Here is a 57,098-nt window from a genome sequence, read left to right on the forward strand (position 1 = left end):
TTGTTCCGCCAGGTGGTACTGCCTGCGGCGATGCCGTCCATCCTGAATGGCTTGCGCCTAGGGCACGGCTTTGCCTGGATCCTGATCGTGGTGGGTGAAATGACCGGTGTACCGGAAGGCCTGGGCGCTGTGATTATGGATGGTCGCATGTTGTCGCGTACCGACCTGGTGATTGCAGGCATGGTCGTGATCGGCATCGTTGGTTACAGCACGGATCGTGTGCTGGTCGCCATCAACAATTATTTACTCAAATGGAGCCCGCAACATCATGTCTGATACTTACTCCGAACGTCGTCCTTTACCGGCGATAGATATCAAGGGCGTCAGCAAGGTTTTTTCGATAGGCGGACAAACCGTGCAGGCTTTGCGTGAAGTGAACCTGACCATCAACAAGGGCGAGTTCGTGTGCCTGATCGGTGCTTCGGGTTGCGGTAAATCGACCCTGTTGCGCATCATGGCGGGATTCGAGACCACGTCTTCCGGCAGCGCGAATATGTATGGCATGCCGATTGACGGGCCGAGCCCGGAGCGCGGCATGGTGTTCCAGGATTATGGCTTGTTCCCGTGGCTGACCGTGAAAGAAAACATAGGCTTCGGGCAGCGTCAGCGCAATCTGCCCAAGGCCAAGCTGGAAGAGCTGTCTGCCTATTACACCGATATGGTGGGCCTGACCAAGTTTGCCAATTACTATCCGGGGCAGTTGTCCGGTGGTATGAAACAGCGCGTAGCGATTGCCCGCGTGCTGGCGAACGACTGTGAAGTCTTGTTGATGGATGAACCCTTCGGTGCGCTGGATGCGTTGACACGTGAAAAGCTGCAACAGGATTTGCTGGAGATCTGGGAACGTACCAAGGTGACTGTCGTGTTTGTCACGCATGCGGTGGAGGAAGCCGTGATGTTGTCAGATCGTGTGGTGGTGATGACTGCAGGTCCGGGTCGTATCGAAGAAGACATCAAGCTGGATCTGGCACGTCCACGCGATATCACTGCGGTCGAGTTCAATGAAATTCGGCGCGATATTACCCAGTACCTGAGCAGCCACGTATCGACAAAAATCGCAGCCTGATGTTTGCTGAAAAATAGTCGTAAAGGCGGAAATTCGCGCTACCATGGCACAGGATTTCCGCCTGTGCGGAAGCCAAATAAAATAACAACGTGACTCCGCTATGAATTCGATATATCACGGCATGGATCAGGCTGCCCTGGACGCCGGTTACAACAACTCGCTGGCGGTCAAGAATAGCCCCGCCATATTGAAAGATTTTGATCTACGCAGTGCGGCTTTGCGCGCCGAGTATGGGCAGCGGCTGGATCTGCGTTATGGCCCGGCGGAGCGCAATCGCATCGATTACTTTGCCGGCAGCAAGCCGGGACCACTGCTGGTGTTTATCCATGGCGGTTACTGGCAAATGCGCGCCAAGGAAACCTTCAGTTTCCTCGCTGCAGGCCCCCTGGCGCATGGTATGCATGTAGCACTGATCGGTTACACGCTGGCACCGGATGCAACATTGACTGAAATCGTGACAGAGGTAAGGGCGGGTATCGCCTGGTTGCGACAGCATGCCGGAGAGTTTGGCGCTGACGTGGAACGCATAGTCGTATCCGGCTGGTCTGCAGGCGGACACCTGACTGCCATGTGTGTCGACGAACCTGGTGTGATCGGTGGTGTGGCGATCAGTGGCATTTATGACCTGGAGCCGATACGCCTGTGTTACCTGAATAACAAACTGCAATTGAGCGCGGCGGAAGAGAAGGAGCTGAGTCCTTTGTTACTGCCACTCAGTCCACGTCCGTTGACGCTGATGTATGGTTCGGATGAATTAGCCGAGTTACAGCGCCAGTCCGAGCAATTCGGGGCAGCGCGCAATGCATTGCCGGGTGCACTGGTGCCGCTGGCACAGCGCAATCACTTTACTATCCTGAATGAATTGGCTGCGCCCGACGGTGCGATCACACATGAAGTGTGCGCGATCGCCGGTATTGCCTAGGCTGCTGCGACCGGCATCTCTTCGGTGCGGAAGCGTTGGCGATAATCGCTTGGTCCTATGCCTAGGCGTTTGGAAAAGATGCGGCGCAGGGTCGCCGCATTGGTCAGTCCGCAGCGACGCGCAATATCTGTCAGGCCGAGGTCGGTCGATTCCAGGTAACGACGGGCTGCGTCTATGCGGGCATCGTTGACGAAGTTCATCAGCGTCAAACCGGTTTCCTGCTTGAATATGCGTGACAGGTTGCGCGCACTCATTTGCATTTCATCGGCAATGCTCAATAAGGTGTGTTCGACATTCAGGTTGTTGAGTACATAGTTTTGTACGGCCGCAACCGGTGAATCGTTTTTGACCTGTACTTCCAGTAGTGGACTGAATTGCGACTGGCCACCGGCACGACGCAGGTAGACGATCAGGTATTTGGCGACATCCAGCGCCATTTGTTTGCCGAAGTCTTCTTCTATCAACGCCAGTGACAAGTCGATGCCGGCAGTCACGCCGGCCGTGGTGTACAGACTGTCGTCTTTCACATAAATCCGGTCCGGTTCTACTGTCGCCTTGCGGAACATGCTCGCCAGGCGGGCTGCATCCATCCAGTGTGTGGTCACCGTCTTGCCGTTGATCATGCCGGCGGCACCCAGCGCGAAGACACCATTACAGATCGCACCTATGCGGCGGCAGCTTTCGCCCTGTGCGGCGAGCCAATCCGTCAGCGTCGTATCTTCCAGGATGTCGAATACCCCGAGTCCACCCGGTACGATCAATGTATCGAAATGCGGGCAGGGATCGAAGATGGTGCGGTCCGGCATGATGGTCAGGCCACTGGATGACTGTATCGGTCCACGCGTGGTGGCGATGGTCAGGATTTCATATTCGCATTCGCCATTGCTGAGTACTTTGACTTCGGCAAAGGCATCGCCTGGCGCTGCAATATCCAGCATCTGGAAGCGGGGGAAGACGACGAGGCCTATCGTGATTTTGCGCATGAAAATTATCGGGCGAGCAGGGTGGAATTCGGTATAAGTAAAAATCTGTGCAAATCATACCCGATGCCGGCTCCCGGTAGCACGCTGGCCTTATTACGCCCCAGGCTCAGGATTTGCGGAAGGCGGCAAAGTTGGCGCGGTATTGCATCGCGGTAATCCCCAGTCGTTTAACAAAGACATTGCGCATCTGGTTGGCATTATGGAAGCCGCACAGATAGGCGATCTTCTTCATCGGGTCATTGCTTGCCTCCAGCAAGGCACGGGCTGCATCCAATCGTGCGCTTTCTATGAATTCGGCCGGCGTGATTTTGGTATCACGGACAAAGATCCGGGCAAAGTTACGCGGACTCATCGCCACCGTACGGGCCAGGATTTCCACGCTGAGTTCCTGCTGCAGGTTTGCCAGTACATATTGCTGGACCATGCTGACCGGCGAGCTTTCTTCCGCATAGGGTGTCAGGTAGGGGCTGAACTGCGATTGGCCACCGCGCCGCTGCATGAAGACCACCAGGCGCTTGGCGACATTCAGCGATACTTCGGCACCACTTTCCTGCGACAGGAGATAGAGCGATAAATCAATGCCGGCGGTGACCCCTGCCGACGTGTACAAATTCCCATCCTGTAAAAAGATGCGGTCGGCATCGACCCTGGTGGCGGGGAACATGCGTGCCAGCAGCGCCGCATCATTCCAGTGGGTAGTAATGGTCTTGTCGTCCAACAGGCCGGCGTGTGCCAGCAGGAATGCACCATTACAGATGGAACCGTATTTGCCGGAACGCAGCGCACAGGAGTGCAGCCAGGCCAGCAAGGCTTCGTCCCGCGGCTGTTGCGGTAGTTCGGGGCCGCCCGCAACCAGGATCAGGTCGAATGCCGTATCCACTTCGCTGTAGTGTTTATGCGCAGCGATAGGCAAGCCGTTCGAGCACTGCATCAAGCCGTGCGTGCTCCCGATCACGGTCAGCTGATAGCGCTGCTCATTTTCCAGGAAGCGGTTTGCTTCGGAAAAAACATCCAGCGGGCCGGACACATCGAGTGCTTGTGCCCCGGGGAAAACAAGTATGGCGACGGTAGGCATTGCAATATCCTTTTTCAGGACTCCACGATAACGCGACTGGCAGCAACTTGCATGGTTTTACGCTTGCTTGGCAGGATTTCCACCATGCTTGTCAGCCGTCCGTCCCATGCGGTGATTTCGCTTTTTCTCCCTGTTTCGCATACTGCTTACAGCTGTGATGCACTTTATTTTGAAGTGCTCAGCCAGGATTTTGATCGGGAGAAAAATGATGACGGAAACAGCAGTAGCCAGCGCGGAGCGGGTAGGTCCGGCTTTTTCAGTAGACGGCATGTTGCAGGCACGCGCCAAAACACGCGAAGCGATACGTGCCATCGCCGCCCTGGTGCGGCCGGGAATGGTGGAAGAAGACGCGGTCGATATGGCGAAGCGCACGCTGATCGCTTCCGGCCTGGACCTAACCTGGCACCCGACGCGTATCCGCTTTGGCAAAAATACGATGAAGGCGATGAAGCAGGCATCCGAGCCGGGCGTGGTATTGCAGGAAAACGATATTTTCTTTATCGATATGGCGCCACGCTTTGAAGCATGGGAAGGTGATGGCGGTGCGTCCTTCGTGGTCGGGCAGAACGAAGAGTACACACGTTGCGCATTGGATGCCGAAGCAATTTTCCATGCAGTACGCAAGATGTGGCTGGCGGAAAAGGCCAGCGGTCATGAACTGTATCAATATGCGGAACAGCAAGCGAAGCAACGTGGATGGGAATTGAATTTCGACTTGCCCGGCCATCGCGTATCGGATTTTCCGCATGCTGCGATACATACCGGTTCGTTGGCTGAATTCGAGGCAACACCGTCAGCGATGCGCTGGATACTGGAAATCCATATCCGTCATCCAGAAAAGCAGTTCGGCGCCTTCTTTGAAGACATGCTGCTGGATGACGGCAGCTATCCCAAATAGTCAGGCCGATAGCTGCGCCGCCAGTCGCGCCTGGTGCAACATCTGGATAGTGATTTTCTTCACTTCGGATTGGCTCAATGCGATGTGGGCGCGCAGCAGGTCTTTCGCCTGGCAGCTGCGTTTTTCTATGATGGCACGCAGGATGTGCGCATGTTCGGTGTAGGTTACTTCTATGCGCATTTCCTTCGTGAATTCCAGCCGCCGTATAACGCGTATGCGTTCGGTGATGTCGTGATGGATGCGCGCCATTTCCGCATTGCCACTGGCTTCCACCAATTGTTCATGGAAACGTTCGTCATGTACCGAGAGTGTGGGTACATCAGTGATACGTTCATGTTCCGGCACGAACCAGAGTTCTGCCAGTTGTTGCAATAGTGGTGGCGCTTCCGGCATCGCGCACAGTTGTTCGACCGCCGCACATTCGAGTACGCTGCGCACATCGTAGAGCTGTTCGAACATCTGGAAATCGAAAGGGCGGATTTGCCAGCCGCTCTTGTGCAAGACTTCGACATAGCCTTCACGTTGCAGGCGGAACAGGGCTTCCCGTACCGGTGTGCGACTCATTTGCAGGCGTTCGCTCATCTCGTTTTCGCTGAAACGGTCGCCGGGCAGGAAGTGGAAGTCGAAAATGTCCGCCTTCAGCCGGGTATAGGCTTGCGAAGCGAGACTGTCAGGCAGGACTTTGGCAAATTTGAGCTTGGGTATCATGGTACATGGTTTCCGAAAGAATCAGTTCAGGCAGCCCTGTTGCAATATGCGCGCCAGCCACCGAAGGAAGTGATGTCTTGTGCGCTTTCCAGTGCATACGGTTCACAGATGAAACCTTTGACCAGCCGGCCGTCACTTAACTCCAGCGTGCCTATTCCCAATGGTGCGGGTACCCCGGCGACAAATGAGCCGAAGGCCGGCAGGGGGATATCCCATAATTCCACCGTAATCGCCGCGCCATCCTTGCTGCGTGCCAGCCCTGGTTTGGGTGGCGTGGTTCCAGCCAGTGTGTACAGGCGATAGCTATCGGCGGTCTGTGCACTTTCCACCAGGATGGCTTTACGTTCGGTCAGTTCGCGGTTCAGCGGCATGCCTGTCAGGTGTGCACCGACCACGGCGACCCGCAGGTGACCAGCCGGCACCTCATGCTTGTCCGTGGTGGCTGCCGGCGGCATGTAAGGCTGTCCGGTGGCGCCTCGCGGCAAGCCGGTCAGTGCCTGCCAGTGTTTACCGAAGGCGGCCAGTGCATGGTCCGACCAGGCCGGACCGATCAGCGTAAGGCCAAAGGGCAGGCCGTCGCTACGCAGATTGGCCGGTACCGCCAGCGCGCACCAGTTCAGCAGGTTGACGAAGTTGGTGTACTTGCCCATATGGCTGTTACGGCGGACCGGGTCGGCCGCGACCTCGGCGATCTTGTAATGCGTCGCTGCGGTCGGTACCAGCAAGGCATCGACCGAAGCCATGATTTTGTCGGCAGCGCGTTTGAGGTCGGCCAGCTTGTATTGCGCATTGAAGGTATCTGTTGCCGAGAATTCGCGGGCGCGAAAGATGATGTCGCGCACAACGGGATGGATGGCATCGCTGTGTTCTTCGGCGAAGGCTTCAATTGCCGCATAACGCTCGGCTACCCATGGACCGTCATAGAGCAAGGTAGTGACTTGATCGAATAAGGAAAAATCGAGTGGAATACATACCGCACCGCTGGCGCGTACCGCTTCCAGTGCCTGCGCATACGCAGCGGCTGCGATGGTGTCACCATAAAATTCGGGTTGGGCCGGGATGCCGAAACGCGGCTTGGCCGGCAGCTTGGTCAACACATGTTCCGGGCGTGTACGTGAATATGCATCCGCCGCATCGAAGCCAGCGGCCTGTGTGAATACGAGTTCTGCGTCAGCCACCGTGGTGGCAAAAATAGACACGCAATCCAGTGTGCGGCAAGCCGGTACCACGCCGCGTCCGCTAAGTGAACCGACGGTTGGTTTAAGGCCGACGATATTGTTGAGGCCGGCCGGTACGCGACCCGAGCCCGCGGTGTCGGTACCGAGTGAAAACGGTACCAGGCCGCGTGCCACGACCGAAGCGGAGCCGGAGCTGGAGCCGCCGGATACGTATTCCGGATCGAAGCTATTCGGCACTGCGCCGTAAGGCGAGCGTATGCCGACCAGGCCAGTGGCGAATTGATCGAGATTGGTTTTACCAATGACAATCGCACCGGCATCCAGCAAGCGTTGCACGACGGTGGCGTGTTGTTCTGCGATGTAAGCGAATTCGGGGCAGGCGGCTGTGGTGCGTATGCCTGCCACATCGATATTGTCTTTCGCGGCAAAGGGCACGCCATACAAGGGCAGTGTCGCCAAATCAGGATTTGCCAGGCGACGCGCTTCCAGTGCTTGTAGCTGCGCCGCAAGATAGGGCTGATCAATCAGCGTGATCCAGGCTGCATCATCGCCGGCCAGGCCATTCAGTAGTGTTGCCAGTAAAGCCGCTGGTGTTGCGCCATCGCGGTAAGCAGTTTGCCAATCGACTATCGTCCATCCCAACATTTTGAATACTCCCATGTATACAAGTTTGTATTTGTCTTAGCATGAGTCATGCCATGGGAAAAAACCAGTTTTTTGCCCTTGCCCTGAGCCTGCCCCGGCGATGCGATGGGATTGCGTGGACCGCCTTGGTGCAGTTGCGCACCCTTCGAGTGCGTTTGTTGGATCGAAGCTTAGTACGAGCAATTCCTGCCTGTTTTTTTTCGCACTCCGGCCCTCTTCATATTTCTTTTTCTGTTGTTGTTCTCACGTGAAATTTCTATTGGGGACGACATCCTCTTTCATAGCAAATTTCATTTTGCTTCATATCGGATTGCATCTTTTTCACGCCTTCGCACGAATCAGCTATGACAGAATTTGCGTCGCTGTCCGGCTTGAAATCAAATTAAAAAATGCAGTGGGCGTCACAGCCTTCTAACGATTACCCCCATTTTCTGGGAGACAAAATGATGTGGTCTCATGTGTACGATCCTTTCAACAATGCTTGGCTTTCAACACTGGCGGCGGCAGTACCCGTCGTCGTCATGTTGTCGGCACTGGCTTTCTTTCATATCAGGGCGCATATTGCCGCGCTGCTTGGTTTGGCATCGGCAATTGTTGTCGCGGTTTTTTGTTTCACGATGCCGGCTTCGTCTGCGCTATCGTCGGCAGCTTTCGGTGCTGCGAATGGTTTGATGCCGATAGGCTGGATCATTCTCAACGTCATCTTTTTGTACCAGCTGACCGAACGTAAAGGCTACTTCAAGGTACTGCAGGAAAGCATCACCGGCATTACGACAGACCGCCGTTTGCAGCTGTTGCTGGTGGCATTTTCCTTCGGCGCTTTCTTTGAAGGTGCGGGCGGCTTTGGTACGCCGGTTGCCGTGACCGGTGCGATGCTGATCGGCCTCGGCTTTGCACCTTTGGCGGCGTCGGGCTTGTCGCTGATTGCGAATACCGCACCAGTTGCATTCGGTGCACTTGGTACGCCTATCATTGCACTGGCCGGTGTAACCGGGCTCGATATGCTGCAATTGTCCGGCATGGTCGGACGCCAGTTGCCGGTGTTTTCGATGTTGGTGCCGTTCTGGCTGATCTGGGCTTTCTGTGGTTTCCGCGGGATGCTTGCGGTGTGGCCTGCGATCCTGGTGGCTGCTGCCGCGTTCGCGGTACCGCAATACCTGATTTCGAATTTCCACGGACCGTGGTTGGTGGACGTCGGTGCGGCGATCTCATCGATGGTCTTGCTGACCCTGTTCCTGAAAGTATGGAAGCCGGCCAATATCTGGACCTCCGCCGCCGGCAAGTTCAAGGCAGCAGCGCAGCAACAGCAGCCATCGGTGATCCATACGCATAGCCGGGAGACGGTGATCCGTGCGTGGTTGCCATGGTTCATCCTGTCGGTACTGGTATTCCTGTGGGGGGTGCCGGGCTGGAAGAAGATGCTCGATGGTTTGTCGGTATTGCGCTTTGAATGGCCGTGGTTGCATATGTTGACGCAAAAGATGCCACCGGTAGCCTTGCATCCACATGTGGAAGCCGCGATCTTTAACCTGAACTGGTTGTCGGCAACCGGTACCGGTATTTTCATTGCTTCGATGATTTCCGGCCTGGTGATGGGCTACCGCTTCAAGCAATTGTTTGTCGTGTATTGGGACACCTTGAAGATACTGCGTCATTCGCTGATTGCAATCGCGGCGATGTTGGCGCTCGGTTACATCACGCGTTACTCCGGCATGGATTCGACACTCGGTTTGGCATTTGCCCATACCGGTGTGTTCTATCCCTTCTTCGGTACTTTGCTGGGCTGGATGGGTGTCGCTCTGACCGGTTCCGATACTGCTGCGAATGTCTTGTTCGGTGGCTTGCAAAAAACCACGGCAGAGCAGTTGGGCCTGAATCCGGTGTTAATGGCTTCAGCCAATTCATCGGGTGGCGTCATGGGCAAGATGATCGATGCGCAATCCATCGTGGTGGCCGCTACCGCGACCAAATGGTATGGGCATGAAGGCGAGATCCTGCGCTATGTCTTTTTCCATTCGATAGCGCTGGCTTGCCTGGTCGGCTTGTTCGTCACACTACAGGCTTATGTCTTCCCGTTTACCTTAATGGTCTGGTAAGCGTCTCCAATGCTAGGGATGCAGATTTTCTGCATCCCGGATGCAAATCATTTCAATCTGTAAAACGCTCAGTTTTCCCCGCACACCGCCTATAGTGGCACGTGACTTTCGGACTTGAATTGTCCGGACTCAAAACATCATTTAGGAGAGTAGTAATGAAGGAATATCCAAAATTCAAGGCAGCCGCATGTCATGCAGCGCCTATCTATTTCGACACCCCGGCCACCATCGATAAAGCGTGCGACCTGATCGCTGAAGCTGCGCGCAACGGCGCTTCGCTGATCGCTTTCCCGGAAGCATTCGTTTCCGCCTTCCCGATCTGGTGTGGCGTATGGGCGCCGGTGGAAACGCATGAATTCTTTTTCAAACTGGCATCGTCGGCGATAGCGATCAACGGACCGGAAGTAGCGCAATTGCGTGAAGCGGCACGTCGCCACGGCGTCTTCGTTTCGATGGGCATCAACGAAGGTACACCGATCAGCATGGGTTGCGTATGGGATACGAATATCCTGATCGGTGATGACGGCAGCATCCTGAACCGTCATCGCAAACTGATTGCAACGCATTGGGAAAAACTGGCATGGGCCAGTGGTGACGGTAGCGGCTTGCGTGTAGTCGATACCCGCATCGGCCGCATCGGTGCACTGGTGTGTGGCGAAAACACGAATGCACTGGCACGCTTCTCGCTGATGGCGCAAGGCGAGAACGTGCATATCTCCGCATACTCGCCACGCTGGCCTACCCATCCGTCGGGCGAAGTTGCTTACGACCTCGAAGCATCGATACGCCTGCGTGCCGGTGCGGCTGCCTTTGAAGGCAAGATGTTTAACATCGTCGCTTCCGGCTTCCTGCCGCCTGAAGCAATCGACATGATCAGCCGCAACGATCCGCGTGTACGTCGTTTGATGGAAGAAGCATCGAAGAGCGTATCGATGATCATGGGCCCGGACGGGATGCCGATCAGTGACACCCTGCAGGATGAAGAAGGTATCGTCTATGCCGATATCGACCTCGCCAAATGCGTCATACCCAAACAATTCCAGGACGTCGTCGGTTACTACAATCGTTTTGATGTATTCGAATTGAAGGTTAATCGTCGCGCACTGACGCCGGTTGAATTCAACGATGCTGCAGCGGAAGCAGAACGTGCCCAGTTTGCTGCCGAGCTCGGACCTTTGCCCGCACTGTCACGCGCACCTGACGGTAGCGAGCGCTTGCAATAAGCCGGAGCCGCCTTTGGAAGGCGGCGTTTTTATCTTTTAAATAGCAGGGCGATTATGTCTTTACCTCTCATCACTGAAATGCGTGTACGTGCATTGATCGTGCCACTCTCACAGCCACTGAAAACGGCGAGCGGGACGGTACATGCGGCACCCATGCTGTTGCTGGATGTACAGACGGATGCAGGTGTTTGCGGCCATGCCTATATCTTTACCTATACGCCGCTGGTGCTGGGGGCAGTCAAACAACTGGCGCAGGACCTGACCCTGTTGCTGGAAGGCCAGCCGCTGGATCCGCTGGGTCTCACCAATAATCTGCGCAGCCGCTTTATGCTGATAGGGACCTATGGTTTGCTCGATATGGTGCTGGCCGGTATCGATATGGCGGTCTGGGATGCGCATGCAAAATTCCTCGAGTTGCCGCTGGTACGTGCATTAGGCGGCAGTGTCGGTAGTGGTGCATCTGCCGACGGTATTCCGGCCTATGCCAGCTTCGGTATGGATGGCTTGGCAGATGCGGTGACGCATGTCGCGGCTGCAGTTGAACGCGGCTTCAAGGCGATCAAGATCAAGATCGGTTATCCGACCTTGCAGGAAGATATCGCCGTCGTACGTGCAGCGATCAAGGCGACGGAAGGTGCGGCGCGCCTGATGGTCGATTACAACCAGAGCCTGGATGTGGCAGAAGCGATGGTGCGTTGTCCGGCGCTGGATGATGAAGGTTTGATCTGGATCGAAGAGCCGACGCGTTACGACGATAACTGTGGTCACGCGCAAATTGCAGCCGCAATCAAGACGCCTTTGCAGCTGGGTGAAAACCTGTGGGGACCGCGCCAGGTCGCGGAGAGTGTGCGCATGAAAGCATCCGATTACATGATGCCGGACCTGATGAAGATTGGCGGCGTCTCGGGCTGGATGCAGGCAGTGGGTGTATGCGCTGCCAACAATGTCCGTGTGTCGAATCACTTCTTCCAGGAAATCAGCGTGCACTTATTGCGTGTGACGCCGACCGCGCATTACATAGAGTATTTCCAGATGGCAGATCCTGTCCTGGTCGATCCTTTGCTGGTACGCAATGGCAATGCGATCGTACGCGACTGTCCTGGCAACGGCATCCAGTGGAAAGAAGAAGCTGTTGAACGTTACACCGTGTGATGGTGTGTCTCTTTAGGCAGTGCCCCGCGGGCGCGAGGTACTGCCTATTTTTTTCGTTTGACTGAAGGTTTCGCTGCAGCCTGCGTCAATGCCCGCATCGCATCCTCATGTTCCAGATCACTGCGCAGCCAGTTGATCACTTCCAGCGATTCCGTATGTTGCAAGGCTTCCGGCAGGCAAGTGGCAAAGTAAGAGTAAGCAGGCTTCGCCGTCAAATCAAATACCGGTACCAGGCGACCGCTTGCGGTCAGTGAGGCCGCCATCTTCGGCCGCGCCAGTGCAATGCCATGGCCCCATGCCGCCGCCTGCATGCAGGAGCCGATATCAACAAATTGCAAAGTGCCGACCGGTTCGCGGCTATCCAGGCCGGCGGCCTGGAACCATGGATGCCAGGGTTCTATCGTGCAGCGGAGCAAGGTAGCGCGTTGCAGGTCTTCATAGTTTTCAAACGGCCCATGCTGCGCCAGGTATTCAGGACTGCACATGGGCAGGACATCTTCATCGAGGATGCGGGTGACATGGTAGCCAGGGTAATGCCCGATGCCGAAACGTATCTCGATATCCGAATCGTCTGCCTTCAATCCCACCAGTGGTACCGATAGCTGCAATTCGAAACGCAGCGATGGAAAATTTTCCTGCAATAACTTCAGGCGCGGAATGATGATTTGATAGGCAAAAGTCGGTGGTGCCGCGATGCGCAATTGTTTCTTGGTTTTGGTGCTGGCAGCAGGATTGCGGCCGAAGTGGCTCAGGGTATTGAGTGCATTGCGTACTGCTTCGAGGTAAGCCTGGCCATCGGCGGTGAGTACCGCTTCGCCGCTGGTCTTGCGGAATAATTGCAGGTTGGTGGCTTCTTCCAGTTGCTTGATGCGATGGCTGACCGCACTGGGCGAGATGCACAATTCGCGTGCGACCAGCACGCCGCTACCTAGTCGCGCACGTGCTTCGAATGCAATCAGGCAGGGGATCGGTGGCAGGCGGAAATCGATAGTGGACATGGAAGTGCCGGCAGTGATTTGCAATGATCGATTATAGAACGTGATCAGCCGTAAGCGCCGCCGGTCAGCAACAAATCAGTCATGCGCGCCATTGCGATCACGATGGTGGTAAAGCCGCAGGCGAAAGTCAGGACGATCAGTATTACGACCGACCAGCGGGAATCGGATTGCTGTGCCGATAAGGCATTGTGTTTGGCATCCCATTTTTCATCCGGTGTGAGTCCTATGGTCAATGCTTCTATCCAGCCGGCGAAAATCGACAGCGGGAAAAGTACCAGCACACTTACTGCGATGGAGTGTGGAGCCTGTGCAAGGATCAAGGCCAGCGCGAAGATGAGGAAGGCGGCGAGATAAATCCAGGCCCAGAAATCTTTCGCACCATACAGATAGAAGCGATGCGCGCCGGTGCCGCCGAGCAAGACCGCCAATAAAGTGGCGCTGGTCTTGCTCAAATGTTTGCTGCTTAAAGTGGTGTGATGCATGGAAAGCAAATAGTGTTAGCGTGAGCGGTAACGGTTCACATCGTTCGGTGATACCGCCGTGCCCTGGTTGCCCCAGGAGTTGCGGATATAGGTCACGACAGAAGCGACTTCTTCATCCGTCATCGACTGGCCAAATGGAGGCATGCCGTAAGGACGTGGATTGCCTGCCGTGCTCGGTGCATAGCCACCATGCAAGACCATGCGGATCGCATTGGTCGCAAGCGGCGTGGTAATCGCACGACTGCCGGCGAGTGCCGGGTAGATAGCGGCTACACCTTTGCCGGATTCCTGATGGCAGCTGGCGCACTGGTTTTCATATAGTTTGGCACCGGCCTTGATCATGTTTTTCTTGGTTTCATCCGGCACACTTTCCGCTGCCGCGACTGGTGCCGGAATTTGTTGCGGCAAGGATTTCAGGTAAAGCGCCATTGCCTTGATGTCTTCATCTTTCGCATACTGCAGGCTGCCGAACACTACTTCCGCCATTGGTCCGCTGACCGAGCGACTTGGTGAGGTACCGGTTTTCATCAGTGCGGCCAGATGTTCTGTTTCCCACTTGCCGAGGCTGGTTTGTGCATCACCATTCAAAGGCGGTGCATACCAGTTCAAGACCGGGATCATGCCGCCGCCGAGTTCCGCCTTCAGGTCGGTACCACCCAGTGCATCACGGGGTGTATGACAGGCACTGCAATGGCCGAGGCCTTGTGCCAGGTAAGCACCGCGATTCCATTCCACCGATTGCTTGTCGTCATTCGCGTACTGGCCGGGGCGGAAATAGAGCGCGCGCCAGACATAGAGGGCGACGCGATTGTCGTAAGGGGAGCGCAAGTCAGGTGCGCGGTTTTGCCGGCTGACGGCAGGCAGGGTTTGCAGGTAAGCGAATATCGCATCCGAATCGGCGCGCGTGACCTTGGTGTAATTCGTGTACGGGAAGGCTGGATATAGCAAGCTGCCGTCTTTCGATTTGCCGTCGTGCATCGCTTGCCAGAAATCGTTGTTATTCCATTTGCCGAGTCCGGTTTCCGCATCCGGCGTCAGGTTGGATGTATAGATATTGCCGAACGGGGTAGGTACCGCACGACCACCGGCATACGATTCGCCGCCGCGTGAGGTGTGGCAGCTCATGCAGTTGCCGACGCGGGCCAGGTATTCACCCTGTACCAATTGTTGCGCCGGATCAGCCGGTGGTACGGAAGCCTGGCCGAGGTCAGGATTGCGATTGGCCCAATACAGCCAGCCGACGAAGACGGTGATGATGCCCAGTAAAAGTGCGGAAAAGCGCAATAGATATTGTCGTTTCATGGTCTGCTTTTCTACGGTGCGAGTTTGCCGCACTCAAGCGGGAGTTTGGCGGTAATGGCAGGTGCCGGTGAGGCATCGGCCGGTACGCGCTGTTCGGATAACCAGGCAGCGGCGGCACTGATATCTTCCGCACTCATTTTCTTGACGATGTCAGCCATGCAGTCCGGCTGGGCAGCGTGGCGTGTGCCGATTTTCCACGCACCTATCTGACCCAGCAGGTAATCGCGCGGCAAACCGATCAGGCCGGGGATGGCCGGTGCGGTACCGGTCATCTTCGCGCTATGGCAGGCGACGCAGGCCGGGATGCCCTTGGCTTTATCGCCGTCATGCACCAGGCGGCGACCGCGTTCCAGCTCGGCCGGATTGGATTGCGCGGCTTGCGGTTCCGGGTAGGGTGGGTGCTGCTCCGAGAAATACTGGGCAATTTCGCGCAGATAGGCGTCCGACATGTTTTCCAGCATCGCGGTCATGACCGGATACGTACGCTTGCCGTCGCGGAAATTGATTAACTGGTTATATAGATAGCCGGCCGGTTTGCCGGCGATGCGCGGGTAATAGCCATCGCTGCCGGCACGGCCTTCCTTGCCGTGGCATACCACGCAGGCGGCGACGCGCTGCGCGATGGTATCGGGGATTTTGCCATTGTCGGCAGTAACAGCCGGGGCCGCGGCTGCAGCGCCGGCGGCAAACACAAGACCGGCGGCGGCAAACCGGCAGATGAAGCGTAAGTATTTACTACGCATGTGCGATGCACTCATTGTTATAGGTCTCTTGGCTAAGGCCGGCGGCCTTGATATGCAGAGCTGTCTTCTCTGCAGCTTGTCGGAATTTCTACATGATACTGCAAGGGTAAGGGCACAAGGCCGCTTTGCCTAGCATCAGTAGGCGCGTAAAAAACCATAGCAGTTTGGGTAAAACGCTGTGGGAGAGGCTGTGTGATGGTTAGAAAGGCAAGGGTGGCATCCAGCCTAAGTTCCGGCCATCTTTTGTACCAATTGCCCGAGGCTTGCGAGTGCCGCCTCGCTGCGGGCGTCCCAGACATGGCCGTAATTCAGGCGTATGCAATTGGTAAAGCCATGATGGGCAGAGAAAATCGGGCCCGGTGCCAGGCTGATGCCTTGTGCCAGCGCCTGCCGGTGTAGTTCCAGTGCATTCACCTTGGCAGGTAATTCCAGCCACAGGAAGTAGCCGCCTTTCGGGCGCGTAGCCTGGGTCCCGGCCGGGAAGCTGCGGGCGATGGCTTCCATAAATTGGGTCTGTTGCACCGACAGTGTGTGGCGTAACTGGCGCAGGTGTTTGTCGTAGCCGCCCTTTTCCAGGTAGGTGGCGAGCGCGGCTTGCGCCGGTGCCGATGCCGCCAGGGTGGTGGTCAGTTTGTGGCGGGCGACGGCACGGGTAAAGCGTCCTGGCGCAGCCCAGCCGACACGATAGCCGGGCGCCAGGCATTTGGAGAAAGACGAGCAGTGCATGACCAGTCCTTTGCTGTCGAAGGCTTTGGCCGGCATCGGGCGTTTGTCGCCGAAATACAGTTCGCCGTAGACATCATCTTCAATCAGCGGGATTTCGTGTTGTGCCAACAGGGTGACCAGATCACGCTTTTTCTCATCCGGCATCAGGCTGCCGAGTGGATTCTGGAAAGTCGTCATCAGCCAGCAGGCTTTCGGCTGGTGACGCTCAATCGCGCGTGCCAGTGCACCAAGGTCTATCCCTTCGCGTGGGTGGGTCGGCACTTCTATCGCGTGCAGGCCGTTGCGTTCCAGTGCCTGCAATGCGGCGTAAAAGGTTGGCGATTCGACCAGTACCGCATCGCCCGGGCGTGTCACTGCCGCCAGGCAGAGATTGAGCGCATCCAGCGCGCCATTGGTGATGACGATCTCATCCGTATGTATATGCAAGCCGTCTGCCAGGTAGCGCAGCGCAATCTGGCGGCGCAATTGCGGATTGCCCGGCGTCAGGTCATCGACCGCACTCCACGGGTCTAGCTGCTGGACGCTGGATGCCATCGCCCGTGCCAGCCGTGCCATCGGGAACAGCAGCGGACTGGGGAAGGCGGAACCGAAAGGTACGAGCTCGCGCATCTTGGCCGATTCCAGCACTTCAAACACGCGTTCGCTGATATCAACCGGCGATGAGGCTTCATCCGGTTGCGATGCCTGCTCCGGCTCCGGTGGCAGCTTTTGTGCAGCGCCGGCGACGTAGTAGCCGGAACGCTCACGCGCCCGTATCAGGCCGCGCGCCTCCAATAGATAGTAGGCCTGGAATACGGTGGAAGGGCTGACAGCGCGGCTGGTGCTGGCCTGACGCACCGAGGGCAGGCGATCACCTATACGCAGGACGCCATCCTGTATGGATTGCGCGAGTTCGGCGGCGAGCGTTTCATACAATTTCATGTAGTATCTCTGCGTGCGGGGTAAGGGTGAAATCAGTGGAATTTCTATCGCGCAAACGCATGATAAAACATTATTCGCGCTTCCCGCCGCCTGCTGGACTACAATGACGCCTGAAGTAAGCCAAGACAACCGCTGGCTGTCATTTCGGTGATGGCGGGAGGAAGGTCCGGACTCCATAGAGCAGGGTGACGGTTAACGGCCGTCCGCCGTGAGGCGAGGAATAGGGCCACAGAGACGAGCGTATTAAGTTACGGTGAAACGCGGTAACCTCCACTCGGAGCAATTCCAAATAGGCACGCGTTGACGTTGCTCGCGGAGCGTGCGGGTAGGAAGCTTGAGCCGTGGAGTAATTCACGGCCTAGAGGAATGGTTGTCATAACGCGTGGGTTCGCCCATGCGTCGTAACAGAATCCGGCCTATCGGCTTGCTTCAACTTCTATGCAAACGGTGCGATGAAAGTCGCACCGTTTTTTTTGCGCCGTTTTTTGGCCGCTTCCCGATATTGCCATGTCGCCATATAAGTTGCCGCAGGCATAGGCGTATGCAAGTAGTTGAATCTGCCGGCGCCGGCGCGCCGTATATCTCTACGCAATCCTGCACACTCCGGAAGGAAACGATCATGCGCAAACTTTCTTATGCCTTGCTGCTGTCTGCTTCACTCGCTTCAGTTTCATTCGCTTATGCTGCCGATGCCGTGATGGTAGGTGGACAAAGCATGCTGCCCAGCAAGGATATTGTTGATAACGCAGTTAATTCGGCCGATCACACCACCCTGGTTGCTGCTGTCAAAGCAGCAGGCCTGGTTGATACCCTGAAAGGGAAAGGCCCGTTCACCGTATTCGCACCAACCAATGCCGCATTCGGCAAATTGCCTGCCGGTACGGTAGAGAATCTGGTTAAACCGGAAAACAAGGCAAGCCTGACAAAAATCCTGACTTATCACGTGGTACCCGGCAAATATGACTTTGCCGCACTCGAAAAAGCCATCAAGAAAAACAAAGGCAGCGCACAACTGGCAACCGCCAATGGCGCAAAACTGACCTTTGTCATGAATGGTAAACACAATATCAATGTGAAGGATGACAGCGGCAATACTGCCAGCATCAGTACTTATGATGTGTATCAGTCTAACGGCGTCATCAATGTGATCGATACGGTCTTGCTGCCGAAATAAATAAATCCCGATGCGACACCTTGCGGTGTTGTTATGGCGCGCGATCTTTATTGCTCGCGCGCTTTTTTATTTGTCGGATTCGGTGCGGTATGGACCAAAGAAAGCGACCGGATAAGGTAAGCTTCTGCCGCAAGAATTTACCCTCACGGTTTATATATAGGAGTTTGCCTTGAATCTGCACATTACACTCGCACCGCTGCTCGCCCTGATTGCCGGCATCCTGATTTTGCTGATGCCGCGTTTGCTGAATTTCATTGTGGCCTTGTACCTGATCGTGATCGGTCTCATCGGTTTGTTCGGTACCGGGCACTTCCTGCGCTGAAGCGACGCGGGCATGCGCACTTCAGGCATGCTATAAAGTATTACCTGTCAGCGTACAAGGCGACTTATGGCACACAAATTCCTTAGCTTCATTGCTTGCTGTTGCATGGCTAGCGCGGCGTACGCAGACGAGATCTATCGCTGGGTCGATGAAAACGGCCGTACCCAGTTTTCGGACAAGGTCCCTGACCGGTATCGGAATGCCGCAAGTCGCGTCGATACCAATCCATCTGAATTAACCGACAGCCAGCGCCAGGAAGCGGCTGAGCGCGCGGCGCGTGAAAAGGCGATCGTTGAGCGTGCCAGCGATGCAAGGGCGGAACCGGTGCCGCTTCAAGCCCCGCCTAGCGCAGCCGTGATGGGTTCACGTGACGGCCTGTCACAGCAAAAACTTGATTGCGAACGCATGCAGCGTGAGTATCGCGAAAGCCAGGAATGCTTTGCGCCTTATATCGTGCGCGGCCGCAAAGGGAAATACCGGAGCGGTGTAGTACTGCCGGAAGCCTTCCTTTACTGCAAACCGGTGCCCGATCCGTCGCAACAATGTGGTTCGCAACCGCAGTACAACAGGCAATAAATCCGGATGTTTTTGAATATTCGTTCAATTGTTAAATTGAGTGGCATTTATGATGGCAAATGACTAATAAAACAGGCTTGTTTTTGCATTGCATCATAATCTTTTGATATCAATCGAAATTTGCGACGCCGAAATTTCCGATATCCGCCAAGAAATCGACTTTAAGCCGATTTTTCCGCGATCTTGACGACAAGACGCATCAAAATCCTACAGAAATTTCCCCTTCTTGCACTGCATTTTCCTGGATAAACACATGTGTTTATCTGATGTGCCACTTTCACTATCAATCATAAGTGCTTAATTCTTAGAGATATTTCATTTACATGTTGCGTCAACGTAATGCGCTAAGTCCTTGACTTCATTGAAAAAATTCTTGTTTTTACCCCTGAATATCGCTTGACCGGTAATGGTGCATCCTCTAAAGTGGGCGACAGTGTGAAAAAGTGTTTATTTGTGGGTATTTTTAAACACAAAAATCGCCCGATTCAGCATCTAAAACGTACAAAAAAAGGATTTCAGGGTGTTTCAAGGCGCGTCTTCTCTCAATCTCGATGCCAAAGGCCGGATGACTATTCCGTCGCGGCATCGTGACGCACTGCTTTTGCAGTGCGAGGGGCGCGTCACCCTGACCAAACATCCGCACGGCTGCCTGCTGTTTTTCCCGCGCCCGGTCTGGGAAAGCCATCGCGAGCAAATCGCGGCATGGCCTATGTCGGCGCGCGCCTGGCAGCGTATTTTCCTCGGTAATGCTTCTGACGTAGAGATGGATGGCGCCGGTCGCATCCTGATCGCGCCTGAACTGCGTTCGGCGGTAGGCATGACGCGTGACGTGATGTTGCTCGGGATGGGTAGCCATTTCGAGATTTGGGATGCTGCGAAGTTGGCGGAAAGCGAAGCGGCGGCAGTGGCCAATGGCATGCCGGATGTACTAAACGATTTTTCTTTCTGACGCCGTGATGAATGCAGATGCGGTGCAGCAATACCAGCACCGTACGGTGTTGCTGGATGAGGCGGTCGATGCGCTGGCGCTCGGTGGTGTACGCGCCAACGGCGTATACGTCGACGGCACCTTCGGGCGTGGCGGGCATAGCCGCAAGATTTTGCAGCAACTCGGTAGTGGTGGTCGTTTGCTGGCCTTTGACAAGGACACGCAGGCCATCGCCAATGCCGCGACGATAGATGACCAGCGTTTTGAGATTGCGCACGACAGTTTTGCAACCTTGAGTGAAGCATTGGCAGTACGCGGTATCAAGCAGGTGGATGGGGTATTGCTGGACCTGGGGATTTCGTCACCGCAAGTTGACGATGCGACGCGTGGTTTCAGTTTTCGCGCAGACGGGCCGCTCGATATGCGTATGGATACAACGCGCGGCATGTCGGCAGCCGAGTGGCTGGCGACGGAAACTGAACAAAAAATCGAGAAAGTGATACGAGAATATGGGGAAGAACGGTTTGCTTTTCAGATTGCAAAGGCGATTGTTGCTCGCAGGGCAGTCGAACCAATTTCAAGCACACGACAGCTTGCCGAGATCGTGGCACGCACCGTTAAAACCCGCGAGAAAGGCAAAGACCCGGCCACTCGCACCTTTCAGGCTATCCGGATTTTCATCAATCAGGAGCTTGAAGAACTCGAAGTAGTGTTGAACGAGGCATATCGGTACCTGGCCCCGCATGGGAGATTGGTTGTGATCAGCTTTCATTCTTTGGAAGATCGCATCGTCAAGCAGTTCATGGCCGGCAAAGCCAATGTGCCGCAGCCAGACCGTCGCCTCCCGATTCGTGCCATCGATTTGCCGCAACCAGAAATGAAGCTGTTGTCCCGCGTAAAACCATCCGCTGCAGAAATCAGTGAAAACCCGCGCGCGCGTTCCGCCGTGATGCGGGTGGCTGAACGCCTGCAGCCTGCCGCCAGGGTAGCGCAATGAGCGGCCGCATCTGTTTCATTCTCAGTGTCATCCTGGTCGCCTGCGCGCTGTCGGTTGTTAACGCGCATTACCAATTCCGTCGCCTTTTCATCGAGCTCGAACGCGCGCAAGCGCAGGCACGCCAGCTCGATATCGAATGGGCGCAATTGCAGCTCGATCAATCCACGCTCGGCAAACATGCGCGCATCGAAGGCAATGCGCGCCGCGATTTGCGCATGGTCCCGGTTTCGCCGGCCAGCACGCAGTACCTGACGATGGGAGCCAAATGACACGCAGCACGTCACGCACCGCCGCATCCAAGGGCGTGCCTTTTTCGTCGAACCCGGTACTGGCAACCAAGTTGCCGGCCTGGCGTTCGCGTGTCGTGCTATTCCTGATTTTTGCCGCCTTCCTGACACTGGCCGGACGCGCCTTATGGTTGCAGGGCATGTCGACCGAGTTCCTGCAAAAGCAGGGCGCTTCGCGTTATGCCCGTACGCTGGAATTGCCGGCCACACGCGGCAAGATTACTGATCGCAACGGCCAGGTACTGGCGTCGTCGGTGCCGGTGCGCGCAGTGTGGGCAATCCCGGAAGATGTATTGGAATCGCCACCGGAAAAGTTGCAGGCCCTGGCCAAGTTGCTGGATATGCCAGAGCGTGAATTGCGTCGCAAACTGGATTCGGATCGCACCTTCGTTTACCTCAAACGCCAGGTCGAACTCGATACCGTGGATAAAATCCTCAAACTCGGTATCGCCGGTATCGATACCCGCAAGGAATACAAGCGCTATTACCCTGAAGGTGAAGTGATGGCGCACATCGTCGGCTTCACCAACGTCGAAGACAAGGGCCAGGAAGGTATGGAACTGGCTTACCAAAAAAACCTGGTCGGCGTGACCGGTAGCCGCCGTGTCATCAAGGACCGTCTTGGCCGTATCGTCGAGGATATCGAATCGGTACGTGAGCCGCACGATGGCAAGGACCTGGCTTTGTCGATAGACAGCAAGATCCAGTACATCGCTTTTTCGGCTTTGAAAGAAGCGGTCGAAGTGAACAAGGCAAAAGCCGGCGGCATCGTGGTGATGGATGCAAAAACCGGTGAAGTACTGGCGTTGGCGAACCTGCCGACTTATAACCCGAACAACCGTTCGGTACTGACCGGCGCGCAACTGCGCAATCGCGTGATTACCGATACCTTCGAACCGGGTTCGACCATGAAACCGTTTTCGGTTGCGCTGGGATTGGAAACCAATCGCGTGACACCGAATACGATGATCCAGACCGCGCCCGGCAAAATGACGATCGGTACCGCCACCATCGGCGATGCGCATGCGTCTGGTTTACTGTCGGTTTCGCAGGTGATTGAAAAATCATCGAATATCGGTACCGCAAAAATTGCACTGCAAATGGAACCACATGAAATGTGGGATTTGTTTACCAGTGTCGGTTTCGGCCAGCAGCCGAAAATCAATTTCCCTGGTGCAGTAGCAGGACGGGTCAGGCCTTACAAATCCTGGCGTCCGATCGAACAGGCAACCATGAGTTATGGGCACGGTATATCCGTGTCTTTGTTGCAAATGGTGCATGCGTATACAGTTTTTGCGCGTGACGGCGACCTGATACCGATTACTTTCCAGCGCACGACTGACCAGCCTATCGGCGAACGCATCTTCAGCGCGAAAACAGCGCGTCAAATGCGCGGCATGCTGGAGATGGCGGCAGGTCCTACCGGCTCTGCGCCGCGTGCACAGGTCCCTGGATACCGCGTCGCCGGCAAAACCGGTACCGCTTACAAGATTGAAAAAGGCCAGTATGTTAAGAAGTACGTTTCTTCTTTCGTTGGCTTTGCACCGGTTTCCGATCCGCGCATCATTATCGCGGTGATGATCGATGAGCCGGGCGCCGGCAAGCATTATGGCGGCCAGGTGGCGGCACCGGTATTCGCCACGGTGACGGCAAATGCCTTGCGCTCGATGAACGTGGCACCGGATTCAAGCGTCACCAATATCATCATCCCGGCCGGCTCGGAACAGGAGAACATGTAATGTCCATCCTGACGACGACCGCTCTCGCAAGCATACTTGACTGGCTGGCTGCTAACGCACCCAAGGCCGAGCTTGCCTCCGATTCCCGTCGCATCGCGCAGGGCGATGTCTTCGTCGCCTATCCCGGCGATGAAGCAGATGGCCGCAGCTATATTGCGAACGCCATTGAGCGTGGCGCGCAAGCGGTTATCTATGAGGCTGCCGGCTGCACCTGGGATGCGGAGTGGGATGTCGCGCATCTGGCGATAGATGATTTGAAAGAACATGCGGGTGAAATTGCCGCTGCTTATTACGCCCATCCTGACCGTTCGATGTTCACGGTTGCAATCACCGGTACCAATGGCAAGACTTCATGCGCGCAATGGCTGGGCAGCGTCCTGTCGCGCCTGGGCCAGCCGACTGCAGTGATCGGCACGCTCGGTGTCGGCATTTTTACCAATGGCGGCCACGGTAGTTTCGACGTCACCGGTTACACCACGCCGGATGCCGTATTGCTGCAACGTTCGCTGCTTAATGTAAGCAATCTGGGCGCAACGGCGCTGGCAATTGAAGCATCGTCTATCGGTTTGCATCAGGGACGCCTGTCCGGCATGCATTTTGATATGGCCTTGTTTACCAACTTCACGCGTGATCACCTGGATTACCACGGTGATATGGCGGCTTATGAAGAAGCCAAGGCCATGTTGTTCGACTGGCCGGGACTACGACACGCAGTCATCAACCTGGATGATGCGATGGGTGTGCGCCTGGTGCAGCGTTTGCAAAGCAGGCAGGCTGATGTGGGCATCACCGGCTATACCTTGTCCGATAAAAAAATAGATGGCATCGCAGTTTTGCGCGCGACGGATATCCGCAGCAACCAGAGCGGCACCGTGTTCCAGCTCGAATCAGTAGCTGGCAGTGCGCATGTAAAAACCCAATTGGTTGGCCAGTTCAACGTCAGCAATGTACTCGGCATCATCGGCATTCTGCTGGCAAAAGGCGTTGCATTGCCGGATGCAGTGCATGCCATCGAAGCATTGACCGCAGTACCGGGACGCATGCAGCAACTCGGTGGCGGTGAGGCACCGCTGGTCGTGATCGATTACGCCCACACCCCGGATGCACTGGAAAAAACGCTCGCTACCTTGCGCAGCGTCGCAAATGATCGCGGTGGCGAGTTGTGGTGTGTATTCGGTTGCGGTGGTGATCGGGATCCGGGCAAGCGTCCGCAAATGGGCAAGGTGTCGATGGCGGCCGACCATATCGTGGTGACGACTGATAATCCGCGTAATGAAGAACCGGCCAACATCATCGGCGATATCGTCGCCGGTATTACTGCGCCGAAGAATGCGCCGCAAATCATAGAAGACCGCGCCAGCGCGATCCTGTGGGCGGGTCGCCATGCGGCGCGCCAGGATGTGATCTTGCTGGCTGGTAAGGGACATGAAGCCTATCAGGAAGTAAAAGGGCGCAAGCTGCCTTTCCTCGATGCCGATCATGCGGCCCTGGCCTTGTCGACACGTGTCATGCAGGGGGCGAGCTGATGAACTCTACATTAGCCATACTCCAATCCGCACTGAATGGTGCGCGCATGACGGCAGATGCGTCGTTTGACGGCGTTTCGACCGACAGCCGCACAGTAGGCGCCGGCAATCTGTTCGTCGCTTTGCGCGGTGAACGTTTCGATGCACATGATTTCCTGCCACAAGTGGCGGACCGCAAGGTGGCAGCGGTGGTTGCGGAAACTGTGCCGGACGGTTTGACAGTACCTGCACTGATCGTGCCGGACACCCGTGTCGCGCTGGGACAGATTGCGCATTACTGGCGCCGGCAATTCAAGATGCCTTTGATAGGCGTGACCGGCAGCAATGGCAAGACCACGGTCAAGGAAATGATCGCGGCGATCCTGGAAGCGGCGTGCGGTGTTGATAACTATCTGGCGACACGCGGCAACTTCAATAACGATATCGGCGTGCCTTTGACCCTGATGCGGCTGCAAAAGACTTGCAAGGCAGCAGTGATCGAACTGGGTATGAATCATCCGGGTGAGATAGCTGTTTTGTCTGCGATTGCAGAGCCGACTGTAGGCCTGGTGAATAACGCACAGCGCGAACACCAGGAATTCATGGCCAGCGTGGAAGCGGTCGCGCAGGAAAACGGTGCGGTACTCGCGGGTTTGCCGGTCGATGGCATTGCAGTCTTCCCGGCTGACGATGAATTCACGCCTTTGTGGCGCGAGCTGGCAGTGCAACGCAAGGTGCTGACTTTCGGTTTCTCCGATGATGCGGATGTGCGTTGCAGCTACAGCGCGAATGCTTTTGGCAGCGATATGGAAATTACAGCGGGCCGCCAGCAATTCACGGTGGCTTTGTCAGCCGCCGGCGTCCATAACGTGCGCAATGCCCTGGCAGCGATTGCCTGCACGCTGGCTATCGGTATTGCTACCGATGCCATCGCGCGCGGCCTGCAGGCATTTGCCCCGGTCAGCGGACGCCTGCAACGCAAACTCGCCGCCAATGGCGCGCTGGTAATCGACGATACCTATAACGCCAATCCCGATTCGGTGCGGGCGGCGATAGATGTGCTGGCGCAAATGTCGGCGCCGCGCATCCTGGTGCTGGGTGAGATGGGCGAAGTCGGTAATGACGGGCGTCAATACCATGAAGAAATTGGCGCATATGCGCGTGCAAAAAATATTGAACATGTACTGACACTGGGTGACTTGACGCGCTATGCGGCCAGCGCCTTTGGCGTCGGTGCAAAACACTACGACAGCGTAGAAGAATTAAATAATGCATTGGCCGCAATCTTTACGGCGGATGCAACGGTGCTGGTTAAGGGATCGCGTTTCATGAAGATGGAACGCGTGGTCCAGCACTTACTTGGTCAACAAACTCAGGAAGCCCATTAATATGCTGCTCTGGCTGGCACAATATTTTCAAGACGAACTAGGGCCACTGCGGGTCTTTAATTTCATTACTTTCCGCGCGGTGTTCGCGACCCTGACCGCGCTGGTAATCGGCCTGGTCACGGGGCCGGCCGTGATCCGCATGCTGACGCGCCTGAAAGTCGGACAAGCGGTACGTACCGATGGCCCGCAAACACATTTGATTAAAAGCGGCACGCCTACCATGGGTGGTGTGCTGATCCTGGTCTCCATCGGTATCTCGACTTTGTTGTGGACCGACCTCAGCAATCGTTTTATCTGGGTGGTATTGATAGTCACCCTCGGTTTTGGCGCAATCGGCTGGGTCGATGATTACCGCAAGGTGGTCTATAAAGATCCTAAGGGCATGGCCTCGCGCGAAAAATACATGTGGCAATCCATTATTGGTTTGTTTGCCGCTATCTATCTGGCTTTTTCGGTGTCCGCGCCGAGCAATTCGCAATTCCTCGATTTGTTTGTCGCGTGGGTGCAATCCGGCTTCAGCATGGACTTGCCGCCGAAGGCCGATCTGATCGTTCCTTTCTTTAAAACCATCAGCTATCCGCTTGGTGTGTGGGGCTTTATCGCACTGACTTACTTCGTCATCGTCGGTACCAGCAATGCGGTCAACCTGACTGACGGCCTCGACGGCCTGGCGATCATGCCGACCGTGATGGTCGGTACGGCGCTTGGCCTGTTCGCTTACCTGACCGGTAGCGCCAACTATTCGAAATACCTGTTTATCCCGCACATCCCGGGTGCCGGCGAATTGATTATTTTCTGCGGTGCGATGGCGGGTGCCGGCCTGGCTTTCCTCTGGTTCAACGCACATCCGGCGCAAGTCTTCATGGGCGACGTGGGTGCACTGGCACTTGGCGGCGCGCTCGGCACGATCGCGGTCATCGTGCGCCAGGAAGTCGTGCTTTTCATCATGGGCGGCATCTTCGTGGTCGAAACCCTGTCCGTCATGTTGCAGGTTGCTTACTTCAAATACACCAAGATGCGCACCGGGATCGGCAAGCGGATCCTATTGATGGCGCCTTTGCACCATCACTTTGAACAAAAAGGCTGGAAAGAAACACAAGTCGTGGTGCGTTTCTGGATCATCACGATGATGCTGGTGTTGTTTGGTTTGTCTACTTTGAAATTACGCTAATGAATTACGCTGGTAAACACGTTCTGGTTTTAGGGCTCGGTGAATCCGGGCTGGCGATGGCGCAATGGCTGGTCCATTGCGGCGCGTCCTTGCGTGTTGCCGATACGCGTGAGCAACCGGATCGCTTGCCGCAGTTGCGCGGGATCGCACCGCAAGTCGAATTTATCGGTGGTCCTTTCGACGCCGCCTTGCTGGATGGTGTCGACTTCGTGGCGGTCAGCCCGGGGCTGATGCCGGCGCGCGAATTGGCGGCGATTATTCCTGCCGCGGCAGAAAAAGAAATCCCGGTCTGGGGTGAAATTGAATTGTTCGCACAGGCACTGGCAGCCTTGAAAGAAGAGAAAGCCTACGCGCCGAAAGTCATCGCGATCACCGGTACCAATGGCAAAACCACAGTCACGAGCCTGGTCGGCTTGTTATGCCAACGTGCAGGTTTGACAGTGCAGGTGGCGGGCAATATCAGCCCGGCCGCGCTGGATAAATTGCATCAGGTATTGAACGATGATCAGTTGCCGCAAGTCTGGGTGCTTGAATTGTCCAGCTTCCAGCTGCATACGACTTACAGCTTGCAAGCCGATGTCGCCACCGTACTGAACCTGACACAGGATCACCTCGACTGGCACGGCGATATGGCGGCATATGCAGATGATAAAGCCCGCATCTTTGGCGCCAATACCATACGCGTGCTGAATCGCGACGATGCAATGGTCATGCAAATGGCGAGCCCATTAAGCAAGGTCATCACCTTCGGCGCCGATGAAGCGGAACAGGCGGATTGCTTTGGCCTGGTCGATGAAAACGGCATGCGCTGGTTGTCGGTAGCGGTAGAGGAAGAAGAACCGCAGAAGAAACGCCGCAAGAAAGACAACATCGAACTCGCAGTCTCGACCAATAAACTGATGCCGGTCGATGCGCTCAAGATACGCGGCCAACACAATGCAATCAATGCCCTGTCGGCGCTGGCCTTGTGCCGTGCTATCGGTTTGCCGTTTGCGCAGTTGTTGCATGGCTTGCGCGATTACCACGGCGAACCGCACCGCGTCGAACATGTGATGACGATAGGTGGCGTTGATTACTACGACGATAGCAAGGGTACCAATGTCGGCGCTACGGTAGCGGCATTGAATGGTTTGGGTGCGAGCCAGGATGGCGCTTCCAATCATTTGGTGCTGATTGCCGGTGGTGATGGCAAGGGGCAGGATTTCTCGCCATTGGCCGATCCGGTTGCCAAATATGCGCGCGCCGTGATCCTGATCGGCAAGGATGCTGACAATATACGCGCCGCCTTGCAGGCGACGGGTGTGGACATGATCAATTGCGCGACGCTGGAAGAGGCAACGCAAAAAGCAGCGGAACTGGCGCAGCCGGGCGATGCGGTCTTGTTGTCGCCGGCTTGTGCCAGCCTCGATATGTTCAAAAACTATGCACATCGTGCACAGGTTTTTATCGATGAAGTACGTGAAATTGGTTTGTCGCGTGGCGAGGTCTCTGCATGAAATTCGCCTTCCCATCATTCTCCGGCGCTTCGGCTAAAAAAGCCGTGACCAGTCTCGACCAGCGTTCGAAGATGATGGCCTATGACCAGCCTTTGGTTTGGGTAGTCTTGCTGCTGATGCTGTTTGGCATGGTGATGGTGTACTCGGCTTCGATTTCACTGCCGGATTCGCCGAAGTATGCACGTTACGACAATGCACATTTCCTGACGCGTCAGGCGATGTTCATCAGCGTTTCGCTGTTTGCCGGTTTGCTGGCCTTCCGTGTGCGCATCGAAACCTGGCAAAAGCTGGCGCCTTACCTGTTTGTGGCGACGCTGATTTTGCTGGTGCTGGTATTGGTGCCGGGCGTTGGTAAAGGCGTGAATGGTGCGCGTCGCTGGTTGTCGTTCAAGGTTTTCAACTTGCAGCCATCCGAATTGATGAAGTTGTTTGTGGTCTTGTATGCAGCTGATTACACGGTGCGCAAGCAGCAATACATGCATAAGCTGACCAAGGGCTTTATGCCGATGACACTGGCTATCGGCTTCGTAGGTTTGCTCCTGCTGCTGGAGCCGGACCTGGGTGCCTTCGGCGTGATCGTGTGTATCGCGATGGGCATCCTGTTCCTCGGCGGCATTAACGGCATCTGGTTCGGTGGCATAGGCGCGACGCTGGTCGGTATTTTCAGCATGGTGATTATCTTGTCACCGTGGCGACGTGAACGAATATTTGCTTACCTGAATCCGTGGGAAGAAGAAAACGCATTGGGCAAGGCTTATCAGTTATCGCATTCGCTGATTGCTTTCGGTCGCGGTGAATTGTTTGGTGTCGGCCTCGGTGGCAGTGTGGAAAAACTGCATTACCTGCCGGAAGCGCATACCGACTTTTTGCTGGCGGTGATCGGTGAAGAACTTGGTTTCGTCGGCGTCCTGGTAGTGGTGGCGCTGTTCTACTGGATCATCAAGCGCGCATTTGAAATCGGCCGCCAGGCGATTGCGATTGATTTGACCTTTGCCGGTTTGACGGCGAAGGGGATAGGCATCTGGATAGGCGTGCAAGCGTTCATCAATATGGGTGTGAACCTCGGTTTGCTGCCGACCAAGGGCCTGACCCTGCCTTTGATGAGCTATGGCGGCTCGGGTGTACTGATTAACTGTATAGGCCTGGCGATCCTGCTGCGTATCGATTACGAGAACCGCGTCCTGATGCGGGGAGGTCGCATATGAAGCGACTAGTGATCATGGCGGCCGGCACCGGCGGACATATTTTCCCGGGCCTCGCGATTGCCGAAACGATGAAGGCGCGCGGCTGGCAAGTGAGCTGGCTCGGCACCTCGCATGGTATGGAGCGTGAGCTGGTGCCTAAAGCCGGTGTTGAGATGGACACCATCGAGTTCAGCGGCCTGCGTGGTAAAGGTTTGCGTCACACGATTACCGGTGCGTTCAAGTTGGTAGCGAGTTTTGCGACTTGCTTCTCCATCCTGAAGCGTCGCAATCCCGGCATCGTGCTTGGCATGGGCGGTTATGTGACGGTGCCCGGTGGCTGGATGGCCAAGCTGCGTGGTGTGCCGGTGGTATTGGTGAATGCGGATGCCGCTTTGCTGTTATCGAACAAGACCTTGATGCCGGTTGCCGAGCGCGTGTTGTTCGGCTTTCCGGCAGATTTTGGTCCTGCTGCGAGCAAGGCATTGGTGACCGGCAATCCGGTGCGTCAGGAAATTATTTCACTGCCGACGCCGACTGAGCGCTATGCACAGCACAACGGTCCTTTAAAGGTTTTAGTAGTCGGTGGCAGCCTGGGTGCAAAAGCGCTGAACGATGCGATGCCTTTGGCTTTGGCGATGTTGCCAGCCGGACAGCGACCAGTGGTTACGCATCAGTCGGGCAAGAAGAATATAGATGCTTTGCGCGCCAATTATGCGCAAGCAGGAGTCGATGCTGAAGTCCTCGATTTTATCGATGACATGCCGCGACGTTATGCAGAAGCCGACCTGGTGATTTGCCGTGCCGGTGCGATCACGGTGTCGGAACTGACTGCCGCAGGTGTGGCCAGTGTGCTGGTGCCATTGCTGGTATCGACCACGACCCATCAACGCGATAACGCGTTGTGGATGGAAAAACAAAATGCGGCGATCCATCTGCCGCAAAGTGAATTAAGCGCGCAGGGTTTGGCAGAACTGTTGCAAGGCATGACGCGCGAAAAATGCAAGCAAATGGCCGAGGCGGCGTATGCCAACGGTCGCCGCGATGCGAATGCCGCTATCGCCGATGTACTTGAAAAGTTAGTGAAGATCACATGAAGCACAAAGTCAAAAATATTCATTTCGTAGGCATCGGCGGCAGCGGTATGAGCGGTATCGCTGAAGTGCTGCTGAACCTCGGCTATACGGTGTCCGGTTCCGACCTGGGCAGCAATGCCGCGACCCGTCGCTTGATCGAACTGGGCGCCAAAGTGACTTTGGGCCATGCGGCAGAGAATATTGAAAAAGCCGATGCAATCGTCACTTCGACTGCGGTCAAGGAAGACAATCCGGAAGTCATTGCTGCGCGCGAAAAGCACATTCCTATCGTGCCGCGCGCGGTGATGCTGGCCGAACTGATGCGTTTGCGTCGTGGTATTGCGATTGCCGGTACGCATGGCAAGACGACGACCACCAGCCTGGTTGCCAGTGTGTTGGCCGAAGGCGGGCTGGATCCGACTTTTGTGATCGGTGGCTTGCTCAATAGCGCAGGTGCGAATGCCAAGCTTGGTACCGGTGAATTCATCGTGGCTGAAGCCGATGAGTCGGATGCCTCCTTCCTGAACCTGTCGCCAGTGATCGAAGTCATCACGAATATCGATGCCGATCATATGGAAACCTATGGCCATGATTTCGAAAAGCTGAAACAGGCTTTCGTCGAATTCACCCAGCGTTTGCCATTCTACGGCGTGGCGGTGTTGTGTATCGATGACGCGACCGTGCGTGAAATCATGCCGCGCATTTCCAAGCTGATTACGACTTATGGCTTCCATGAAGATGCGCAGGTACGCGCCATCGACGCCAAGGCGATAGACGGCCATATGCATTTCACCGTGCTGCAGGAAGGTTATGCGCCAATGCAAGTCAGCCTGAATCAGCCTGGCATGCATAACGTACAGAACGCCTGTGCCGCGATTGCGATTGCACGCGAACTGGGTGTGGCCGACCATGCGACGCAAAAAGCGCTGACCGAATTTAATGGCGTCGGACGCCGCTTCACACGCTATGGAGAAATAAGCCTGCCTGCTGTCAACGACAAGCCTGCTGGTACGTTTGCTCTGGTGGATGATTACGGCCATCACCCGGTGGAAACTGCAGCGACTATCGCTGCCGCACGCGGTGCGTATCCGGGCCGTCGCCTGGTGCTGGCATTCCAGCCGCATCGTTATACACGTACCCGTGATTTGTTCGAGGATTTCGTCAAGGTCTTGTCGACCACCGACATGCTGGTGCTGGCGGAAGTGTATGCAGCCGGTGAGCAGCCTATCGTGGCCGCTGACGGACGCACGCTGGCGCATGCGCTGCGTGTGGCCGGCAAGGTGGATCCGGTGTTCGTGGAAAAAATTGCCGATATGCCGGCCACCATCATGAACATTATCAAGGATGGTGATGTGGTGATCACGATGGGTGCAGGATCGATTAGTGGCGTACCGGCCAAGCTGGTACAGGCCTGAGTGAAGACGACAATGACTACAGAGCAAATGAAAAAGGAATTTGGCAAGGTCGGCGTACTGTTTGGCGGTAGGTCTGCCGAGCGCGAAGTATCGCTGATGTCGGGCAAGGGTGTATTGGCAGCCTTGCTGTCGAAAGGCATAGACGCGCATCCGTTTGATCCGGCTGAACGCAGCCTGGCGGAATTGGCTGCTGAAAAATTTGATCGCGTTTTTATCGCCTTGCATGGTCGTTTTGGCGAAGACGGCAGCCTGCAGGGTGCGCTGGAACAGCTGGGTATTCCGTACACCGGACCAGGTGTGATGGCATCGGCCATTGCGATGGATAAAGTCATCACCAAGCGTGTGTGCCTGAGCCATGGCGTGCCTACGCCGAAGTTCACCGCACTGGAAGTGGAAACAACGACTGCAGAGCAGTTGCAGGCGATCGCGGCGGAGTTCGGTATGCCGTTGATGCTGAAGGCGCCGCATGAAGGTTCGACCATAGGTATCGCCAAGGTTGAAACGGCGGCAGGCATGCAGGCCGGTTTTGATTTGTGCGCCAAATATGATGACGTGGTGCTGGTTGAGCAGTTCGTCAAAGGACGTGAGTTGACCGTGCCAGTGCTGGGCAGTGGTCGCAATGCGCGCGCGCTGCCGATAGTGGAAATCATCGCGCCGCAGGGTAACTACGATTACGAGCACAAGTATTTCAGTGATGATACCCAGTATCTGTGTCCGGCGCCGTTTGATGCAGCGTTTACCAAGCGGGTGCAGGCATTGGCGGTCAGTGCATTCAATGCGGTGGGTTGCACCGGTTGGGCACGGGTTGATTTCCTGGTGCGTGAATCGGATAACGAACCGTTCCTGCTGGAGATTAATACTTCGCCGGGTATGACCGGTCACTCGCTGGTGCCGATGTCGGCCAAGGTGGCGGGTACTGCTTATGAAGATTTGTGCGTGGAAATTTTGCGTATGGCCAAGCTGGGCCTGAAACCAGTGCAACACAAGTAATTGATACGGAACGATAGATAACGCTATGTGGCAAGACATCAGAACCCTGAACGCAACCGCCAATGCCCTGTTCGGCCTGGTTGCGCTAGCACTGGTTTCTTGCTGCCTGTGGTGGATTGCGCAGCGGCCTTACTTCACCCTGAAGGTGATACGCATCGAAGGGGCGGAGCAGGCGCAGTTGCGTCACATCAATCCATTGACGGTACGTAGCGCAGTGCTGGCACGTATCAAAGGTAATTTCTTCACTGCGAACCTGGATACGGTGCGCCAGACATTTGAATCGGTGCCCTGGGTACGCAAGGCAACGGTGCGCCGCGATTGGCCGAATCAGTTGACGGTGACGCTGGAAGAACACACGCCGCTCGGCACCTGGGGTGAAGATGGCCGCTTGCTGTCGACCAAGGGCGATGTATTTACTGCCAACCTGGCCGAGGCGGAAGAAGATGCGAATTTGCTGGCCTTCAACGGTCCGGTGGGTAGTGAGAAGGAAGTGGTGGCGCGCCTGAATGATTTGAATGAGTGGTTCGCCCCCTTGAATTTAAGTACTGAAGCCCTGTCGCTGTCGGGGCGTTATGCGTGGACCCTGAAGCTGAGTAATGGTGTGACGGTGGAGTTGGGCAGGGAAAAAAGCAATACGACTTTGAAGGAACGCGTGGATCGATTAGTGGGGATATATCCGCAATTGCTCGCACGTTTGCAGGACAGGATAGAAAGTATTGATATGCGTTATCCGAACGGATTGGCCCTGAAGGCGCAGGGCTTGAAGGTCGGATCGGACAGTAAGAAAAAGTAAGCGGGAATATATGACAAAAGACGCAAAAAACCTGATCGTCGGTCTCGACATCGGCACCTCGAAAGTGGTGGCTGTAGTGGCGGAAGTAATGCCCAACGGTCGGCACGAAGTGATCGGTCTGGGGCAGCATGAATCCAAGGGGTTGAAGAAGGGGGTCGTCGTTAATATCGAAGCGACCGTCGAGTCGATACAGCGCGCGCTGGAAGAAGCGGAATTGATGGCGGACTGCAAGATCCGCAATGTGTATACCGGCATCGCCGGTAGCCATATCCGCAGCTTCAATTCCAGTGGCATGGTGGCGATCAAGGATAAGGAAGTCACGGCAACCGATGTTGCGCGCGTGATCGAAACCGCGAAAGCCGTGAATATTCCGACCGATCAGCAATTGCTGCACACCGTGCCGCAGGAATTCATTGTCGATAATCAGGAAGATGTGCGTGAACCAATCGGCATGAGCGGTATCCGACTTGAGGTGAAAGTTCACATCGTGACCGGTGCGGTTTCCGCAGTACAAAACATCGTCAAGTGCATCCGTCGTTGTGGCCTGGAAGTGTCCGACCTGATTCTGCAGCCGATGGCTTCCGCTGAAGCGGTGTTGACGGCTGATGAAAAGGAACTGGGTGTGGTGCTGATTGATATCGGTGGCGGCACGACCGATGTTGCGATCTTCACCGAAGGTGCGATCCGTCATACCGCGGTGATCCCGATTGCCGGCGACCAGATCACCAACGATATCGCGATGGCAGTACGGACCCCGACGGCAGAAGCGGAAGAAATCAAATTGCGTTACGGCATGGCCAAGCAGGTATTGGCTGATCCGGGCGAAACGCTGGAAGTGCCTGGCCTCGGAGATCGCGGTACCCGCGCCCTGTCGCGCCAGGCCTTGGCGGCTGTGATCGAACCGCGTATCGAAGAATTGTTTTCGCTGGTGCATCAGGTGGTGCGCGAGTCCGGTTACGAAGAAGTGCTGTCATCCGGCATCGTCCTCACCGGCGGCACCGCGATGATGCCGGGCATGGTGGAACTGGCAGAAGATATTTTCTTAAAGCCTGCGCGTTTGGGTACGCCCGAATACAACGGCCAGTTGGCAGATGTAGTCCGTAGTCCGCGGTATGCAACCGTATTGGGTTTGTTGTTGGAAGCGAAAAAGCAGTACCTGCGTGGACACATCGTCACGCGTCAAGATGGTTCGACGGTAGCAATTTTCCGTCGCATGAAGGAATGGTTTTTAGGTAATTTTTAATATTTGTTGCTGTATTTAATTTTGTATTAACCCGCAGTTAGCAGTTGCTAGTTGTCACACCGCGTGAGAACTATCAACTGGAAACTGCATAATCTTTAAGGAACTATCATGGAAATCGACATGCTCGAAAATGTGGCACAGGGAACCGTGATCAAGGTGGTTGGCGTTGGTGGTGCTGGTGGCAACGCTGTACAACACATGATCAATAAAGGCGTGAACGGCGTTGAATTCATCGTCGCCAACACGGATGCGCAAGCCTTGCAGTTATCGAAGGCACATAACATCATTCAAATCGGTGAAACCGGTCTGGGTGCTGGTATGAAGCCGGCGGTAGGTCGCCAGCTGGCGGAAGAAACCCGTCCACGTATCGAAGACGCATTGCGCGGCGCGCACATGGTCTTTATCGCGGCCGGCATGGGCGGCGGTACCGGTACCGGCGCTGCACCTATCATTGCGCAAATCGCAAAGGAACAGGGCGCACTGACAGTGGCGGTGGTTTCCAAGCCATTCTCGTACGAAGGCAAGAAGTGCATGGACATCGCGGACGAAGGTCTGGAAGCGTTGGGTGCGCACGTTGATTCGCTGATCATCATCCTGAACGAAAAGCTGGAAGAGATCTACGAAGACGACAGTATGATCGAATGGCTGCAACACGCTGATGACGTCCTGAACAATGCCGTCGCCGGTATTGCAGAAATCATCAACGTACCTGGCCATATCAACGTCGACTTCAATGACGTGAAAACGATCATGGGCGAACAAGGCAAGGCGATGATGGGTACTGCAACGGCACAAGGTATCGACCGTGCCCGTATCGCAGCTGAGCAGGCTGTTGCATCGCCATTGCTCGACGGTATCGATTTGTCCGGCGCGCGCGGCGTACTGGTCAACGTCACTGCCAGCCGTGGCCTCAAGGGTAAGGAAATCAAGGAAGTCATGGCTACCGTGCGTGCATTTGCAGCACCAGACGCATCGATCGCGCAAGGTATCGCGTACGACGATGAAATGGGCGACGATATCCGCGTGACCGTGGTTGCAACCGGCCTGGGTCGTGCGCGTAAAGGCGTACAACTGGTACAGACACCAATGTTGCGTACCGGCACCCATAACGAACCTATGATGGCCAACACCGGCATGATGCAAGGCGCAGCGCAACCAGCAGCTTCGTTCGACGGTTTGAAGGCGCCGGCAGTATGGCGTCGTGAATCGGCGTCCGATACGGTACGTGCGCTGGAGAAAAACGGCATGGAAACCTACGATATTCCTGCCTTCCTGCGCAAACAGGCTGACTGATTCCGTATGGCATTTTGCGGGTAGTTGGACGGTAAGGTAGCGATTTATTGTCAAACTACCTGCAAAATTGAACGGAACAAGGCATACTTCGGTTTCTACGCCGCGCCCCGTGCGCGGCGTTTTCTAGTCGGCTATGCCGGTAAAACTAATCAAAGGAATTCGCAATGACAATCAAAGTTGGTGATCAGCTGCCAGAAGCGCGGCTCGCAGAATACGTAGACGTAGCAACCGAAGCTTGCTCCGTTGGCCCAAGCAAAGTCATGGTGCACGAAGCAACCAAAGGCAAAAAAATCGCAATTTTCGCAGTTCCTGGCGCATTTACGCCAACCTGCTCCGAACAACACGCTCCGGCCTACATCAAACTGGCTGACCAGTTCAAAGCCAAAGGCGTTGATGAAATCTGGTGTATCTCGGTTAACGATCCGTTCGTCATGGGCGCATGGGGCCGTGAACAAAAAGCAGCCGGCAAAGTACGTTTCATCGCTGACGGCAGCGGTACTTTCACCAAGGCACTGGGTCTGGAATTCGATCTGACCAAAGGCGGCCTGGGTGTACGTTCGCAACGTTACTCGATGCTGGTTGAAGACGGCGTCGTCAAGCAATTGAACGTTGAAGACAGCGGTCACCTGGAAGTATCGACAGCAGAAAAACTGCTGGAACAAATCTAAGTTTCTGCTACGGCAGGGATCAGGAAGAACGGCGCCAGGTGCGCCGTTTTTTTATGCCCGGAAGGTGTGAAAGGCAATGCACAAGCCACTTTTCACCCGTTTAGAGGCTGTTGTTTTAGATGTCATCAAATGTAAAGCGGACAGCGGGTTTCCGGCTTTGGTTGCTATAATCACAGCATGTTAAAACAACGCACCATCAAACAATTAGTCAAGTCCGTTGGCGTCGGCCTGCATTCCGGTACCAAGGTAGAACTGACACTGCATCCGGCTCCGGTCGATGCCGGCATCGTGTTCCGTCGTATCGACCTCGATCCGGTGGTCGAATTGCCGGCGCAGGCGACTATCGTCGGCGATACGCGCATGGCCTCGACGCTGCAAAAAGGCGAAGCCAAGGTTTCCACGGTTGAACACCTGATGTCGGCCTGTGCCGGTCTCGGCATCGACAATCTCTATGTCGACCTGACAGCGGAAGAAGTGCCGATCATGGATGGCTCGGCCTCGTCCTTTGTGTTCCTGCTGCAGCAAGCGGGTTTGCAGGAACAGGATGCGCCGAAGAAGTTTATCCGCATCAAGAAAACGGTAGAAGTTCGCCAGGGCAGCGGCGAACGGGAAATCTGGGCGCGGCTGGAACCGTATGAAGGCTTCAAGCTCAAGTTCTTTATCCAATTCAATCACCCGGCGGTCGATGGCACCGGCCAGACGGCGGAAATCGATTTCAGCTTTGAATCCTATGTAAAAGACGTGGCGCGCGCGCGTACCTTCGGCTTCATGCAGGATATGGAAACCCTGCGCGGCATGGGCCTGATCCGTGGCGGTTCGCTGGAAAATGCCATCGTGATGGATGAATACCGCATCCTGAACACAGATGGACTGCGCTACGACAATGAGTTCGTACGGCACAAGATCCTGGATGCAATTGGTGATTTATATCTGGTGGGTCATCCGCTGATCGCCAGTTATAACGCGCATAAATCCGGCCATATGTTGAATAACCTGCTGGTGCGGGCTTTGCTGGATCAGCCCGATGCATATGAAATCGTGACGTTTGAAAAAGTTGAAACGGCACCCAAGGATTATGCCCGTCAAGCCAGTCTTGAATGGGCGCTGACCTGATGTAGAGCAGCTCAGTTTCCTTCTTGATGATTTGATGCCAGGCTTGCTCTGCAGCATCAAATCATCAAACTAAAATCCCATCCCGAATCTCATTTCGCACTGCGATGACGTTGCATCATCGTACCCAGTGCCGCCTTCAATGCCTTGTTACGCGGACTATCGTCCAGCGATTCACCCAGTTCGGCGAACGCCGAAAGCGCTTGGGTCGGCAGCACCAATTGCTTGGAAGCTGTTGATTTTATAAGGGTTTTGGCAACTTGCACTTTGAGGCGGATTGCGTTAACCTGCCAACCCCGCTGCAGCAATTCATCTTGTAATTTTGGTAATTGTTGTTTCAGTCGCGCCGCCAATGCAGCATTCGGCGTAGACAAAACCAGCTGGTTCGCCTCAAACTGCAACACCGCACAGTGCGTAAACATGGCCGGTAACGCTGCAGCGCAATCTTTCTGCAGCGACGCCATGCGTGTGACTGTCGGTAACAGTGCCGCAAGCTTGTCGTGCGAACGCAAGAATTCCGCAGCGCCCTTCGCAGATTTTTGCGGAGTGGTGCTTTGTTTGAATGGGATAAATGAGGATGGTCGCATCGTCATGAAACCTTATCACACCTCGTCTTGAAGCGGCGAGCCTAGGGAGTCGCGATGCAGATTATTTTGTTGCACCCTCGTTTTACCCATGCCAAGTCAGTCACACTGACGCGTCGGCATCTGCTGGCTTTGTTTGTCAGCTTCGTATTGGCAGTCATACTCGGCGCATCCTTCCTGTCTTACCTCGTATTCAGCAATGCTGCCAGCATGCCGTCGCCAGTGCGCGAACTGGTGAGCGGAGCTTCTGGTGGCGAAGAAGCCAATAAAGACAAATTCCTGAAAGAAAACCTGGCGCTGATGGCGCGCCGCCTCGGCGAGATGCAGGCGCAATTGATGCGCCTCGATGCCCTGGGTGAGCGGGTGCAGGGCCTGGCCGGGGTCAAACCGACCGAATTCAATTTCCGCGAAATGCCGGGACGTGGCGGCCTCGAACCGATGGATGGCACCAGCAGCCGCGACCTCACCATGTCTGAATTCAAGGCCTTGCTCGACGCGATGGCCAATGATGTCGAGCGCCGGGCTGACTATATGAATGTGGTTGAGTCGACGCTGATGAGCGACAAGATCAAATCCAAACTGCTGCCGACCATCCAACCGGTCAACGTCAGCTACAACGCTTCGACTTTTGGTCGCAGGCTGGATCCGTTCTCGGGTCGCAGCGCGATGCATGAAGGAATTGATTTCGCCGCGCCGATCGGCACGCCCATCGTGGCGGCAGCCGGCGGGGTGGTGACGGTGGCGGAATTCCATCCGCAATACGGCAATATGATGGAAATCGACCACGGCAACGACATGATTACGCGTTATGCGCATACTTCACGCCTGTTAATGCAGGTTGGCGATATCGTGCGGCGCGGCCAGCATATTGCCGATATTGGTACGACCGGCCGCTCGACCGGGCCGCACCTGCATTTTGAAGTGCGGGTCAAAGGCGTGGCGCAGGATCCGCATAAATTCCTGCTGGCCGGTGCTAACCAGGCTCGACTGGCTGCCAAATAAGCTACACCCGCTGGCCTTAAAACAGCGGGTTTTTGCTTTTGGAGAGAACAAAAGGTCGCCGGATGGGTCAGATCAGGCACCGCATTTCGCAAAAGCTATTGTTTCCGGACTGATAAGCCCAATATGCTGGAAACGACATGATAAAATCCACCATTTAGCCCAAGCCCAATTCGATGCGGGTCAAGCCATAGCTTGCTGCATCAGGTTGTTTCAAGGCGCCTTTTTTAGAATCCAAGCATGTCATTACTGACTCAGATTTTCGGTAGCCGCAATCAGCGCTTACTCAAGCAATACCAGAAGACCGTTCGTGAAATCAATGCTCTTGAACCGGCGCTGGAACAATTGTCCGACGAGGCCTTGAAGGCCAAGACCCCGGAATTCAAGGAACGTCTCGCCAAGGGCGAAGACATCGATAAGCTCCTGCCGGAAGCATTTGCCGTTTGCCGCGAGGCCAGCAAGCGTATCCTCAAGATGCGCCACTTTGACGTACAACTGATAGGCGGCATGGCGCTGCACTACGGCAAAATCGCCGAAATGGGTACGGGCGAGGGTAAAACCCTGATGGCGACGCTGCCAGCCTACCTCAATGCACTGGCTGCCAAAGGCGTGCATGTGGTGACCGTCAATGATTACCTGGCCCAGCGCGATGCCGAATGGATGAGCACCCTGTACGGCTGGCTCGGCCTGACGACTGGTATCAACCTGTCGCAAATCGATCACGAAGCCAAGCAAACTGCTTACAACGCTGATATCACCTACGGTACCAATAACGAATTCGGCTTTGATTATCTGCGCGATAACATGGTCTATGACACCGGCGACCGGGTGCAGCGTGGCCTGCATTACGCGATTGTCGATGAAGTTGATTCGATCCTGATCGATGAAGCGCGTACCCCGCTGATCATTTCCGGCCAGGCAGAAAACCATACCGACCTGTATCACAAGATCAATGAAGTGCCGCCGCTGCTGTCCTTGCAAATCGGTGAAGAAACCCCGGATGGCAAAGGCAAGATTGAAGTGCCGGGCGATTACACCAAGGATGAAAAATCCCATCAGGTCTTGCTGACCGAAGCCGGTCACGAAAAAGCCGAACAAATCCTGACCCGCATGGGTTTGCTGCCGGAAGGCGCATCGCTGTACGACGCTGCCAACATCACGCTGATCCATCATTTGTACGCTGCCTTGCGCGCACATACGCTGTATCACAAGGATCAGCACTATGTAGTGCAAAACGGCGAAGTGGTGATCGTCGATGAATTCACCGGCCGTCTGATGACCGGTCGTCGCTGGTCCGAAGGCTTGCACCAGGCGGTGGAAGCGAAGGAACACGTCAAGATCCAGAACGAAAACCAGACACTGGCATCGATTACCTTCCAGAATTACTTCCGTATGTACACCAAGCTGTCCGGCATGACCGGTACGGCGGACACCGAAGCTTACGAATTCCAGGAAATTTACAAACTGGAAACCGTCGTGATTCCACCGAACCGTCCTAGCCAACGCAAGGATCGCCAGGACCAGGTTTACAAATCGTCGGAAGAAAAATACAACGCGATGCTGAAGGATATTCAGGATTGCTACGAGCGTGGCCAGCCGGTACTGGTAGGTACGACTTCGATTGAAAATTCGGAACTGCTGTCCGGTATCCTGACCAAAGCCAAATTGCCGCATAACGTGCTGAATGCAAAACAGCATGCACGTGAAGCGGAAATCATTGCACAGGCGGGTCGTCCGAAGGCGATCACCATTGCAACCAATATGGCCGGTCGCGGTACCGATATCGTCCTCGGCGGTAACGTTGCCAAACAAGTACAGATCATTGAAGCCAATGATGCCTTGAGCGATGCCGACAAGGCTGCGCAAGCGCAAAAACTGCGTGAAGAATGGCAATCGCTGCATGACCATGTGGTGAATGCAGGCGGCTTGCATATTATCGGTACCGAACGTCACGAATCGCGCCGCGTCGATAACCAGTTGCGTGGTCGTTCCGGTCGCCAGGGTGATCCGGGCTCCTCGCGTTTCTACCTGTCGCTGGATGACGCCTTGCTGCGTATCTTTGCCGGTGACCGTGTCCGCGCGATCATGGACCGCCTGAAAATGCCGGAAGGCGAACCGATCGAAGCAGGCATCGTGTCGCGTTCGATTGAATCGGCGCAGCGCAAGGTGGAAGCACGCAACTTTGATATTCGCAAGCAATTGCTCGAATACGATGACGTCGCCAATGACCAGCGTAAAGTGATTTACCAGCAGCGTAATGAGTTACTGGAAACGACCGATGTTTCCGAGATGATTACTTCATTGCGCCAGGGCGTGTTCAGCGATTTGTTCCGCACCTATGTGCCGGAACAATCGATGGAAGAGCAATGGGACCTGCCGGCACTCGACGCAGTCTTGCGCGATGAATGGAAGCTGGATTTCTCGCTGGCCAAAATACTGGAAGCGGAACCAACCATTACCGATGAAGAAATGCTGGAACGTCTGTTGAAGTTCACTGACGATACCTATGCAGAGAAAATCGAGATCGTCGGCAAGGAAGCATTTGCCGGCTTTGAACGCAGCGTGATGTTGCAGGCAGTTGATTCACACTGGCGTGAACATCTGGCCGCGTTGGATCACTTGCGCCAGGGTATCCATCTGCGTGGTTACGCGCAGAAGAATCCTAAGCAGGAATACAAGCGCGAAGCATTTGAATTGTTTGGCCAGATGCTGAACCTGATCAAGGATGAAGTCGTCAAGATCGTGATGACGGTGCGTATCCAGTCGCGTGAAGAAATCGATGCGGCAGAAGAGCAATTGTCGCAATCGCATGTGGAAAACGTGCACTACCAGCACGCTGATTTCGACGCTGATGCAGCGCCGGAAGAATTGCTGGCACCGACCGCAACAGCTGCGAGCGATGCGAACCAGACGCAGGTGAATGCCTTGCCTAAGGTTGGTCGCAACGATCCATGCCCTTGTGGTAGTGGCAAGAAGTACAAGCAATGCCATGGTCGCCTCGCTTAATCGCGACCTGATGCGTTGAAACCGGAAGGGCGGGCTTATCCCGCCCTTTTGCTTTGGTAGTCCGCCTGCGGGGCCTGATGCATGCATATGCCCGCTAGCGATTACAATATTGAACTGATCCGTAGTCCGCTTTGGTAGTCTGTCTTATTAACCCTCTGATATAGAAAACTTGCGATGGCCGTTAATCTTCCTCTCCCTATTCCTGAAAATCTGACCGCTGTAGCCGGTATCGAACTCGGCCATGCCGAAGCAGGCATACGAAAAGCCAATCGCAAGGATGTGCTGGTCATGAAGCTGGCACCGACGGCAACCGTGGCGGGTGTGTTTACGCAAAATCGTTTTTGCGCAGCGCCGGTACAAGTCTGTAAAGAACACCTGGGGAAGCTGCAAGCCAGCGCACCGATACGTGCACTCGTCATCAATACCGGCAATGCCAATGCGGGCACCGGCGAAACCGGCCTGTCGGACGCGAAGGCAACCTGTAGCGCACTCGCAGGCCTGCTGGGCTGCGATGCATCGCAAATCCTGCCTTTCTCGACCGGTGTGATCCTGGAACCGCTGCCTATAGAAAAGCTGAAAGCCGGTTTGCCACAGGCGATCGCCAACCTGAAGTCGGATAACTGGCACAACGCTGCCTTATCCATCATGACAACTGATACACAGCCCAAGGCTGCGTCGCGCCAGGTCAGCATCAATGGCCAGACCATTACCCTGACCGGTATTAGCAAAGGCGCAGGCATGATCAAGCCGAACATGGCGACCATGCTGGGCTTCATGGCGATGGATGCAAAAGTCGCGCAGCCGGTACTGGATCATTTGACCAAGGAAGTCGCGAATCGCTCGTTCAACTGCATCACCATCGATGGCGATACTTCGACCAATGATTCCTTCATCGTAATTGCGACTGGTGCTTCCACCGTTGAAGTCAATGCCATCGATACGCCGGAATACCAGGCACTGGCAGCTGCCGTGCTGGGCTTGTCGCAAGAGCTGGCGCAAATGATTGTGCGCGATGGTGAAGGTGCAACCAAGTTCATCACTGTCACGGTAGAGGAAGGCAAGAACGTTGAAGAATGCCGCAAGATCGCTTACTCGATCGCGCATTCACCGCTGGTAAAAACAGCTTTCTTTGCATCCGATCCTAACCTCGGTCGTATCCTGGCGGCGATAGGTTATGCCGGTGTCGATGATCTCGACGTGACGACCCTGAACCTGTACCTGGATGATGTCTGGGTCGCCAAGAACGGCGGCCGTAATCCTGATTACCAGGAAGCGGATGGCCAGCGCGTGATGAAGCAAAGTGAAATCACGGTACGCGTGAAACTGGGCCGCGGTAAGGCTGACGCCACCATCTGGACCTGTGACTTGTCGCATGAATATGTAACGATCAACGCGGATTACCGTTCCTGATTCGTTTCTGATTAAATTAATACGCTCGATTACGATGACACAACTTGAACAGTTTTTAACACGGGCAGAAGCCTTGCTCGAACGTCTCGAATCTTTCCTGCCACCGGCGGTGCCGACGCCGGACTGGAATGCCGGGATCGCGTTTCGCTGGCGCAAATCCAGTGGCAATGCTCGTGGCTATTTGCAACCGGTCGCGCACTTGTCGCCTATCGCTTTGGACGACTTGCACAATATCGGACCGCAAAAGCAGCAGATAGAACAAAACACCCGCCAGTTTGTTGAAGGCGTACCGGCCAACAATGTCTTGCTGACCGGCGCGCGTGGCACCGGCAAGTCTTCGCTGATCAAGGCTTGCCTGAACCAGTTTGCGGACCAGGGTTTGCGCCTGATCGAAGTCGACAAGGATGATCTGGGCGATCTGGCCGACATCGTGGACCTGGTAGCCGGTCGCCCGGAACGTTTCATCATCTTCTGCGACGACTTGTCGTTTGAAGAAGGCGAAGGCGGTTACAAGGCCTTGAAGGTGGCGCTGGATGGCAGCATCTCCGCGCAATCCGACAATGTGTTGATCTACGCGACATCGAACCGCCGCCACTTGCTGCCGGAACGCATGTCGGACAATGCGGGTTACAAGACCGATGACAATGGTGACCTGCATCCGGGCGAAACGGTGGAAGAAAAAATCTCGCTATCCGAGCGTTTCGGCCTGTGGGTGACTTTCTATCCATTCCGCCAGGACGACTATCTGGATATCGTTGCGCATTGGCTCAAGCATTTCGGCTGCAATCCGCAACAGATAGAAGAGGCACGTACCGAAGCCTTGCAGTGGGCCTTGCAACGTGGTTCACGTTCCGGTCGGGTGGCCTGGCAATTCGCCAAGGACCATGCCGGAAAAATGCCGAAGTAAGGGCCGGCCCTTCGAGCGCGTGCCTGCTTGTGCCGGGCACGCCTTCCTGATTTGTATCTCTTAAGCTGCTGTCATGTCTGAAACCAAATCCACTCCCATTGATGTTGCAGTCGGTATTTTGATGAAGCCGAATGGCGATGTGCTGCTCGGCCAGCGACCGGACGGCAAACCATATGCCGGTTACTGGGAATTCCCCGGCGGGAAGGTCGAAGCTGGAGAAGCCATCCTCGATGCGCTAAAGCGTGAGTTTGTTGAAGAACTGGGCGTGGAAGTATTGACGGCGGAGCCATGGTGTGGCGTCGAGCATGTCTATCCGCACGCCCATGTACGCCTGCATTTCTACATCAGCCAGCAATGGCGTGGCGAACCGCAGAGCCTGGAAAACCAGGCCTTTGCATGGCAGGGTAGTGTCGGGGTCGAGCCTTTGCTGCCGGCGACGATACCGCTGATTGAATGGCTGGATAAGCTGCGTTATCCGGCGGCATCCGCCTAAGGCTCAATTCAGGGATTCAGGGCTGCGGTGGTGGCGGGATATCATCATCCAGGTCATCCAGCGGATTGACCACCGGAATCACATACTTTTCTTCAGCCCAGGCACCCAGGTCGATTTGTTTGCAGCGATTGGAGCAGAACGGGCGAAACTTGCTCAGCTCCGTCCATTCCACTTTGGTGCCGCATGTCGGGCAATTGACTGTTGTAACCATCATTCTCTATTCAGAAGCTGCACAAGCTCAATTCAAAAGGCACATCGCCTTCAAAGGCTTTCGGCTTCATGTCGCCATCCTGTGAAGTAAAGCGTATCCACAGCATGTATTTGTTGGCGGAGATCTCGGGGATCGCACCCAGCGCTTCATCTATATTCAGGCGCAGCATCTGGTAAGCCTTGCCTTGCAGCATTTGTTGATAGCTGCCGGTTTGCGCGATCATTTTGACCGGGCGACCGGATTCGCGCAGCAGGCGCAAGACCATGCCGATTGCATCGAACAGCGGTGCCAGTGGCGTAAACCATTTGTGGATATCTGCCAGGCGCTGTTCTGCCGAATCATGTTGCCAGGCGTAATACGAAGGCAGGTCGAATTCACAGGCACCGCCCGGAATGATGGTGCGGCCCCGTATGCTCATCAGCCATTCGTTTTCACGGATGTGCTGACCGGTCTTGCCTTGCGATGCGATCAGGGCGGTACTGATGCGATCCAGGTCAAACAGGATGGCATCCAGCATTTCTGCTTCGACGTTAGGATTGGATTTGAAACCGAGTAGGGTTTGCTTTTGACGTTCCAGTTCTTGCAAGAGATCCGATTTGAGATCGGCGCGACCAGCCACCTCCAGCATTTCGAACATGGTGGCAAGGGCAACGTGGTGATGCTGCGGATGGTCTTGACCGATAAAGAAAGCGAATTTCTCGTATAGGTCTTCTAGCCGCAACAACGTGCGAATACGCTCGTTGAAAGGGTATTCGTAGACAATCAAAGTGGCATCCCTTTAAAGTTAAAACCGGGCAATACGAGCTAATGTTGTGATTCTGAACGAAGCCGCGACAAAATACAAATGAAGCAACGATTTTGTTTGGCTTTCATTAAAACGGCCTGCGATTTTATTCTGGTTTTATCGTGAAGCTGGCGCAGGATTGAATCTAAGACAGTACTGCCGCGCGAACGTTCACTTGGTTTGGGCCAGGCCCAGATACAGCTGGTGCAGGCGTACTACCTGCGGTAATAGCGCGGCGCTATCGCCTTCGTTATTGACCACGTCGTCGGCTGCTGCCAGCCGGGCGGCACGGCTGGCCTGGCTGGCGATGATGGCACGGACCTGCGCCTCGCTCAAATTATTGCGTTGCATCACGCGGCGTATCTGCACTTCTTCCGGACAGTCGACCGTCAGTACGCGCGAGACGCGCTGTTTCCACAGGCCGGATTCAACCAGCAAGGGGACGACAAACAGCAGATAAGCACCTTGTGCCTGCTCTGCCGCCGCGCGGGTGTTGCGGCGTATCAGTGGGATCAGGATGGCTTCCAGGCGTTTTTTTTCATTCGCATCGACAAATACGCGTTCGCGCATGGCCGCCCTATCCATGGCACCGTCGGGCAGTATGAGCTCAGCGCCGAAGGCTGCTTTGATGGCCGGGATCGCAGTACCACCGGCAGCAGTCAATTGATGTGCAATCAGGTCGGTATCGATGACTGCTGCACCCTGTGCCGCAAACAAGTCGGCCACCGTGCTTTTCCCGCTGCCTATGCCACCGGTCAGGCCTACGGAAAAGCGATCGAATGTACCCAGTTCATCCATGTGCTTAATAAAAGCCCAGATAGGTTTCTGCCAAAGACTTACCGTACACCAAAGCGATCAGGCCTGCCGCTGCAAGGTAGGGGCCGAACGGAATCGGGATGTCACGTCCGCGTTTCGCCAGCACGATGAGGGCGATGCCGACCACCGCGCCGACCAGCGAAGACAGGAGAATGATGACCGGCAGCATCTTCCAGCCGAGCCAGGCACCGAGTGCCGCCAGCAGTTTGAAGTCGCCATAGCCCATGCCTTCCTTGCCGGTCAGCAGTTTGAACAGCCAATATATTGACCACAGACTGAGGTAGCCGGCGGCGGCGCCAATCACGGCTTCGTGTAGTGGGACAAAGGTTGCGTTTAAATTAATCAGCAGGCCCAACCATAGCAGTGACAGCGTGAGGTCGTCCGGCAGCAATTGCGTGTCGGCATCGATGAAGGTCAGCGCGATCAGCAAATAGGTGAAGAGCAGGGTACTCAAGCCCAGCCAGCCACTACCGAAGTGCCAGACCAGGAAGGCCGATAACAGGCCGCTCAGTAATTCGATGACGGGATAGCGTATCGAGATCGGCGTTTTGCAAGCCACGCATTTACCGCCTATTGCGACATAGCTGATGACAGGAATGTTTTGCAATGCACTGATTTGATGGCCGCATTGCGGGCAAGCCGAACGCGGCACGAGCAGGTTGTAGCGGTCTTCGTGCGGCAGCGGCTGGCCGCTTTCACTGGCGACGTAATTGTCCGATTCGCGCTGCATCATTTTCGGGATGCGGTGGATCACGACGTTGAGGAAGCTGCCTATCAATAAGCCCAATACGCCCGCGACGATGGCAGGTAATACGCTGCCCGCAGGGGCAGACCACAGTAAATCCATCATCAGACCACAGAACCCAATTTGAAAATAGGCAGGTACATCGCAATCACCAGGCCGCCGATCAATACACCCAGGATCACCATAATCAATGGTTCCATCAGGCTGGAAAGCGAAGCGACAGCTTCGTCTACTTCATCTTCATAGAAGTCGGCGACCTTGCCGAGCATATTGTCGAGGGAGCCCGATTCCTCGCCGATGGATACCATCTGCGTCACCATATTCGGGAAGACGTCGGAGTTTTGCATCGCGACCGTCAGGCTGACACCGGTGCTGACTTCGGTTTGTATGCGCTTGGTGGCGTCCAGATAAACTGCATTACCGGACGCACCGCCGACTGAGTCCAGCGATTCGACCAGCGGCACACCGGCGGCGAACATGGTGGCCAGGGTGCGGGTCCAGCGGGCGATGGTTGCCTTGCGGATGACAGCGCCGAAGATGGGCAGCTTGAGCAGCAGCTTGTCCATCGAGCGTTGCATCTTGATTGAGCGCTTCCATGACTGGAAAAACAGGTAAAGGCCGCCGAACAGCAGGCCGAAAATGATGTACCAGTTGGCGACCATAAAATCAGATATGGCCATGACCATCAGCGTCGGTGCCGGCAAGTCGGCACCAAAGCTCTTGAACACTTCCTTGAAAGCGGGGACCACCCAGATCATGATGACAGCGGTCACGATGAAGGCTACGGCCAGGATCGAGATCGGGTAAAACATCGCAGACTTGATCTTGGCCTTGATGGCGAGGGTTTTTTCCTTGTAGATCGCGAGCCGGGTCAGCAAGTCTTCCAGGATACCCGCTTGTTCACCGGCACCGACCAGATTGCAGAACAAGGGATCGAAGTAGAGCGGGAATTTGCGGAAGGCCTGGTTCAGGCTGGTACCGGTTTCGACATCGGAGCGTATGTCCTGCACCAGCTTGGAGACGGAAGGATTGTCATTGCCCTTGGCGACGATGTCGAAGGATTGCAGCAGCGGCACACCGGCCTTCATCATGGTGGCCAGTTGGCGCGTAAACAAGGTGATGTCTTTATCAGAGACTTTTTTGCCGCTGCGATAGGTTTTCTTTTTGACTTTGGTGACCAGTACACCCTGGCGACGCAGTGTGGCGCTGACTACCGATTCGCCGCCGGCGCGTAATTCGCCGCGCACGATCTTGCCGGATTTGTCCTTGCCTTCCCATGCAAATATGGACTCCTTGGGAAGTGTTGCGCTTCCGACCTTACGTGCGGATGTTGCCATGCATAGACCTCTTTGTTATTCGTTTGTGCAACCGAGAATTTCTTCCAGGCTGGTCAGTCCCAGTTTGACCTTCACCAAGCCTGATTCACGCAGGGTACGCACGCCGTCTTTCTTGGCTTGCGCCTCGATTTCCATCGAGGTGCCGTGGTTCAGGATGATGCCTTCGATTTCTTCGCTGATCGGCATGATTTGATAAATGCCGACGCGGCCCTTATAGCCACTGCCGCTGCAACGTTCGCAACCGACCGGTTTGTAAGGTAGCCAGGTGCCGTCCAGGTCCTCTTCGCTAAAGCCGGCTTCCAGCAGCGCCTCATCCGGGATCACCGTGGTTTGCTTGCAGGAGCAGAGGCGACGTGCCAGGCGTTGTGCGGTGATCAGGATCACGGACGATGCGATATTGAACGGCGCCACGCCCATATTCATCAGGCGCGTCAGAGTGGCTGGCGCATCGTTGGTGTGCAGGGTGGAGAACACCATATGGCCGGTTTGTGCCGCTTTGATCGCGATGTCGGCGGTTTCCAGGTCGCGGATCTCACCCACCATGATGATGTCCGGATCCTGCCGCAGGAATGCTTTCAGCGCGACCGGGAAAGTCAGGCCGGCACGGTCATTGACGTTGACCTGGTTCACGCCCGGCAGGTTGATCTCGGCAGGGTCTTCTGCTGTCGAGATATTGATGCCGGGCTTGTTCAGGATGTTGAGGCAGGTGTAGAGCGAAACGGTTTTGCCGGAGCCGGTCGGGCCGGTCACCAGCACCATGCCGTAAGGGCGCTGGATCGCATTGAGCAGCGTTTCCTTTTGATCCGGATCGTAACCCAGCGCTTCGATCCCCATCTGCGCCTGCGAACCGTCGAGGATACGCATGACGATTTTTTCGCCGAACAGGGTGGGCAAGGTGCTGACGCGGAAATCGATGGAGCGGGTCTTGGACATCACCAGCTTCATGCGGCCGTCTTGCGGCACGCGTTTTTCCGAGATGTCGAGTTTGGAGATGACTTTGATGCGCGACGCCAGTTTTTCCTTGATCGCCAGAGGTGGCTGCGCAATATCGCGCAGGACGCCATCGACGCGGAAGCGGATGCGGTAAAACTTTTCAAACGGTTCGAAGTGCAAATCGGATGCGCCCAGGTTGATCGCATCGACCAGGATTTTTTGCAGGAATTTGACGATAGGTGCATCGTCGATATCGGCGGTACCGCCATCGACCGGAGCAGCCAGTTCTTCTTCGATAAAATCGATATCGAGGTCATCGCCTATGAGTTCGTTCAGGCCTTGCTCGGCACTTTGGCCCAGCTTTTCTATGATCTTGAGTAGCGTCAGGTGGTCGACAATGATGGGTTCGACCGCCAGCTGCGCCTGGAATTTGATTTGATCCAGCGCTTGCGAATTGGTCGGATCCGAGATCGCGATTGAGACTTTATTGCCGCGTTTACCCAGTGCGATCACGTGCTGGCTTTGCATCAGCTTCGCATCGATGATTTTTTCGGGTAGCAGGCTGGTATTAAAGGCTGCCAGATCCAGTAATGGATAGCCAAAGGTTTCAGAGCAAAAGGCAGCGAGTTTGCCGGAATCGATCACTTCGCTTTTTAGCAGCATGTCGATAAACGGGCTTTTTTCGTTGGCCGCTTGTTTGCAAATGGTGTCGGCTTGCTGTTGCGTCAACTGCCCTGCTTGCAAGAGTGCGCGGGCGAGGCCAGGCATTGCATTATTTGATGCTGAACTAGGAAGGACTGCAGCCATGAATTTACGCCAGGAGCATCAAGAGGTGCGTTAGATAATGCCTCTAGGCACCTGTTTTGTAAAGATATCCTGCGGGAAATGTTACTTTTCACGCAAAAAATGCAACGCCTGTCACAGCCCGCTTTACGGGCTGTGTTTTAAGCGTGTTAACAGTTGGGCAGGTGGCCAAGAATTTAGCCGGATAATCGGCGGATTGGTGCGCCGCAAAATTGTAGTGTGCCGCCTTAGTGATTGCGGTTGACCGCGAAGGTGCTGAGTTTGAGCAGCGCATCCTTGTATGCATTGTCCGGCAGGCCGGCGATAGAGGCGGTGGCACGAGCCGACGCTTCTTCCGCTTTGCGTTTGGTGTAATCCAGTGCACCGGAGGTAGTGACTGCCTGTAGTACCGCGTCGAAATGCTGTTCGTCGCCATTCTCTATGCAGCTACGTACCAGTTCCCTTTGTTCCGGCGTGCCATGTTCCATCAGATAGATCAGTGGCAGTGTTGCCTTGCCTTCGCGCAAGTCGTCGCCGACATTTTTGCCGATATCGTCAGCCTGGCCGGAGTAATCGAGGACGTCGTCTATTAATTGGAAAGCGGTGCCGAGCGAGCGGCCGTATTCTGCCGCGGCTTCGATTTCATCGTCGGATGCGCCGGCGATCAGGGTGCCGAGCTGGGCTGCGGCTTCAAACAGTTTGGCTGTTTTCGAGCGTATTACCTGCGTGTAGCGTTCTTCCGATACATCAGGGTCATGCATATTTAACAACTGCAGTACTTCGCCTTCCGCGATCACATTGGTCGCATCGGCCAGGATTTGCATGATGCGGATGTCACCAACCGAGACCATCATCTGGAACGCACGCGAATACAGGAAGTCGCCGACCAGCACCGAAGCGGCATTGCCGAACAGGGCATTGGCGGTTTTGCGGCCGCGGCGCAGCGAGGATTCATCGACCACGTCATCGTGCAGCAATGTTGCTGTATGGATAAACTCCACCACAGCAGCCAACTGGTGGTGGTCGCTGCCGCGATAGCCGTAGGCATTGGCCATCAGCAAGACCAGTACCGGGCGTATGCGTTTGCCGCCGGCGCTGATAATGTAGTCGGCGATTTGATTGACCAGTGCTACTTCAGAGTGCAGCTTCTGGCGGATCACGGTATCGACTGCATGCAAATCAGCTGCGATGGGTTGTATAAGCAGGTTTTGAGCGGAGGGTGCGGAAGCGGAAACCAAGTTAAGCCTGATCAATAAGTGTTTGTATTTGCACAACTATGCAAGTGCGTATGTAGGTATATATATACATATATACGTAAGGTAATTGCGTGATTATACGACGACAGCGGGCAGAAACGTTGCTTGTCCGCCACGAAGCTGATGGAAGCTTGCTTCGAGGGGTTTTACATGTGAATACAGGCTTTGACCGAGTTCCTAAGTCCATGTATAATTGGGGGTTTTCCCGATTCCATCTGCGTTGTCGCAGGCGGATTGAAGAGAAAAAGTCCTTTAATCATTTGATGAGGTTTCACATGTACGCGGTCATAAAAACCGGTGGCAAACAATATAAAGTTGTCGCTGGTGAAAAATTCAAAGTAGAACAGATACCGGCAGACATTGGATCCGAAATCACCTTAGATCAGGTGCTCGCATTGGGCGCCGGAGAAACCATTAAGTTTGGTGCTCCACTGGTCGCTGGTGCTACGGTCCTTGCTACGGTTGTCTCCCATGGTCGTCACGACAAGGTCAAGATTTTCAAGATGCGTCGCCGTAAGCACTACCAGAAGCACCAAGGCCATCGCCAAAATTACACCGAATTGCAGATCGTTTCGATCAACGGCTAAGCCGCTGACTCGGACTAACCAGATACAAGGAGTCAGAAATGGCACATAAAAAAGGCGGCGGCACTACGCGAAATGGTCGTGACTCAGAGTCAAAACGACTGGGCGTTAAAGTTTACGGTGGTCAGGCTATCAACGCAGGCGGCATCATTGTTCGCCAACGTGGTACCAAAATGCATCCGGGCGAAAACGTCGGCATCGGCAAGGATCACACCTTGTTCGCGCTGACTGACGGTAAAGTTGCATTTGTTACCAAAGGCGCGTTGCAACGCCACTACGTCACTGTAGTACCTGCTTAATTCATTTAAGCACGCAAGGTAAGGCGAAAGCCTTCAATCGAAAGGCTCTGCCCCAGGTAGAGCCTTTTTAGTTTTATGGCGGCAAAATATTATGAAGTTTATCGACGAAGCAAAAATCGAAGTCATTGCTGGCGATGGCGGCAACGGCGTCGCATCCTTTTGTCGTGAAAAATTCAGGCCGTTCGGTGGTCCGGATGGCGGCGACGGCGGAAAAGGCGGCAGCATTTATGCGGTAGCAGACCGCAATATCAACACGCTGGTTGATTTCCGCTTTGCCAAAATGCACAAGGCCAAGGACGGCGAAAACGGTCGCGGTGCCGATTGCTACGGCAAGGGCGCGGACGATATCAAATTGCGCATGCCGGTCGGTACCCTGATTATCGATAATAACGACGGCGAACTGATCGCCGATTTGACCGAACATGGCCAGGAAATATTGATTGCCAAGGGCGGCGAAGGCGGCTGGGGCAATATCCATTTCAAATCATCGACCAATCGTGCGCCGCGGCAAAAATCCGAAGGCAAGGAAGGTGAACGACGCGAACTGCGGCTGGAGCTGAAAGTGCTCGCCGATATCGGTTTGCTCGGGATGCCGAATGCAGGTAAATCGACCTTTATTTCGGCGGTTTCGAATGCGCGTCCGAAGATTGCAGATTATCCGTTTACTACGCTGCACCCAAACCTGGGTGTAGTGCGTGTCAGCCACGAAAAGAGTTTCGTGATTGCCGATATTCCTGGCTTGATCGAAGGCGCGTCCGACGGTGCCGGCCTGGGTATCCAGTTCCTGCGCCATTTGCAACGCACGCGTTTGCTGCTGCATATCGTCGACCTCGCACCGTTCGATAATGTCGATCCGGTCAAGGAAGCGAAGGCCATCGTCAAGGAATTGAAGAAGTACGATGAAGCCTTGTTCGACAAGCCGCGCTGGCTGGTCTTGAACAAGCTGGATATGGTGCCGGAAGAAGAACGCAAAAAACGCGTGAAAGACTTCATCAAGCGCTTCGGCTGGAAAGGCCCGGTATTTGAAATTTCGGCATTGACGCGTGAAGGTTGTTCCGACCTCGTCACCGAGATCTATGAGTACATCGCGGTGCAGCGCCAGGCTGAACAACGTACCGAAGAAACACCGCAAATGGTGGAAGAAGCACGGGGCATCGATTCCATCGACCCGGATGACCCGCGTTTCAAGATCATCGATTAAAAAGCTGTAACGGATTGTCGTTGATCGACAATCCGGCATCCCACCGTTCAGGTACATCAAAACTAAAACAGAGCCGGGTTAAAAGCATGGACTCCGTCATTCAAGAAGCCAAACGCGTCATCATCAAAGTCGGTTCTTCACTCGTCACCAATGACGGTAAGGGCCTGGATGCCAATGCCATCCAGAAATGGGCGGCACAAATCGCGCAACTGCGGGCACTCGGCAAGGAAGTCGTGCTGGTCAGTTCCGGTGCAATCGTCGAAGGCATGCAACGCCTTGGTTTCGACAAGCGTCCGGTAGGCATCCATGAATTGCAGGCTTGTGCAGCAGTCGGCCAGATGGGGCTGGCGCAGATCTACGAAACCAGTTTTCGCCAACACGATTTGCGCACTGCGCAGATCCTGCTGACGCATGCCGACCTGGCCGATCGTGAACGCTACCTGAACGCACGCTCCACCTTGTTTACGCTGCTGCGCCTCGGGGTCGTACCCATCATCAATGAAAATGACACGGTGGTAACCGACGAAATCAAGTTCGGCGACAATGACACGCTAGGTGCGCTGGTTGCCAACCTGATAGAAGCCGATGCACTGATTATCCTGACCGACCAGCGTGGCCTGTTCAGTGCCGATCCGCGCAAAGACCCGAACGCGGTATTTATCCATGAAGCCAAGGCCGGCGACCTGACGCTGGAAGCCATGGCCGGCGGTGCCGGCAGCAGCCTCGGACGTGGCGGCATGTTGACCAAGATCCTGGCGGCTAAACGTGCTGCGCTCTCCGGTGCGCATACGGTGATTGCCTGGGGGCGGGAAGATAATGTGCTGACACGCCTGGCCAGCGGTGAAGCGATCGGTACACAGCTGACCGCGCAGACGGCACAATTGACCGCGCGCAAACAATGGATGGCCGATCACCTGCAAACGGCAGGGGCGGTAGTGCTGGATAACGGTGCGGTGCAAAAGTTGACGGCTGAAGGCAAATCGCTATTGCCTATCGGTGTGACCGATGTGAGCGGCAGTTTCGGTCGCGGTGATGTAATTACCTGTATCGACCAGGGTGGTCGTGCGGTGGCGCGTGGCATCAGTAATTATGCAAGTTCGGATGCTCGTCGCATCATGCGCAAACCTTCGGCGGACATCGCTGCGATACTCGGCTTTGTCGAAGAGCCGGAATTGATCCACCGGGACAATCTGGTCTTGCTGTAATTGATCCTGCAATAAAAAACGGGCGCTAGCGCGCCCGTTTTTTTATTCCCGCAACAGCTCGTCTGTGAGCGTCTTGCGATACTTCATCCGGTCCAGCATCTCTTTTTCATTCCCGACTATCGTCAGGTTACTGCAAAAGTAATCCTGCGCCAGTGCCGCATGCTGGCGGTTCACCTTGCTGCGCACGATCAATTCCCATTGGTTGCGGCGTGACGGCGCCCATGTGCCATCTTCACGTCCCAAGGCATAGATTTTCTTTTCGAAGGTGGCGCAGCGTATGCCTTCATAACTGATGTTTTTGGCACCACCCTGGCTGACCGCGACCAGCGTGTAACGGATGACGCCATCCTTGCCTATCGCCAGCGACTTGGTGTCAATTGCAAACGTCTGGGTGGTGGTTGGTCCGACATAGAAAGGCTGCAGGTTTTCAGGCTTGGGGGCCGGTGGTGGCGGCACCTCAAGCTCTTCCCAGTTTTTCGCCTCGGCTTCTTCGAAATTTTTGTTGTATTCCAGTTGTTGCGCCACGGAAATTTGTGTGGCTGCCAACAGCGCCAGGGCCAGCAGGGTTTGCGGCAATGCGTGCAAGGAGAAGAAAGACTTATTCATTGTCAGGTTTGGTCTTTTCGGTAGATGGTTCGTCAGGTTTGCGCGATGTATGCGTCTGGCGCAGGTAACGGGCCGTATTGTGTTGCGGCGGGACGTGCTGCGTCGGGCGCGACAGGAAGCGTGACAATTCCTGCAGCGCGCGTTGGTAGACATCCCGTTTGAATTCGATCACGACATCCAGCGGTACCCAGTAATCATGCCAGCGCCAGGCGTCGAATTCCGGGTGTTCGGTCATGCGCAGGTTGACATCGCAATCACGACCAACCATGCGCAGCAGGAACCAGATCTGCTTCTGGCCCTTGTAATGACCGCGGATTTCCCGCTTGATGAAATGATCCGGCACTTCATAGCGCAGCCAGTCGCGCGTACGCCCGATGATTTTGACATGCTCCGCCCGCAAGCCGACTTCTTCTTCCAGCTCGCGGTACATCGCCTGTTCGGGGGTTTCGCCGAATTTAATGCCGCCCTG

Annotated in this window: 55 protein-coding genes and 1 other RNA gene (2 of these 56 running past the window's edge); 37 read left to right on the plus strand and 19 right to left on the minus strand. The window is 55.3% G+C overall.

Going from position 1 to position 57,098, the window contains the following annotated elements; all coding sequences use genetic code 11:
• From ACFQPC_RS15265 to ACFQPC_RS15275, 3 genes are all read left to right on the plus strand, one after another.
• Positions 1 to 276, plus strand: partial view of an ABC transporter permease gene (locus tag ACFQPC_RS15265; RefSeq protein ID WP_382272713.1) — the 3' end only. 555 nt of this gene lie to the left of the window's left edge; the window shows 276 of its 831 coding nt (coding positions 556–831); its start codon lies beyond the left edge, outside the window; the stop codon is at positions 274 to 276.
• The gene (locus ACFQPC_RS15270) at positions 269 to 1,066 is read left to right on the plus strand and encodes an ABC transporter ATP-binding protein (protein WP_382272714.1); all 798 of its coding nucleotides are present in this window, start codon (positions 269 to 271) and stop codon (positions 1,064 to 1,066) included. The genes ACFQPC_RS15265 and ACFQPC_RS15270 overlap by 8 nt, the downstream gene beginning before the upstream one ends.
• Positions 1,067 to 1,166: 100 nt before the next feature.
• Positions 1,167 to 1,988, plus strand: coding sequence for an alpha/beta hydrolase (locus ACFQPC_RS15275; RefSeq protein ID WP_382272715.1), 822 nt, complete (start codon positions 1,167 to 1,169; stop codon positions 1,986 to 1,988).
• On the opposite strand, the gene ACFQPC_RS15280 is transcribed toward ACFQPC_RS15275, so the two are convergent.
• Positions 1,985 to 2,971, minus strand: coding sequence for a GlxA family transcriptional regulator (locus ACFQPC_RS15280; protein WP_382272716.1), 987 nt, complete (start codon positions 2,969 to 2,971; stop codon positions 1,985 to 1,987). The genes ACFQPC_RS15275 and ACFQPC_RS15280 overlap by 4 nt on opposite strands.
• Before the next feature lie 106 nt (positions 2,972 to 3,077).
• A complete protein-coding gene (locus ACFQPC_RS15285; RefSeq protein ID WP_382272717.1) occupies positions 3,078 to 4,046 on the minus strand; it encodes a GlxA family transcriptional regulator in 969 nt (322 codons plus the stop codon).
• A gap of 208 nt (positions 4,047 to 4,254) precedes the next feature.
• Between ACFQPC_RS15285 and ACFQPC_RS15290 the strand changes: the two genes are divergently transcribed.
• The gene (locus tag ACFQPC_RS15290; protein WP_382272957.1) at positions 4,255 to 4,944 is read left to right on the plus strand and encodes a M24 family metallopeptidase; all 690 of its coding nucleotides are present in this window, start codon (positions 4,255 to 4,257) and stop codon (positions 4,942 to 4,944) included.
• On the opposite strand, the gene ACFQPC_RS15295 is transcribed toward ACFQPC_RS15290, so the two are convergent.
• Complete coding sequence (locus ACFQPC_RS15295) at positions 4,945 to 5,652, minus strand: GntR family transcriptional regulator (RefSeq protein WP_012080922.1); 708 nt, start codon at positions 5,650 to 5,652, stop codon at positions 4,945 to 4,947.
• Between the two features lie 26 nt (positions 5,653 to 5,678).
• Positions 5,679 to 7,475 carry an allophanate hydrolase gene (atzF, locus tag ACFQPC_RS15300; RefSeq protein WP_382272718.1) on the minus strand — a complete coding sequence of 599 codons (1,797 nt, stop codon included), beginning with the start codon at positions 7,473 to 7,475 and terminating at the stop codon, positions 5,679 to 5,681.
• Positions 7,476 to 7,921: 446 nt separating this feature from the next.
• On the opposite strand from atzF, the gene ACFQPC_RS15305 reads away from it, so the two are divergent.
• The 3 genes from ACFQPC_RS15305 to ACFQPC_RS15315 all read left to right on the plus strand — a co-directional run bounded on the left by ACFQPC_RS15305 (position 7,922) and on the right by ACFQPC_RS15315 (position 11,946).
• Positions 7,922 to 9,571, plus strand: a complete 1,650-nt coding sequence (locus ACFQPC_RS15305; RefSeq protein ID WP_382272958.1) for an L-lactate permease — start codon at positions 7,922 to 7,924, stop codon at positions 9,569 to 9,571.
• Positions 9,572 to 9,726: 155 nt separating this feature from the next.
• Entirely contained in the window at positions 9,727 to 10,794 is a 1,068-nt protein-coding gene (locus ACFQPC_RS15310; protein WP_382272719.1) for a carbon-nitrogen hydrolase family protein, read from the plus strand.
• A gap of 54 nt (positions 10,795 to 10,848) precedes the next feature.
• A complete protein-coding gene (locus ACFQPC_RS15315) occupies positions 10,849 to 11,946 on the plus strand; it encodes an enolase C-terminal domain-like protein (protein ID WP_382272720.1) in 1,098 nt (365 codons plus the stop codon).
• 44 nt (positions 11,947 to 11,990) lie between these two features.
• Here ACFQPC_RS15315 and ACFQPC_RS15320 read toward each other — a convergent pair whose 3' ends face one another.
• From ACFQPC_RS15320 to ACFQPC_RS15340, 5 genes are all read right to left on the minus strand, one after another.
• Positions 11,991 to 12,944, minus strand: a complete 954-nt coding sequence (locus ACFQPC_RS15320) for a LysR substrate-binding domain-containing protein (protein ID WP_382272721.1) — start codon at positions 12,942 to 12,944, stop codon at positions 11,991 to 11,993.
• Positions 12,945 to 12,988: 44 nt separating this feature from the next.
• The gene (locus ACFQPC_RS15325; protein ID WP_382272722.1) at positions 12,989 to 13,396 is read right to left on the minus strand and encodes an NINE protein; all 408 of its coding nucleotides are present in this window, start codon (positions 13,394 to 13,396) and stop codon (positions 12,989 to 12,991) included.
• 45 nt (positions 13,397 to 13,441) lie between these two features.
• A complete protein-coding gene (locus tag ACFQPC_RS15330) occupies positions 13,442 to 14,728 on the minus strand; it encodes a c-type cytochrome (protein WP_382272723.1) in 1,287 nt (428 codons plus the stop codon).
• An 11-nt stretch (positions 14,729 to 14,739) separates the two neighbouring features.
• On the minus strand, positions 14,740 to 15,471 hold the full coding sequence (locus tag ACFQPC_RS15335; protein ID WP_382272724.1) for a c-type cytochrome: 732 nt from the start codon (positions 15,469 to 15,471) through the stop codon (positions 14,740 to 14,742).
• A 225-nt stretch (positions 15,472 to 15,696) separates the two neighbouring features.
• Positions 15,697 to 17,118 (minus strand): aminotransferase-like domain-containing protein, encoded by a 1,422-nt coding sequence (locus ACFQPC_RS15340; protein ID WP_382272725.1) that lies wholly within the window; start codon positions 17,116 to 17,118, stop codon positions 15,697 to 15,699.
• 112 nt (positions 17,119 to 17,230) lie between these two features.
• On the opposite strand from ACFQPC_RS15340, the gene rnpB reads away from it, so the two are divergent.
• The 21 genes from rnpB (at position 17,231) to lpxC (ending at position 38,473) form a co-directional block, all read left to right on the plus strand.
• Positions 17,231 to 17,553: RNase P RNA component class A (rnpB, locus tag ACFQPC_RS15345), an RNA gene on the plus strand.
• 184 nt (positions 17,554 to 17,737) lie between these two features.
• Positions 17,738 to 18,292 (plus strand): fasciclin domain-containing protein, encoded by a 555-nt coding sequence (locus ACFQPC_RS15350; RefSeq protein WP_382272726.1) that lies wholly within the window; start codon positions 17,738 to 17,740, stop codon positions 18,290 to 18,292.
• A 169-nt stretch (positions 18,293 to 18,461) separates the two neighbouring features.
• Entirely contained in the window at positions 18,462 to 18,614 is a 153-nt protein-coding gene (locus ACFQPC_RS15355) for a DUF3096 domain-containing protein (RefSeq protein WP_382272727.1), read from the plus strand.
• Between the two features lie 105 nt (positions 18,615 to 18,719).
• Positions 18,720 to 19,190: a DUF4124 domain-containing protein gene (locus tag ACFQPC_RS15360; RefSeq protein WP_382272728.1), complete on the plus strand. Its 471-nt coding sequence runs from the start codon at positions 18,720 to 18,722 to the stop codon at positions 19,188 to 19,190.
• Between the two features lie 520 nt (positions 19,191 to 19,710).
• Positions 19,711 to 20,139, plus strand: coding sequence for a division/cell wall cluster transcriptional repressor MraZ (gene mraZ / locus ACFQPC_RS15365; RefSeq protein WP_382272729.1), 429 nt, complete (start codon positions 19,711 to 19,713; stop codon positions 20,137 to 20,139).
• A 7-nt stretch (positions 20,140 to 20,146) separates the two neighbouring features.
• Positions 20,147 to 21,115, plus strand: a complete 969-nt coding sequence (rsmH, locus tag ACFQPC_RS15370; RefSeq protein ID WP_382272730.1) for a 16S rRNA (cytosine(1402)-N(4))-methyltransferase RsmH — start codon at positions 20,147 to 20,149, stop codon at positions 21,113 to 21,115.
• A complete protein-coding gene (gene ftsL / locus ACFQPC_RS15375) occupies positions 21,112 to 21,384 on the plus strand; it encodes a cell division protein FtsL (RefSeq protein WP_382272731.1) in 273 nt (90 codons plus the stop codon). Before rsmH ends, ftsL begins: the two co-directional genes overlap by 4 nt.
• Positions 21,381 to 23,141 (plus strand): peptidoglycan D,D-transpeptidase FtsI family protein, encoded by a 1,761-nt coding sequence (locus ACFQPC_RS15380; RefSeq protein ID WP_382272732.1) that lies wholly within the window; start codon positions 21,381 to 21,383, stop codon positions 23,139 to 23,141. Before ftsL ends, ACFQPC_RS15380 begins: the two co-directional genes overlap by 4 nt.
• Complete coding sequence (locus tag ACFQPC_RS15385; protein WP_382272733.1) at positions 23,141 to 24,667, plus strand: UDP-N-acetylmuramoyl-L-alanyl-D-glutamate--2,6-diaminopimelate ligase; 1,527 nt, start codon at positions 23,141 to 23,143, stop codon at positions 24,665 to 24,667. The genes ACFQPC_RS15380 and ACFQPC_RS15385 overlap by 1 nt, the downstream gene beginning before the upstream one ends.
• Entirely contained in the window at positions 24,667 to 26,034 is a 1,368-nt protein-coding gene (locus ACFQPC_RS15390; RefSeq protein ID WP_382272734.1) for a UDP-N-acetylmuramoyl-tripeptide--D-alanyl-D-alanine ligase, read from the plus strand. Before ACFQPC_RS15385 ends, ACFQPC_RS15390 begins: the two co-directional genes overlap by 1 nt.
• Position 26,035: 1 nt before the next feature.
• Complete coding sequence (mraY, locus tag ACFQPC_RS15395; RefSeq protein WP_382272735.1) at positions 26,036 to 27,205, plus strand: phospho-N-acetylmuramoyl-pentapeptide-transferase; 1,170 nt, start codon at positions 26,036 to 26,038, stop codon at positions 27,203 to 27,205.
• Positions 27,205 to 28,701 (plus strand): UDP-N-acetylmuramoyl-L-alanine--D-glutamate ligase, encoded by a 1,497-nt coding sequence (gene murD / locus ACFQPC_RS15400; protein WP_382272736.1) that lies wholly within the window; start codon positions 27,205 to 27,207, stop codon positions 28,699 to 28,701. Before mraY ends, murD begins: the two co-directional genes overlap by 1 nt.
• A complete protein-coding gene (ftsW, locus tag ACFQPC_RS15405) occupies positions 28,698 to 29,906 on the plus strand; it encodes a putative lipid II flippase FtsW (protein ID WP_382272737.1) in 1,209 nt (402 codons plus the stop codon). The genes murD and ftsW overlap by 4 nt, the downstream gene beginning before the upstream one ends.
• Positions 29,903 to 30,979, plus strand: a complete 1,077-nt coding sequence (gene murG, locus ACFQPC_RS15410) for an undecaprenyldiphospho-muramoylpentapeptide beta-N-acetylglucosaminyltransferase (protein WP_382272738.1) — start codon at positions 29,903 to 29,905, stop codon at positions 30,977 to 30,979. Before ftsW ends, murG begins: the two co-directional genes overlap by 4 nt.
• Positions 30,976 to 32,373, plus strand: coding sequence for a UDP-N-acetylmuramate--L-alanine ligase (gene murC, locus ACFQPC_RS15415; RefSeq protein WP_382272739.1), 1,398 nt, complete (start codon positions 30,976 to 30,978; stop codon positions 32,371 to 32,373). Before murG ends, murC begins: the two co-directional genes overlap by 4 nt.
• A 27-nt stretch (positions 32,374 to 32,400) precedes the next feature.
• The gene (locus tag ACFQPC_RS15420; protein WP_382272740.1) at positions 32,401 to 33,363 is read left to right on the plus strand and encodes a D-alanine--D-alanine ligase; all 963 of its coding nucleotides are present in this window, start codon (positions 32,401 to 32,403) and stop codon (positions 33,361 to 33,363) included.
• Positions 33,364 to 33,388: 25 nt separating this feature from the next.
• Positions 33,389 to 34,156, plus strand: a complete 768-nt coding sequence (locus ACFQPC_RS15425; protein ID WP_382272741.1) for a cell division protein FtsQ/DivIB — start codon at positions 33,389 to 33,391, stop codon at positions 34,154 to 34,156.
• Between the two features lie 10 nt (positions 34,157 to 34,166).
• Positions 34,167 to 35,399: a cell division protein FtsA gene (gene ftsA, locus ACFQPC_RS15430; protein WP_012080860.1), complete on the plus strand. Its 1,233-nt coding sequence runs from the start codon at positions 34,167 to 34,169 to the stop codon at positions 35,397 to 35,399.
• 108 nt (positions 35,400 to 35,507) lie between these two features.
• Positions 35,508 to 36,692 carry a cell division protein FtsZ gene (gene ftsZ, locus ACFQPC_RS15435; RefSeq protein ID WP_382272742.1) on the plus strand — a complete coding sequence of 395 codons (1,185 nt, stop codon included), beginning with the start codon at positions 35,508 to 35,510 and terminating at the stop codon, positions 36,690 to 36,692.
• Positions 36,693 to 36,856: 164 nt separating this feature from the next.
• Positions 36,857 to 37,360, plus strand: coding sequence for a peroxiredoxin (locus ACFQPC_RS15440; RefSeq protein ID WP_382272743.1), 504 nt, complete (start codon positions 36,857 to 36,859; stop codon positions 37,358 to 37,360).
• 177 nt (positions 37,361 to 37,537) lie between these two features.
• A complete protein-coding gene (lpxC, locus tag ACFQPC_RS15445) occupies positions 37,538 to 38,473 on the plus strand; it encodes a UDP-3-O-acyl-N-acetylglucosamine deacetylase (protein WP_382272744.1) in 936 nt (311 codons plus the stop codon).
• An 89-nt stretch (positions 38,474 to 38,562) separates the two neighbouring features.
• Here lpxC and ACFQPC_RS15450 read toward each other — a convergent pair whose 3' ends face one another.
• Positions 38,563 to 39,063: a DciA family protein gene (locus ACFQPC_RS15450; RefSeq protein ID WP_382272745.1), complete on the minus strand. Its 501-nt coding sequence runs from the start codon at positions 39,061 to 39,063 to the stop codon at positions 38,563 to 38,565.
• A gap of 48 nt (positions 39,064 to 39,111) precedes the next feature.
• Here ACFQPC_RS15450 and ACFQPC_RS15455 point away from each other — a divergent pair, with 48 nt between their 5' ends.
• The 5 genes from ACFQPC_RS15455 to ACFQPC_RS15475 all read left to right on the plus strand — a co-directional run bounded on the left by ACFQPC_RS15455 (position 39,112) and on the right by ACFQPC_RS15475 (position 45,869).
• A complete protein-coding gene (locus tag ACFQPC_RS15455) occupies positions 39,112 to 40,056 on the plus strand; it encodes a M23 family metallopeptidase (RefSeq protein ID WP_382272746.1) in 945 nt (314 codons plus the stop codon).
• 237 nt (positions 40,057 to 40,293) lie between these two features.
• Positions 40,294 to 43,059, plus strand: coding sequence for a preprotein translocase subunit SecA (secA, locus tag ACFQPC_RS15460; protein WP_382272747.1), 2,766 nt, complete (start codon positions 40,294 to 40,296; stop codon positions 43,057 to 43,059).
• 174 nt (positions 43,060 to 43,233) lie between these two features.
• Positions 43,234 to 44,469, plus strand: a complete 1,236-nt coding sequence (gene argJ / locus ACFQPC_RS15465) for a bifunctional glutamate N-acetyltransferase/amino-acid acetyltransferase ArgJ (protein WP_382272748.1) — start codon at positions 43,234 to 43,236, stop codon at positions 44,467 to 44,469.
• A 34-nt stretch (positions 44,470 to 44,503) separates the two neighbouring features.
• On the plus strand, positions 44,504 to 45,376 hold the full coding sequence (locus ACFQPC_RS15470; protein ID WP_382272749.1) for an ATP-binding protein: 873 nt from the start codon (positions 44,504 to 44,506) through the stop codon (positions 45,374 to 45,376).
• Positions 45,377 to 45,449: 73 nt separating this feature from the next.
• A complete protein-coding gene (locus ACFQPC_RS15475) occupies positions 45,450 to 45,869 on the plus strand; it encodes an NUDIX domain-containing protein (RefSeq protein ID WP_382272750.1) in 420 nt (139 codons plus the stop codon).
• 16 nt (positions 45,870 to 45,885) lie between these two features.
• Here the strand turns inward: ACFQPC_RS15475 and yacG are convergent, their stop codons facing one another.
• From yacG to ispB, 7 genes are all read right to left on the minus strand, one after another.
• On the minus strand, positions 45,886 to 46,080 hold the full coding sequence (gene yacG, locus ACFQPC_RS15480; protein ID WP_124574522.1) for a DNA gyrase inhibitor YacG: 195 nt from the start codon (positions 46,078 to 46,080) through the stop codon (positions 45,886 to 45,888).
• 10 nt (positions 46,081 to 46,090) lie between these two features.
• Positions 46,091 to 46,846 (minus strand): cell division protein ZapD, encoded by a 756-nt coding sequence (gene zapD / locus ACFQPC_RS15485; RefSeq protein WP_382272751.1) that lies wholly within the window; start codon positions 46,844 to 46,846, stop codon positions 46,091 to 46,093.
• Positions 46,847 to 47,035: 189 nt separating this feature from the next.
• A complete protein-coding gene (gene coaE, locus ACFQPC_RS15490) occupies positions 47,036 to 47,662 on the minus strand; it encodes a dephospho-CoA kinase (RefSeq protein ID WP_382272752.1) in 627 nt (208 codons plus the stop codon).
• Between the two features lie 4 nt (positions 47,663 to 47,666).
• A complete protein-coding gene (locus ACFQPC_RS15495) occupies positions 47,667 to 48,527 on the minus strand; it encodes a prepilin peptidase (RefSeq protein WP_382272959.1) in 861 nt (286 codons plus the stop codon).
• A 2-nt stretch (positions 48,528 to 48,529) separates the two neighbouring features.
• Positions 48,530 to 49,762: a type II secretion system F family protein gene (locus ACFQPC_RS15500; RefSeq protein ID WP_382272753.1), complete on the minus strand. Its 1,233-nt coding sequence runs from the start codon at positions 49,760 to 49,762 to the stop codon at positions 48,530 to 48,532.
• A 15-nt stretch (positions 49,763 to 49,777) separates the two neighbouring features.
• Positions 49,778 to 51,502, minus strand: a complete 1,725-nt coding sequence (pilB, locus tag ACFQPC_RS15505) for a type IV-A pilus assembly ATPase PilB (RefSeq protein WP_382272754.1) — start codon at positions 51,500 to 51,502, stop codon at positions 49,778 to 49,780.
• A 224-nt stretch (positions 51,503 to 51,726) separates the two neighbouring features.
• A complete protein-coding gene (gene ispB / locus ACFQPC_RS15510; protein ID WP_382272960.1) occupies positions 51,727 to 52,677 on the minus strand; it encodes an octaprenyl diphosphate synthase in 951 nt (316 codons plus the stop codon).
• A 332-nt stretch (positions 52,678 to 53,009) separates the two neighbouring features.
• Here ispB and rplU point away from each other — a divergent pair, with 332 nt between their 5' ends.
• From rplU to proB, 4 genes are all read left to right on the plus strand, one after another.
• Positions 53,010 to 53,321 (plus strand): 50S ribosomal protein L21, encoded by a 312-nt coding sequence (gene rplU, locus ACFQPC_RS15515; protein ID WP_012080843.1) that lies wholly within the window; start codon positions 53,010 to 53,012, stop codon positions 53,319 to 53,321.
• 38 nt (positions 53,322 to 53,359) lie between these two features.
• Positions 53,360 to 53,617: a 50S ribosomal protein L27 gene (gene rpmA, locus ACFQPC_RS15520; protein ID WP_012080842.1), complete on the plus strand. Its 258-nt coding sequence runs from the start codon at positions 53,360 to 53,362 to the stop codon at positions 53,615 to 53,617.
• Between the two features lie 91 nt (positions 53,618 to 53,708).
• A complete protein-coding gene (gene cgtA, locus ACFQPC_RS15525; protein ID WP_382272755.1) occupies positions 53,709 to 54,818 on the plus strand; it encodes an Obg family GTPase CgtA in 1,110 nt (369 codons plus the stop codon).
• An 86-nt stretch (positions 54,819 to 54,904) separates the two neighbouring features.
• The gene (gene proB, locus ACFQPC_RS15530) at positions 54,905 to 56,023 is read left to right on the plus strand and encodes a glutamate 5-kinase (protein WP_382272756.1); all 1,119 of its coding nucleotides are present in this window, start codon (positions 54,905 to 54,907) and stop codon (positions 56,021 to 56,023) included.
• Between the two features lie 42 nt (positions 56,024 to 56,065).
• Here the strand turns inward: proB and ACFQPC_RS15535 are convergent, their stop codons facing one another.
• Positions 56,066 to 56,629 carry a CNP1-like family protein gene (locus tag ACFQPC_RS15535; protein ID WP_382272757.1) on the minus strand — a complete coding sequence of 188 codons (564 nt, stop codon included), beginning with the start codon at positions 56,627 to 56,629 and terminating at the stop codon, positions 56,066 to 56,068.
• Positions 56,622 to 57,098: the 3' portion of an RNA pyrophosphohydrolase gene (locus ACFQPC_RS15540; RefSeq protein ID WP_382272758.1), read on the minus strand. 108 nt of this gene lie beyond the right edge of the window; 477 of the gene's 585 nt are visible here — the last part of the coding sequence; its start codon lies off the right edge, out of view; the stop codon is at positions 56,622 to 56,624. The genes ACFQPC_RS15535 and ACFQPC_RS15540 overlap by 8 nt, the downstream gene beginning before the upstream one ends.

This window comes from Herminiimonas glaciei (genome assembly GCF_042664955.1).
Classification (GTDB): Bacteria; Pseudomonadota; Gammaproteobacteria; order Burkholderiales; family Burkholderiaceae_D; genus Oxalicibacterium; species Oxalicibacterium glaciei.

Bases quoted from the DNA above. Each gene is read 5' to 3' on its own strand.
- ACFQPC_RS15270 (WP_382272714.1), top strand. From the start codon at position 269: ATGTCTGATACTTACTCCGAACGTCGTCCTTTACCGGCGATAGATATC.
- ACFQPC_RS15275 (WP_382272715.1), top strand. From the start codon at position 1,167: ATGAATTCGATATATCACGGCATGGATCAGGCTGCCCTGGACGCCGGT.
- ACFQPC_RS15280 (WP_382272716.1), bottom strand. From the start codon at position 2,971: ATGCGCAAAATCACGATAGGCCTCGTCGTCTTCCCCCGCTTCCAGATG.
- ACFQPC_RS15285 (WP_382272717.1), bottom strand. From the start codon at position 4,046: ATGCCTACCGTCGCCATACTTGTTTTCCCCGGGGCACAAGCACTCGAT.
- ACFQPC_RS15290 (WP_382272957.1), top strand. From the start codon at position 4,255: ATGACGGAAACAGCAGTAGCCAGCGCGGAGCGGGTAGGTCCGGCTTTT.
- ACFQPC_RS15295 (WP_012080922.1), bottom strand. From the start codon at position 5,652: ATGATACCCAAGCTCAAATTTGCCAAAGTCCTGCCTGACAGTCTCGCT.
- atzF (WP_382272718.1), bottom strand. From the start codon at position 7,475: ATGTTGGGATGGACGATAGTCGATTGGCAAACTGCTTACCGCGATGGC.
- ACFQPC_RS15305 (WP_382272958.1), top strand. From the start codon at position 7,922: ATGTGGTCTCATGTGTACGATCCTTTCAACAATGCTTGGCTTTCAACA.
- ACFQPC_RS15310 (WP_382272719.1), top strand. From the start codon at position 9,727: ATGAAGGAATATCCAAAATTCAAGGCAGCCGCATGTCATGCAGCGCCT.
- ACFQPC_RS15315 (WP_382272720.1), top strand. From the start codon at position 10,849: ATGTCTTTACCTCTCATCACTGAAATGCGTGTACGTGCATTGATCGTG.
- ACFQPC_RS15320 (WP_382272721.1), bottom strand. From the start codon at position 12,944: ATGTCCACTATCGATTTCCGCCTGCCACCGATCCCCTGCCTGATTGCA.
- ACFQPC_RS15330 (WP_382272723.1), bottom strand. From the start codon at position 14,728: ATGAAACGACAATATCTATTGCGCTTTTCCGCACTTTTACTGGGCATC.
- ACFQPC_RS15335 (WP_382272724.1), bottom strand. From the start codon at position 15,471: ATGCGTAGTAAATACTTACGCTTCATCTGCCGGTTTGCCGCCGCCGGT.
- ACFQPC_RS15340 (WP_382272725.1), bottom strand. From the start codon at position 17,118: ATGAAATTGTATGAAACGCTCGCCGCCGAACTCGCGCAATCCATACAG.
- ACFQPC_RS15350 (WP_382272726.1), top strand. From the start codon at position 17,738: ATGCGCAAACTTTCTTATGCCTTGCTGCTGTCTGCTTCACTCGCTTCA.
- ACFQPC_RS15360 (WP_382272728.1), top strand. From the start codon at position 18,720: ATGGCTAGCGCGGCGTACGCAGACGAGATCTATCGCTGGGTCGATGAA.
- rsmH (WP_382272730.1), top strand. From the start codon at position 20,147: ATGAATGCAGATGCGGTGCAGCAATACCAGCACCGTACGGTGTTGCTG.
- ftsL (WP_382272731.1), top strand. From the start codon at position 21,112: ATGAGCGGCCGCATCTGTTTCATTCTCAGTGTCATCCTGGTCGCCTGC.
- ACFQPC_RS15380 (WP_382272732.1), top strand. From the start codon at position 21,381: ATGACACGCAGCACGTCACGCACCGCCGCATCCAAGGGCGTGCCTTTT.
- ACFQPC_RS15385 (WP_382272733.1), top strand. From the start codon at position 23,141: ATGTCCATCCTGACGACGACCGCTCTCGCAAGCATACTTGACTGGCTG.
- ACFQPC_RS15390 (WP_382272734.1), top strand. From the start codon at position 24,667: ATGAACTCTACATTAGCCATACTCCAATCCGCACTGAATGGTGCGCGC.
- mraY (WP_382272735.1), top strand. From the start codon at position 26,036: ATGCTGCTCTGGCTGGCACAATATTTTCAAGACGAACTAGGGCCACTG.
- murD (WP_382272736.1), top strand. From the start codon at position 27,205: ATGAATTACGCTGGTAAACACGTTCTGGTTTTAGGGCTCGGTGAATCC.
- ftsW (WP_382272737.1), top strand. From the start codon at position 28,698: ATGAAATTCGCCTTCCCATCATTCTCCGGCGCTTCGGCTAAAAAAGCC.
- murG (WP_382272738.1), top strand. From the start codon at position 29,903: ATGAAGCGACTAGTGATCATGGCGGCCGGCACCGGCGGACATATTTTC.
- murC (WP_382272739.1), top strand. From the start codon at position 30,976: ATGAAGCACAAAGTCAAAAATATTCATTTCGTAGGCATCGGCGGCAGC.
- ACFQPC_RS15420 (WP_382272740.1), top strand. From the start codon at position 32,401: ATGAAAAAGGAATTTGGCAAGGTCGGCGTACTGTTTGGCGGTAGGTCT.
- ACFQPC_RS15425 (WP_382272741.1), top strand. From the start codon at position 33,389: ATGTGGCAAGACATCAGAACCCTGAACGCAACCGCCAATGCCCTGTTC.
- ftsA (WP_012080860.1), top strand. From the start codon at position 34,167: ATGACAAAAGACGCAAAAAACCTGATCGTCGGTCTCGACATCGGCACC.
- ftsZ (WP_382272742.1), top strand. From the start codon at position 35,508: ATGGAAATCGACATGCTCGAAAATGTGGCACAGGGAACCGTGATCAAG.
- ACFQPC_RS15440 (WP_382272743.1), top strand. From the start codon at position 36,857: ATGACAATCAAAGTTGGTGATCAGCTGCCAGAAGCGCGGCTCGCAGAA.
- lpxC (WP_382272744.1), top strand. From the start codon at position 37,538: ATGTTAAAACAACGCACCATCAAACAATTAGTCAAGTCCGTTGGCGTC.
- ACFQPC_RS15450 (WP_382272745.1), bottom strand. From the start codon at position 39,063: ATGACGATGCGACCATCCTCATTTATCCCATTCAAACAAAGCACCACT.
- ACFQPC_RS15455 (WP_382272746.1), top strand. From the start codon at position 39,112: ATGCAGATTATTTTGTTGCACCCTCGTTTTACCCATGCCAAGTCAGTC.
- secA (WP_382272747.1), top strand. From the start codon at position 40,294: ATGTCATTACTGACTCAGATTTTCGGTAGCCGCAATCAGCGCTTACTC.
- argJ (WP_382272748.1), top strand. From the start codon at position 43,234: ATGGCCGTTAATCTTCCTCTCCCTATTCCTGAAAATCTGACCGCTGTA.
- ACFQPC_RS15470 (WP_382272749.1), top strand. From the start codon at position 44,504: ATGACACAACTTGAACAGTTTTTAACACGGGCAGAAGCCTTGCTCGAA.
- ACFQPC_RS15475 (WP_382272750.1), top strand. From the start codon at position 45,450: ATGTCTGAAACCAAATCCACTCCCATTGATGTTGCAGTCGGTATTTTG.
- yacG (WP_124574522.1), bottom strand. From the start codon at position 46,080: ATGGTTACAACAGTCAATTGCCCGACATGCGGCACCAAAGTGGAATGG.
- coaE (WP_382272752.1), bottom strand. From the start codon at position 47,662: ATGGATGAACTGGGTACATTCGATCGCTTTTCCGTAGGCCTGACCGGT.
- ACFQPC_RS15495 (WP_382272959.1), bottom strand. From the start codon at position 48,527: ATGGATTTACTGTGGTCTGCCCCTGCGGGCAGCGTATTACCTGCCATC.
- ACFQPC_RS15500 (WP_382272753.1), bottom strand. From the start codon at position 49,762: ATGGCAACATCCGCACGTAAGGTCGGAAGCGCAACACTTCCCAAGGAG.
- pilB (WP_382272754.1), bottom strand. From the start codon at position 51,502: ATGGCTGCAGTCCTTCCTAGTTCAGCATCAAATAATGCAATGCCTGGC.
- rplU (WP_012080843.1), top strand. From the start codon at position 53,010: ATGTACGCGGTCATAAAAACCGGTGGCAAACAATATAAAGTTGTCGCT.
- rpmA (WP_012080842.1), top strand. From the start codon at position 53,360: ATGGCACATAAAAAAGGCGGCGGCACTACGCGAAATGGTCGTGACTCA.
- cgtA (WP_382272755.1), top strand. From the start codon at position 53,709: ATGAAGTTTATCGACGAAGCAAAAATCGAAGTCATTGCTGGCGATGGC.
- proB (WP_382272756.1), top strand. From the start codon at position 54,905: ATGGACTCCGTCATTCAAGAAGCCAAACGCGTCATCATCAAAGTCGGT.
- ACFQPC_RS15535 (WP_382272757.1), bottom strand. From the start codon at position 56,629: ATGAATAAGTCTTTCTTCTCCTTGCACGCATTGCCGCAAACCCTGCTG.